Origin of the sequence: Acidovorax facilis, assembly GCF_050626955.1 — a bacterium.
Classification (GTDB): domain Bacteria; phylum Pseudomonadota; class Gammaproteobacteria; order Burkholderiales; family Burkholderiaceae_C; genus Acidovorax; species Acidovorax facilis.
Genome location: NZ_CP192460.1, coordinates 1016684 through 1062500, shown reverse-complemented (window position 1 = coordinate 1062500; position 45817 = coordinate 1016684). Strand labels below are relative to the sequence as shown.

The 45817-nt window shown below is 62.8% G+C and carries 42 protein-coding genes (2 of these 42 cut by a window edge); 11 read left to right on the top strand and 31 right to left on the bottom strand.

Annotation, left to right across the window (positions count from 1 at the left end; all coding sequences use genetic code 11):
• The 22 genes from ACQ4MJ_RS04820 to surE form a co-directional block, all read right to left on the bottom strand.
• Positions 1-730, bottom strand: the 5' portion of a protein-coding gene (locus tag ACQ4MJ_RS04820; RefSeq protein WP_121420592.1) for an adenylosuccinate synthase. The gene continues 647 nt to the left of window position 1, outside the view; 730 of the gene's 1377 nt are visible here — the first part of the coding sequence; its start codon is at positions 728-730; its stop codon lies off the left edge, out of view.
• A 27-nt stretch (positions 731-757) separates the two neighbouring features.
• Entirely contained in the window at positions 758-1906 is a 1149-nt protein-coding gene (locus tag ACQ4MJ_RS04815) for an ATP phosphoribosyltransferase regulatory subunit (protein ID WP_121420593.1), read from the bottom strand.
• Between the two features lie 90 nt (positions 1907-1996).
• Positions 1997-2179, bottom strand: coding sequence for a DUF2065 domain-containing protein (locus ACQ4MJ_RS04810; protein ID WP_121420594.1), 183 nt, complete (start codon positions 2177-2179; stop codon positions 1997-1999).
• Between the two features lie 30 nt (positions 2180-2209).
• On the bottom strand, positions 2210-3118 hold the full coding sequence (gene hflC, locus ACQ4MJ_RS04805) for a protease modulator HflC (RefSeq protein ID WP_121420595.1): 909 nt from the start codon (positions 3116-3118) through the stop codon (positions 2210-2212).
• 9 nt (positions 3119-3127) lie between these two features.
• A complete protein-coding gene (hflK, locus tag ACQ4MJ_RS04800) occupies positions 3128-4504 on the bottom strand; it encodes an FtsH protease activity modulator HflK (protein ID WP_121420596.1) in 1377 nt (458 codons plus the stop codon).
• Positions 4505-4558: 54 nt separating this feature from the next.
• On the bottom strand, positions 4559-5725 hold the full coding sequence (gene hflX, locus ACQ4MJ_RS04795; protein WP_121420597.1) for a GTPase HflX: 1167 nt from the start codon (positions 5723-5725) through the stop codon (positions 4559-4561).
• Positions 5726-5794: 69 nt separating this feature from the next.
• On the bottom strand, positions 5795-6049 hold the full coding sequence (hfq, locus tag ACQ4MJ_RS04790; protein WP_010464175.1) for an RNA chaperone Hfq: 255 nt from the start codon (positions 6047-6049) through the stop codon (positions 5795-5797).
• Between the two features lie 106 nt (positions 6050-6155).
• Positions 6156-7499: a ribosome biogenesis GTPase Der gene (gene der, locus ACQ4MJ_RS04785; protein ID WP_121420598.1), complete on the bottom strand. Its 1344-nt coding sequence runs from the start codon at positions 7497-7499 to the stop codon at positions 6156-6158.
• 13 nt (positions 7500-7512) lie between these two features.
• Complete coding sequence (gene bamB, locus ACQ4MJ_RS04780) at positions 7513-8679, bottom strand: outer membrane protein assembly factor BamB (RefSeq protein WP_431149714.1); 1167 nt, start codon at positions 8677-8679, stop codon at positions 7513-7515.
• A gap of 2 nt (positions 8680-8681) precedes the next feature.
• Complete coding sequence (locus tag ACQ4MJ_RS04775) at positions 8682-9368, bottom strand: YfgM family protein (RefSeq protein ID WP_055398657.1); 687 nt, start codon at positions 9366-9368, stop codon at positions 8682-8684.
• Between the two features lie 14 nt (positions 9369-9382).
• Positions 9383-10648: a histidine--tRNA ligase gene (gene hisS, locus ACQ4MJ_RS04770; protein ID WP_228899738.1), complete on the bottom strand. Its 1266-nt coding sequence runs from the start codon at positions 10646-10648 to the stop codon at positions 9383-9385.
• 155 nt (positions 10649-10803) lie between these two features.
• Positions 10804-12066: a flavodoxin-dependent (E)-4-hydroxy-3-methylbut-2-enyl-diphosphate synthase gene (gene ispG / locus ACQ4MJ_RS04765; protein ID WP_199726978.1), complete on the bottom strand. Its 1263-nt coding sequence runs from the start codon at positions 12064-12066 to the stop codon at positions 10804-10806.
• Positions 12067-12086: 20 nt separating this feature from the next.
• Entirely contained in the window at positions 12087-12926 is an 840-nt protein-coding gene (locus tag ACQ4MJ_RS04760) for a helix-turn-helix domain-containing protein (protein ID WP_431149715.1), read from the bottom strand.
• A 64-nt stretch (positions 12927-12990) separates the two neighbouring features.
• The gene (gene pilW / locus ACQ4MJ_RS04755) at positions 12991-13824 is read right to left on the bottom strand and encodes a type IV pilus biogenesis/stability protein PilW (RefSeq protein WP_431149716.1); all 834 of its coding nucleotides are present in this window, start codon (positions 13822-13824) and stop codon (positions 12991-12993) included.
• 36 nt (positions 13825-13860) lie between these two features.
• A complete protein-coding gene (gene rlmN, locus ACQ4MJ_RS04750) occupies positions 13861-14982 on the bottom strand; it encodes a 23S rRNA (adenine(2503)-C(2))-methyltransferase RlmN (protein ID WP_121505919.1) in 1122 nt (373 codons plus the stop codon).
• A gap of 87 nt (positions 14983-15069) precedes the next feature.
• The gene (gene ndk / locus ACQ4MJ_RS04745) at positions 15070-15495 is read right to left on the bottom strand and encodes a nucleoside-diphosphate kinase (RefSeq protein WP_008905954.1); all 426 of its coding nucleotides are present in this window, start codon (positions 15493-15495) and stop codon (positions 15070-15072) included.
• Positions 15496-15585: 90 nt separating this feature from the next.
• A complete protein-coding gene (locus ACQ4MJ_RS04740; protein ID WP_431149717.1) occupies positions 15586-17175 on the bottom strand; it encodes a pseudouridine synthase in 1590 nt (529 codons plus the stop codon).
• On the bottom strand, positions 17175-17930 hold the full coding sequence (gene scpB / locus ACQ4MJ_RS04735; protein WP_055398663.1) for an SMC-Scp complex subunit ScpB: 756 nt from the start codon (positions 17928-17930) through the stop codon (positions 17175-17177). The genes ACQ4MJ_RS04740 and scpB overlap by 1 nt, the downstream gene beginning before the upstream one ends.
• 146 nt (positions 17931-18076) lie before the next feature.
• A complete protein-coding gene (locus ACQ4MJ_RS04730) occupies positions 18077-19114 on the bottom strand; it encodes an RluA family pseudouridine synthase (protein WP_431149718.1) in 1038 nt (345 codons plus the stop codon).
• Between the two features lie 8 nt (positions 19115-19122).
• Positions 19123-20040, bottom strand: coding sequence for a peptidoglycan DD-metalloendopeptidase family protein (locus ACQ4MJ_RS04725; RefSeq protein WP_431149720.1), 918 nt, complete (start codon positions 20038-20040; stop codon positions 19123-19125).
• A gap of 12 nt (positions 20041-20052) precedes the next feature.
• Positions 20053-20823: a protein-L-isoaspartate(D-aspartate) O-methyltransferase gene (locus tag ACQ4MJ_RS04720; RefSeq protein WP_121505917.1), complete on the bottom strand. Its 771-nt coding sequence runs from the start codon at positions 20821-20823 to the stop codon at positions 20053-20055.
• On the bottom strand, positions 20823-21611 hold the full coding sequence (gene surE / locus ACQ4MJ_RS04715; RefSeq protein ID WP_055398666.1) for a 5'/3'-nucleotidase SurE: 789 nt from the start codon (positions 21609-21611) through the stop codon (positions 20823-20825). Before surE ends, ACQ4MJ_RS04720 begins: the two co-directional genes overlap by 1 nt.
• Positions 21612-21750: 139 nt before the next feature.
• Here surE and ACQ4MJ_RS04710 point away from each other — a divergent pair, with 139 nt between their 5' ends.
• The 4 genes from ACQ4MJ_RS04710 to ACQ4MJ_RS04695 all read left to right on the top strand — a co-directional run bounded on the left by ACQ4MJ_RS04710 (position 21751) and on the right by ACQ4MJ_RS04695 (position 28141).
• Positions 21751-22725: an NADPH:quinone oxidoreductase family protein gene (locus tag ACQ4MJ_RS04710; RefSeq protein WP_431149721.1), complete on the top strand. Its 975-nt coding sequence runs from the start codon at positions 21751-21753 to the stop codon at positions 22723-22725.
• A 106-nt stretch (positions 22726-22831) separates the two neighbouring features.
• On the top strand, positions 22832-24376 hold the full coding sequence (locus ACQ4MJ_RS04705; protein ID WP_121420607.1) for a GGDEF domain-containing protein: 1545 nt from the start codon (positions 22832-22834) through the stop codon (positions 24374-24376).
• Between the two features lie 173 nt (positions 24377-24549).
• Positions 24550-26124 (top strand): alkaline phosphatase D family protein, encoded by a 1575-nt coding sequence (locus ACQ4MJ_RS04700; RefSeq protein WP_426304591.1) that lies wholly within the window; start codon positions 24550-24552, stop codon positions 26122-26124.
• Positions 26125-26305: 181 nt separating this feature from the next.
• The gene (locus ACQ4MJ_RS04695; protein WP_431149722.1) at positions 26306-28141 is read left to right on the top strand and encodes a gamma-glutamyltransferase family protein; all 1836 of its coding nucleotides are present in this window, start codon (positions 26306-26308) and stop codon (positions 28139-28141) included.
• Positions 28142-28272: 131 nt separating this feature from the next.
• Here ACQ4MJ_RS04695 and ACQ4MJ_RS04690 read toward each other — a convergent pair whose 3' ends face one another.
• The 6 genes from ACQ4MJ_RS04690 to ACQ4MJ_RS04665 all read right to left on the bottom strand — a co-directional run bounded on the left by ACQ4MJ_RS04690 (position 28273) and on the right by ACQ4MJ_RS04665 (position 32371).
• Positions 28273-28587 (bottom strand): hypothetical protein, encoded by a 315-nt coding sequence (locus ACQ4MJ_RS04690; protein ID WP_431149723.1) that lies wholly within the window; start codon positions 28585-28587, stop codon positions 28273-28275.
• Positions 28588-28786: 199 nt separating this feature from the next.
• Positions 28787-29074, bottom strand: a complete 288-nt coding sequence (locus tag ACQ4MJ_RS04685) for a GNAT family N-acetyltransferase (protein ID WP_431149724.1) — start codon at positions 29072-29074, stop codon at positions 28787-28789.
• A 159-nt stretch (positions 29075-29233) separates the two neighbouring features.
• Positions 29234-29734: a GNAT family N-acetyltransferase gene (locus tag ACQ4MJ_RS04680; RefSeq protein WP_431173704.1), complete on the bottom strand. Its 501-nt coding sequence runs from the start codon at positions 29732-29734 to the stop codon at positions 29234-29236.
• Positions 29735-29962: 228 nt separating this feature from the next.
• Positions 29963-30718, bottom strand: coding sequence for a sulfite exporter TauE/SafE family protein (locus tag ACQ4MJ_RS04675; RefSeq protein ID WP_431149726.1), 756 nt, complete (start codon positions 30716-30718; stop codon positions 29963-29965).
• A gap of 219 nt (positions 30719-30937) precedes the next feature.
• Positions 30938-31567, bottom strand: a complete 630-nt coding sequence (locus ACQ4MJ_RS04670) for a pyridoxamine 5'-phosphate oxidase family protein (protein ID WP_431149727.1) — start codon at positions 31565-31567, stop codon at positions 30938-30940.
• Between the two features lie 237 nt (positions 31568-31804).
• The gene (locus tag ACQ4MJ_RS04665; RefSeq protein WP_431149728.1) at positions 31805-32371 is read right to left on the bottom strand and encodes a carboxymuconolactone decarboxylase family protein; all 567 of its coding nucleotides are present in this window, start codon (positions 32369-32371) and stop codon (positions 31805-31807) included.
• 171 nt (positions 32372-32542) lie between these two features.
• On the opposite strand from ACQ4MJ_RS04665, the gene ACQ4MJ_RS04660 reads away from it, so the two are divergent.
• The 3 genes from ACQ4MJ_RS04660 (at position 32543) to ACQ4MJ_RS04650 (ending at position 34391) form a co-directional block, all read left to right on the top strand.
• Positions 32543-33442 (top strand): AraC family transcriptional regulator, encoded by a 900-nt coding sequence (locus ACQ4MJ_RS04660; protein ID WP_431149729.1) that lies wholly within the window; start codon positions 32543-32545, stop codon positions 33440-33442.
• A 191-nt stretch (positions 33443-33633) separates the two neighbouring features.
• A complete protein-coding gene (locus ACQ4MJ_RS04655) occupies positions 33634-34131 on the top strand; it encodes a hypothetical protein (protein WP_431173693.1) in 498 nt (165 codons plus the stop codon).
• Complete coding sequence (locus ACQ4MJ_RS04650; RefSeq protein WP_431149731.1) at positions 34128-34391, top strand: hypothetical protein; 264 nt, start codon at positions 34128-34130, stop codon at positions 34389-34391. The genes ACQ4MJ_RS04655 and ACQ4MJ_RS04650 overlap by 4 nt, the downstream gene beginning before the upstream one ends.
• Before the next feature lie 9 nt (positions 34392-34400).
• Here ACQ4MJ_RS04650 and ACQ4MJ_RS04645 read toward each other — a convergent pair whose 3' ends face one another.
• The 3 genes from ACQ4MJ_RS04645 to ACQ4MJ_RS04635 are packed head-to-tail and all read right to left on the bottom strand — an operon-like array spanning position 34401 to position 38875.
• A complete protein-coding gene (locus tag ACQ4MJ_RS04645; protein ID WP_431149732.1) occupies positions 34401-36047 on the bottom strand; it encodes an acyl-CoA synthetase in 1647 nt (548 codons plus the stop codon).
• A 50-nt stretch (positions 36048-36097) separates the two neighbouring features.
• The gene (locus ACQ4MJ_RS04640) at positions 36098-37768 is read right to left on the bottom strand and encodes a diguanylate cyclase domain-containing protein (protein WP_431149734.1); all 1671 of its coding nucleotides are present in this window, start codon (positions 37766-37768) and stop codon (positions 36098-36100) included.
• A 3-nt stretch (positions 37769-37771) separates the two neighbouring features.
• Entirely contained in the window at positions 37772-38875 is a 1104-nt protein-coding gene (locus ACQ4MJ_RS04635) for an ABC transporter substrate-binding protein (protein ID WP_431149736.1), read from the bottom strand.
• Positions 38876-38935: 60 nt separating this feature from the next.
• Here ACQ4MJ_RS04635 and dnaG point away from each other — a divergent pair, with 60 nt between their 5' ends.
• The 4 genes from dnaG to ACQ4MJ_RS04615 all read left to right on the top strand — a co-directional run.
• Positions 38936-40990, top strand: a complete 2055-nt coding sequence (gene dnaG / locus ACQ4MJ_RS04630; protein ID WP_431149737.1) for a DNA primase — start codon at positions 38936-38938, stop codon at positions 40988-40990.
• A 257-nt stretch (positions 40991-41247) separates the two neighbouring features.
• Complete coding sequence (gene rpoD / locus ACQ4MJ_RS04625) at positions 41248-43617, top strand: RNA polymerase sigma factor RpoD (RefSeq protein ID WP_055398678.1); 2370 nt, start codon at positions 41248-41250, stop codon at positions 43615-43617.
• A gap of 312 nt (positions 43618-43929) precedes the next feature.
• Entirely contained in the window at positions 43930-44949 is a 1020-nt protein-coding gene (locus ACQ4MJ_RS04620) for a Bug family tripartite tricarboxylate transporter substrate binding protein (protein WP_431149739.1), read from the top strand.
• A 115-nt stretch (positions 44950-45064) separates the two neighbouring features.
• Positions 45065-45817: the 5' end (the start) of a methyl-accepting chemotaxis protein gene (locus ACQ4MJ_RS04615; RefSeq protein WP_431149740.1), read on the top strand. Its footprint extends 861 nt past the window's final position; the window shows 753 of its 1614 coding nt (coding positions 1-753); the start codon lies at positions 45065-45067; its stop codon lies off the right edge, out of view.

The following is a 45817-nucleotide window of genomic DNA, read 5'->3' as shown; positions in this document are numbered from 1 at the left end:
CAAACAGAAGATTGGCACCATCTCGATGGGCGTCGTTGAGCTCGCGCGATACATCAGCCATCATGGGCTTGAGCAACTCTGCATGCCGCATCGCTTCTGCATACACCACATCGAACTGAACTTTGCCGTCCTCGATATAAGGCTTGAGTGCATCACCAAACGCAAAGGTGCCCGAGCGCAGATAGGTCGTAAGGATATGGTTATGCAGATCCAGCAATTCACGAAGCTTGGCAGCAAACCGCTCGGGGTACTTCAAGTCTTGCACCCGCAGGGCACGACGGGCAATCTTGTCTTCATACGCGGGGCCAATACCGCGACCAGTAGTTCCAATTTTTTCCGTTCCACCCTGTTCACGTGCAGCTTCACGCGCCACATCAATGGCTGCATGGAACGGAAGAATCAGCGGGCAAGCTTCGCTAATTCGCAAGCGTGAACGCACTTCGACGCCCGCTTTTTCAAGGCCTTCGATTTCCTCAAACAGCTTGGCTGCCGACAAGACAACACCATTGCCGATGTAGCACTTGACGCCTGGGCGCATGATGCCACTAGGGATCAGATGCAGCGCCGTCTTGACGCCATTGATGACCAGTGTGTGGCCCGCGTTGTGCCCACCTTGAAAACGGACGACACCTTGTGCACTTTCGGTCAGCCAATCAACCAGCTTGCCTTTGCCTTCGTCACCCCACTGGGTTCCGACCACCACTACGTTGCGACCTTTGGTTGCTTTCATCTCAAACCCAATTCAATTGTCAATTGCTTAAACAGCCTGCACGACCCAGCGGCCCGCAATCTGCACCAGTTCCCGATCACAGTGGAACTCGTCCACTTCGCTCTCATGCCCCGGCAAAACACAAACCACCGTCTCACCAGACGTGCGGAGTTCCGCGATGGCTGCATTCACTTCATCCGACTCTCCCCAGGGAGCACGGATAGCAGCTTTCAATGCCCGTGGAGAGACCACGCCCACTACCTGCTTGATATCCAGACTAAACCCAGCTGCGGGACGATTGCGGCCGAACACAGCCCCCACCTCGTCATAGCGGCCACCTCGAACGAGCGCATCGCTTGCGCCCGGGGCATAGATCGCAAAACGCGCACCGCTGTAGTAGGCATAGCCACGCAGATCGGCCAGATCAAAAGTGACAGCAGCCCCCTCAAGGCGGGATGCCAGCCAATTCAAATTTGATAGCACTTGAGATATACCAGGAAAGCGCTGGAAGGCTTTTTTAGCTTCAATCAACACACCCTGATCACCGTAGAGCTGAAGCAACGCCAACAAACCCTCGCGCGACTCCACAGGGAAATCTCGGGTCAATGCCGCGAGTTCAGCCGCGTCCTTGGCTGCCAGTGCCGCATGGATACCGCTCAACACCTGGGCATTCACGGACACGCCCGCCAGAAGATTGCGCACGATGCGCACATCCGCCAGATCAATCGTGGTGCTGGGCACATTGGCAATGCGCAAGCATTCCCGGGCGAGCTGCAACGCCTCAAGATCAGCCTCCAGCCCCGCATGTCCGAAGATTTCTGCGCCGAACTGGAGCGGCTCGCGGGTGGCATGCGGACGATCAGGCCGGGTATGCAACACTGGCCCGCAATAGCAGAGGCGAGTCACGCCCTTGCGATTGAGCAAATGCGCGTCAATTCGAGCGACCTGGGGGGTAGTGTCCGCTCGAAGCCCCATGGATCGCCCTGAGAGCTGGTCCACGAGCTTGAAGGTCTGGAGATCGAGGGCCTCTCCCGTACCTGTCAGCAGGGATTCAAGATGCTCCAGCAACGGGGGCATGACCAGCTCATAGCCGTAGCAGCGGGCTGTATCAAGCAGCCCGCGACGCAATTCTTCGATGTGCCGTGCTTCGGACGGCAAGACATCGGCAATGTGATCCGGAAGGACCCAAGCAGACATGGAAAAAAGGGGAGGCTGTTAAAACCGTGATTCTACTGGGAGCGGCGAAGAGCCCAGAGAGACTCCACCCGCTACCGGCTCTGGCGCTGTTCAGAACCAGAGCATCAACACGCCAGCAACGATTGCCAGCAAACCGAAAAACCGAATCTGGCCATCCTGCATCAGCGCAATCTGAGCGACTGCACGTCGCCAACTCTGAGGCGAAAGAAATGGCAGCAGTCCCTCAATCACCAGCACCAAGGCGAGCGCTGCCCAGAGGCTTTCCGAATCCACAGCGGCAGGATGTCGAAAATCAGCAGGGGACTACTTCCGGGGTGCTGCAGGCATAGCCGCAGAGTTTCCACCTCGGAATGTCTTGAAAAACTCTGATGACGAGGGGTCCAGAACCATTACATCGCTCTTCTTGTTGAAGCTGGATTTGTAGGCTTCCAGGCTCCGGTAGAACTGCGCAAACTGCGGGTCCCGCCCAAACGCATCGGCATAAATGCGCGCGGCTTCGGCGTCACCTTCGCCTTTGATCTTCTGAGCATCCCTGTAGGCATTGGCAATAGTGATCTCACGCTGGCGGTCTGCATCAGCACGAATTTTTTCACCTTCCGCCGCACCCGTAGAACGGAGTTCATTGGCCACGCGTTTGCGCTCGGCCTCCATGCGCCGATACACCGATTCCGTAATCGCCTCTACGTAGTCGACGCGGGTAATGCGAACATCGACAACATCCACACCCCACGGTTTGGCGCCGCGAACGGTCTCCAGCACTTCACGCTTCACATCCGCCATCAGCGCTTCCCGCTTCAGGGAAAGAAGCTCCTTGACGGTGCGCTTGTTGATTTCCTCCTGGAACGCATTGCGCACCACGCGATTGAGTTGCATCGCTCCGGCACTCTCATCCAGTCCAACGTTGCGGATGTACTCCGTTGGCTCGGAGATTCGCCACCGCACATACCAGTCGATGACCACCCGTTGCTTCTCCGCAGTCAACATGGGCTCCGTGTCACTGCTATCCAGTGTCAAAAGGCGTTTGTCGATGTACGACACGTTTTGAAAAGGCGGGGGCAGCTTGAAATTCAAGCCTGGCTCTGTGATCACTTCCTTGATCTGCCCCAATGCGTAAAGCACACCAAACTGGCGCTGGTCCACCACAAAAAGCATGGAGCTCATCAGGGCCAGCACCACCAAGAGGGTAGATGCAATAAATCCGACTCTGTTCACGAGTTGCTCCTAGCGAGATTCACGATCGCGTGTGCGACTGCTGTCACGCGCGCGGGGGTCATTCGAAAAAGTGGTCGAAGGGGCTGCAGGGACTGCAACGGGGGCCGTCGTATTTGCAGCGGGAGCATCCGATGCCCCCCCTCCGCTGGCGACACTTTGCATGATCTTGTCCAGTGGCAAATACAACAGGTTAGAACCCTGCCGTGATTCAACCAGCACCTTGGTTACGTTGCCATAAATCTGCTGCATCGCCTCCAGATACATGCGGTCGCGGGTCACCTGTGGAGCCTTCTGATACTCTGCCAGAATCGAAGAAAACCGCTGGGCATCACCTTGTGCCTGGGCAACAATCCGAGCTTTGTAGGCTGCAGCTTCTTCGTTCAAGCGCGATGCGGACCCCACTGCACGTGGAATCACATCGTTGGCATAGGCTTGGGCTTCATTCTTGGCCCGCTCACGCTCCTGCCCCGCTTTGAGGACATCGTCAAAGGAGGCCTGCACCTGCTCAGGTGGACGGACACCACCTTGCTGCAGATTGATACCCACCACCTCGACACCTACCTTGTAGCGATCCAAGATGGTTTGCATGAGTGTGCGGACACGGGGAGCGATCTGATCACGCTCTTCGGCCAATGCCGTATCCATGCGCATCTTCCCGACCACCTCCCGAACTGCCGTCTCCGCAGCTTGCACCACCGCATCCGAAGGGTTCTTGCTTTCAAACAGCCACGCGCGGGCGTCACTCAAGCGGTACTGGACCGCGAACTTGATCTCGACGATATTCTCATCTTCCGTGAGCATGGCCGACTCACGCAGACCGGTGCTCTTGATGATGCTGTCTCGCCCCACATCGGCAGACCGAATCTGGGTGACAAATACCAGTTCGTGGCGCTCGATGGGGTAAGGCAAACGCCAATTAAAACCTGCACCCACGGTGCTTTTGTACTTGCCGAACTGGGTAATGACCGCCTGCTGACCTTCCTGAACAATAAAAAATCCTGTTCCCATCCAGATCACAAAGACGATCCCAGCGATCAGCCCCACGCCCACACCAGCGCTCTTCATATCTGGCTGGAAGCCCCCCCCCGAACTACCACCGTTGCCCGGACCACGGCCACCGCCGTTCTTGGAGCCAAAAAAACCTCCGAGCTTCTTGTTGAGGTCGCGCCAAAGTTCATCAAGATCGGGCGGCTGTCCATTGCTAGGCCGCTGATCGCCGCCCCGATTTCCGGCTGGAGGAGGCGCAGCAGGACGCTCCTCCGGACGTGAACCGTCGTCTGCCTTGTTATCGTCGCCGCGCCCCCACCGAGGGTCATTCAGATTGAACATGCCCCGAATACGTTCTGGCAGCGAAGCCCAGCGTAGGGTGCGATTTTGAAAATTCATGCGCAAAGTCTCTGGTTCTCTGGATGGCATTGGTAATGCTGGCATTGTGCCCAATCAGGGCGCGGCCCCTGGCAATTCAATGGCGGCATCAGGGGTCATGCATTTTTGAGCGGCAAGTACCCTTAGCGAGAGCGCATGGCGCAGGGCATCCAACCCCTCACCAGAACGAGCACTCACGAACAAGCGCGGGAAGACATGCCCATCCACGTCGTACTGGTCTTCAAGAAGCGGGGGGCGCTGCTCAGCCTGTAGAGAATCCAACTTGTTGAACACAAGTATCTGGGGGATGTCAGCTGCACCAATCTCGTTCAAGACCTTTTGAACCTGAGCCATTTGTTCAGGAAAGCCCGGATTGGAGGCATCCACTACGTGGAGTAAAAGGTCCGCATCAATGGCCTCTTGCAACGTTGCCTGGAATGCATCCACCAAGCCATGAGGAAGGTCCCGAATAAACCCTACGGTATCCGAGAGGGATACCGATCGCCCAGCATCGCCCAAATAGAGTTGCCGTGTTGTGGTGTCCAGTGTTGCAAACAATTGGTCTGCAGCGTAGGCGCGAGCCTTCACCAGCGCATTAAAGAGCGTGGACTTACCAGCGTTGGTGTACCCCACCAATGAAATATTGAACGTATCGCGTCGCTCACGCTGCCTTCTCTGGGTGGTCCGCTGGCGCTTGACCTTCACGAGGCGCTCACGCGTGCGCTTGACAGCGTCGCCAATCATCCGACGATCCAGTTCAATCTGTTTTTCACCCGGGCCGCCGCGCGCACCAATGCCCCCTGTCTGGCGCTCGAGATGCGACCAGCGGCGCACAAGGCGGGTGCTGAGATACTGCAATCTTGCCAACTCCACCTGGAGTTTGCCCTCGTGGCTGCGGGCACGTTGCGCGAAGATTTCCAAGATCAACAACGTTCGGTCATTGACTGGAAGCTCAAGGTGACGCTCCAGGTTTCGCTGCTGCGCCGGACTGAGAGACTGATCGAACAAGACTTCCGCCGCGCCATGCATTTGTGCCAACGTACGGATTTCATCCGCCTTGCCACTACCAATAAACAAGGCCGCATCCGGTGCCTTGCGTTTGCACGTCAAGCGGGCGACAGGCTTCATACCAGCTGTCTGGGCAAGCAATCCCAACTCTTCGAGATCGGCGTCGAAGTGAGGAAGACCAAAATCAACCCCAACCAGAAGCACCGGGGTGCCATCTCCCGACGAAGCGGTCATCGATTGCAAAGTGGATTGCCCCCTCGCCCGATCAGGGCAAGACGCGAAAACGGCAACACAAACAACAACTTAAGCGTTGTTGCTATCTGCATCAGAGGTGTCGGCAGTAGAGAAGTTGACCGCGCGGCCCGGCACGATGGTGGAAATGGCATGCTTGTAGACCATCTGGGTGACTGTATTGCGCAGCAACACCACGTACTGATCAAACGATTCGATCTGCCCCTGCAGTTTGATTCCGTTCACGAGATAGATGGAAACAGGAACATGCTCCCGACGCAAAGCGTTGAGGAAGGGGTCTTGCAAAAGCTGGCCTTTGTTGCTCACGATATTCTCCGTGTTCAAAAATGTTGTTGTAAACCAGCACCTTACCACAGCACGGAGCACAACCCCGCCTCAGGATGCATGGCCCTTTGGAAACCCAGCCTTTGACTTACGCTTCCTCTTTATCAGCGAAAGGGTTGTGCGATGTCTTCATCTCTATCCGGAGCGGTGTACCCACCAAGTCGAATTCTTTGCGGAAGCGGCCCTCCAGAAAGCGCTTGTAGGCATCTGTGACGTGTTCCAACGAATTACCATGGATGATGATCACCGGGGGATTCATGCCCCCCTGATGGGCATATCGCATCTTTGGTCGGAACATGCCTGCGCGTTTCGGACTCTGAAATTGAACAGCTTCTAGCAACAGGCGCGTCAATACTGGCGTTGACATCTTGCAGGTTGCCGCCTTGTGGGCTTGGGCAATCGATGCCCACACCGGCCCCAAACCCTGCCGTTTTTTTGCAGAAATGAAATGCAAGGACGCAAATTTCAGAAATGCGAGCCGGGTCTCGATAGACCGCTCCAGCAACTGACGCTGGTAGTCATCAACGGCATCCCACTTGTTTACTGCAACAACCACGGCTCTCCCGCTCTCCAAGATGTACCCCGCAATGTGCGCATCCTGATCAGTGACACCCTGGGTAGCGTCGAGCAACAGCAGCACCACATTGGCCGATTCAATGGCTTGGAGCGTCTTGACGACCGAGAATTTCTCTATCGCCTCGAAAACTTTGCCCTTGCGGCGCAATCCCGCCGTATCCACCAATTCAAAGCGCTGCCCATTGCGTTCGAAGGGTACCGTGATCGCATCACGGGTCGTTCCCGGCATATCAAACGCAACCAGACGCTCTTCGCCGAGCCAGGTGTTGATCAGCGTCGATTTGCCAACATTCGGCCGACCTGCCACAGCAAGTTTGATGATGCCTTTCTCAGATTCAACATCAGAGTCGTCGGGGTCAGGAAGCTGAAGCGGCTCCAGCGCAATCTCCACCAGGCTTCGGATACCCTGCCCATGGGCAGCAGACACAGGGTAAACCTCGCCCAGACCCAACTCATAGAACTCGGCGAGTTGCACGCCTTCCAGCATGCCTTCTGCCTTGTTGGCAACAAGTACACAAGGTTTACCAAGGCGGCGCAAATAATTGGCGATGTCATGGTCTTGCGCAGATACACCTGCGCGCGCATCCACCACAAAAATGACCACATCAGCTTCGGCAACGGCCTGCTGCGTCTGCTTGGCCATTTCCTTGTAAATTCCGCTCGATGCATCAGGCTCAAAACCGCCGGTATCGATAACGATGTACTCGTGCTTGCCCTGCTTGCCATTGCCGTAATGCCGGTCACGCGTAAGCCCTGCAAAGTCCGCAACAATGGCGTCGCGGGACTTGGTCAGGCGGTTGAAGAGCGTGGACTTGCCGACATTCGGACGCCCCACGAGGGCGATAACTGGCTTCATTAAATAAAATCCATCAATCTGGACGGAATCCGTAGACACCACCATTGCGAGTAACTACCACCAACGTATCTGCGGCCACAGCGGGTGCTGCGGCGATGCCAGATCCGTCCGTGGCGATGCGGTTGAGCGGAGAACCATCCGTGCGGGATAGCAGGTGAACGAGGCCTGTGTCGTCCCCGACTACGACGGAACGACCCAACAACAAGGGCGCCGTCAGTTTGCGGTGTTTGAGCCTGTCGGTGGCCCACAGACGCGAACCATCGCTGCGACGCCACGCCATGACCGTGCCATTGCCCTCGGCACCGAACAGGGCCTCCCCGTCTCCATGCACGCCATCAGCACCACTGGCGGGTTGCGTCCAAGTCACTGCGCCTCTGGCAGCATTGACACAACCCACAGCCGCCTGGAAGGCACGTGCACAGATGGAATCACCTACTCTGCTGGTACGCCCAACCAACTCCACCAGTCTCTCAACATCGTTGGTCCCCCGCGCACTCGCCAAAGGAGCCTCCCAACGAACGCTGCCATTGTCTGGATTCAGACCTACGACACGGCCGGAAAACCCCGCAACCAAGGTATCTCCAACAGCCAGCAAAACGCCCGCCTGGCGCAAAACCAGAGGCTCACCGGGGCGCTGCTGACTCCAGAGTTTGCGGCCCGACACCGCATCAAATGCCGCCAAAGAACGATCGGCCGAAAGCACAAATACGCGCCCACCCGCAACGAGCGGGGGGGTGAATACTTGCGCAGCCAACGATTGACGCCACCGCTCGCGGCCAGCATCCAGAACGATCAAGGTATTGCTGCGGGAAACAACCGCAGCCGATTTTCCGTCGCTACCCACCCCCGCAGACAAAGGCTCTGAAAGCGCTACACGCCAAACGTCGCCACCGGTTCGGGCGTCGATGGCCGCCACAACCCCATCGGAGGAGGCAACAGTCACCACATTGCCTGCGGAATGGACATCAAGCGGCAATCCAGCAACGCTGCCAATGCGCGCAGTCCAAGCCTGCCGCACACCCAGCACCGCAACATTGGCCCCCAGATCTGCCGGCATCGGCTTGGAGCTCCCGCTGTTCCATAGCGAGCATCCAGCCAATGTGACAACCAGGACCGCTGAAGAAATGCACCGCAGGCCGAACACCCTGCCCTTTGCGCCGTCTTCACAAATGAATGCCATGGCTATTTCACCCCATCAATGGATCCGGCGGCAGCTACTGCAACACCTTGTGGAGAAACACCCAGAGCACCGAGCTTTACCTCCACAAGACGACGGTACTCCACCCCCTCCTCGAAGGACTTATAGGCCTTGGCATACTCCGCAATAGCTTCCGCACGCTTATCCTGCAACAGATAAATGTCTCCCTTGCGATCTGCAAAGACCGCTTCAAACTCCAAAGGAGCGCTGCCAGACAACTGCTTGAGTGCGTCGTCGTAGTTTTTTTGATCCATAAGCACGCTGGCCAAGCGCACCTTGGCCAATGCCTTGAGACCATCATCTCCCGACTGAGCAGCCACCCAGGCAAGAGCCTCCTTGGCGCCATCAGCATTGCCTGCCTCAACCATGGTCTTGGCCAATGCAAGCCCCGCCTGACTGGCCTGGGTAGTGCCCGCATACTTGGCCTTGAGGTCGGCAAACGCCTGAGCCATGCGCGCCTGGTCACCCGCTCGGGCAGCCACGTCTACAGCATCGTAGAGCGCTGCGGCCTGGCTTGCCTGCCGGTTCTGCCAATACTGGTATCCGTTCCAGGCGACCAAGGAGCCTGCCACCAAAATCAGCACGGAGCTGATGAGGGTGCCCCAGGTGTTCCAGAAATGCTTGAGCTGATCAAGCTGCTCTTGTTCTTCGAGATCAAGGTGATTTGCCATGGAATGTGTTCTGTTTAGCGGTTGGATTGTAGGTTGGAGGCCCAATCGGCCAGGGAATCTAGCGGATGGTCAGACTGCGCACCCACACCATCGCGCAATGACTTGACGACAACCATCCCCCGGGACAGCTCATCCTCCCCAAAGACCAGCGCATGCTGCGCGCCACTCCCATCTGCCTTCTTGAATTGGGATTTCATGCTGCCCATACCCTCGCCCCCTGCAGGCGCAGCATGCATCTGCACACTGAGGCCCAACTGTCGCAGGCGCTCGATGGTGGTCACAGCCACGGGCAGCGCCGCCACAGAGGGGATCACGGCATAGACATCAGGTACAAGGGCTGAGACCGTGCTGGTCTGCTCCTTGAGCAGTTCAAGCACACGCTCAACCCCTAGCGCCCAACCCACCGCCGGGGCTGCCTTGCCACCGATCTGCTCTATCAGATAGTCGTAGCGACCACCGCCACAAATGGTGCCCTGCGACCCCAGCTGATCAGTGACAAACTCAAAGACCGTAAGGTTGTAGTAGTCCATGCCCCGAACCAGCCGGGGGTTCACGGTCCAGGCCACATCATTGGCGCTCAGAATGGACTTCACTGCATCAAAGTGCGCGAGCGACTTTGGCCCCAGAAAATCAATCAATCGAGGCGCAGCCTCCACCACGGCCTGCATAGCGGGGTTCTTGGTATCCAGAATGCGCAACGGATTGCTATGCAAACGCCGACGCGCCTCCTCATCCAGCACCTCGACATGCTGTTCCAGGTACGAAATCAGCGCCGCTCGGTGCGCCTTGCGTTCATGCGGTTCACCCAGGCTGTTCAGTTCCAGGCGCACGTTCTGCAACCCCAGTTCGCGCCACAGCGAGTGGGCCAGAAGAATCAACTCCGCATCGACCTCCGCACCAGGAAAGCCGAGCGCTTCAGCGCCAATCTGGTGAAACTGGCGATACCGCCCGCGCTGCGGACGCTCATGGCGGAACATGGGCCCCATGTAGTAGAGGCGCTTGCCTCCGTCATACAGCATGGAATGCTCAGCAACTGCGCGAACCACCCCTGCAGTCGCTTCGGGACGCAAAGTGAGATGCTCGCCATTGAGACGATCCTCGAACGAGTACATCTCTTTTTCGACGATGTCCGTGACCTCACCGAGGCCACGAACAAACAGCGCCGTGGGCTCAACAATCGGCGTACGGATGTTGCGATAGGCATATCGAGCCATAAGGGTGCGGACCTTGGACTCCAGCCACTCCCATCGGGCGGATTCAGGAGGCAGGATATCGTTCATGCCTTTCACGGCCACCAGCTTTTCCGGCTTGGTCGACGAAGCGCTTTTTTCGTTACTCACAACTGTTCTTTTCTCTATCTGGCAACTATTCGAAGGACATCACCCACCATCTCAAGATAGCGGCTCAGTATCAATCAGGGTAAGGCGAGCAACGCTCAGGCCAAAGTCACAGCAGCGGCGCCAAAACGCTTTTCGATGTACTGCTCGACAATTTGGTGGAATTCATGGGCGATGTTGTCACCCCGCAGCGTCATCGCCTTCTCGCCGTCAATGAACACAGGGGCTGCTGGCGCCTCCCCCGTACCAGGCAGGCTGATGCCGATGTCCGCGTGCTTGCTCTCACCAGGCCCATTGACAATGCATCCCATCACCGCAACACGCAAGTTTTCGACGCCAGGATAGCGAACGCGCCATACAGGCATCTGGGCACGCAGAAAATCATCAATCTGCTTGGCGAGGTCCTGGAAGGTGGTGCTGGTAGTGCGACCACAGCCAGGACACGCCGTGACACTGGGAACAAATACACGCAAGCCCAGAGCCTGCAGTATCTCGGAGGCCACCACGACCTCCTGTGTGCGCGCTTCACCGGGCTGGGGCGTCAGAGACACGCGAATGGTGTCACCAATACCCTCCTGCAGCAACACAGACAACGCAGCAGCCGACGCTACTGTGCCTTTGGTTCCCATGCCTGCTTCCGTGAGTCCCAGGTGCAAAGGGTAGTCGCAGCGGCGTGCCAGTTCCCGGTACACAGAAATCAGGTCCTGCACACCGCTGACTTTGCAGGACAAGATGATTTGGTTGCCATCAAGGCCCATTTCTTCGGCCCGGCGCGCAGATTCAATGGCCGAGGTAATCAACGCCTCGTACATCACCTGGCGTGCTTCCCAAGGAGTAGCACGGCGGCTGTTGGCATCCATCAAATCAACCAGCAAGTCCTGGTCAAGACTGCCCCAATTCACACCAATACGCACGGCTTTGTTCCAGCGAATGGCTGCATCGATCATCTGGCCGAACTGCCGATCCCTCTTGTCGCCCTTGCCTACGTTGCCGGGATTGATGCGGTACTTGGAGAGCGCCTGTGCGCACTCAGGAAAATCCGTAAGAAGCCGGTGCCCGTTGTAGTGAAAGTCCCCCACCAAGGGGACGCTTTCTCCCATACGGTCCAATTGTTCACGAATGTAGGGTACTGCCGCTGCGGCCTCAGGGGTGTTCACCGTAATCCGGACGAACTCCGAGCCGGCCTGCGCCAGTTCCTTGACCTGAATGGCCGTGCCAATGGCATCCACGGTGTCTGTGTTGGTCATGGACTGCACTCGCACCGGAGCATCCCCGCCCACGGTCACCACGCGCGATCCCCACACAATCCTGGCTTGGCGGGACCGCCGTGGCAAAGGGGACGCCACCGCAATGGGCTCCATCTCACAAGGTAACCGTTCCATCATTTCACCTCGAAGCGAGCTACGTTCTCACGGGACACAGGCGTCAAGTCAAAAGGCTTTCCGCGCACAAATACCTCTGTCACGTCGGCACGACCAATCACCACGGCCAGCGGCATTTGGCCTGCGACAGACACCGACTCACCCGCCGCAAGATTCCTTTGCAACGCCACGGTGCCTGCGGAATCACGCACCTGCACCCAGGATTCGCTGCGCGCGCGCAGCACCAATGCCCCGGCCGGTGGCGTTGTAGCGCTTGCCGCCTCCAATGGGGCTGACGCAGCGTTGTTAGTAGCGGCAGCCGCAACGGCGGGAGCCGCGTCTGTGCGACCTGCCACTGACGGCAGAGAAACGTCGGGGATGCGCTGGGCAGCAGCGGGGATTGCATCCGACGCACCCGTGACAGCAGGGGCGGCCTGCTGCTCGACCACATTGGCCGGCGGTTGGATCGATGCGGGGGCAACAAGCGGGCTCGTTACACCGTCCTGCTGCCTGGGGAAAAAGACCAGAATCAGTGCCCCCACCAGCAGCGCCAAAACCACCACCGTTACGGACCGTGAGGTAGACCCGGAGGAAAAGGAAGCCGATGAGGAAGACGATTTCCCGATACTGCCTTTCACCGGAGCGTTCAATCCCGCACTGTCTGTAGCCAAGCGAGGGCTTTTACTTTGTGGCAACAGCGACAGAATGGGGGCTGGGTCCAACTTGAGCGTTCTGCACATGCTGGAGGCAAGCGCACGCACAAACACTGTATCGGGCAAGGCCTCATAGTTATCCGCCTCCAGCGCTTCCAGCTTGCTGACTGGCACTTTCAGTGCCACAGCCAAGGCAGCGATGTGCATACCAGACGCTTGTCGCGCCTCCCTCAGCAAACTACCCGCTGTCACCCCACCACTTTCCAAAACCTCACTCATTGAAAGCCCCACGCTCGTATGCACCCAACTCCCGTGAGTCCGGGAAACGCTTGCGCAACTGATCAGCCAGTTGCTTCATGGCCACGGAATCACCCAAAGCGCGCTCAACCTTGATCCCCAGCCACAACGACTCGGAATTGGCGTACTGGCTGTTGTTGAGCCGCCGGATATAGAACTGAGACCGGGTCAATTCATTGCGACGCAAAAAAAGTACCGCGAGGTGATAACCGACGACAGGGTTTGCCGCATCCAGTTCATAAGCTTTCAGCAGCGACTGCTCGGCCTCCGCAAACTGGCCAGCGCCTGATTGGCACAGGCCTTGGGCCATCAAGGTCTTGCTGCGTGCTGTGTATGCAGGATTTGCGAGAGCCCGACCAAAGTGCTGATTCGCCTCGGCGTACTTTTGCTGCTGGCACAACAACCAACCGTAGTTGTGCAGCAGATTGGGATCCCCGCCCCGCAGCGCCAATGCTCGGCGAAAACTGTCGTCCGCCTGGGCAAAATCGCTCAACCTCATGTAGATGAGGCCACGAAGATTGAAGGCATCGGCGTAGGTGGGATCAGCTGCAAGCGCCTGCTTGACTTCATCGAGCGCCACGGCCGTCTGACCATTCTCAAAATAGTTGGAAGCAAGCTCCAGACGGATACGGGCGCGGCGCCGCGTCTCTGGCTCATCAGACGGGGTGATCATTCCCGCGTTGGCGTCGGCGGTCGGCATGCCGCTATTGGTTGCACACCCTTGAAGCGCAGCCACGCAGGCCACCACGCCACATGCCGTGAGAGTCCAGCGGCCCCATTGCTGCCAGCGTCCAACCAATCTCACCATGTAGAGCCTCCTTGAAGTATGCCGATTGCTTGTTGATCAAGTCACCGGTTTGAGCACGATTGTCCGCTGCTTTGCCATGCGCTCGGCAGCCCTTGTGCGGTCCTTGACATCGCCTGCGAGCTGACCGCACGCAGCGTCGATATCATCTCCGCGGGTCTTGCGCACGGTCGTGACGATACCCGCTTCGCTCAAGACTTTGGCGAAAGCCAGCACCTGATTTTGTGGCGAACGCAACAGCCCTGACGCGGGAAACGGATTGAAAGGAATCAGGTTGAATTTGCAGCGCACACCCACACCACGGGCGGGCTTGACAAGTTCGATCAGCTGCCGTGCGTGCTCAACCTGGTCATTGACACCATCGAGCATGCAGTATTCAAACGTAATGAAGTCGCGCGGCGCATGCGCCAGATATCGATTGCAGGCAGCCAGCAATTCTTCAATGGGATATTTGCGGTTCAGCGGCACCAGGTTGTCGCGCAAGGGGTCATTCGGCGCATGCAGAGACACCGCGAGAGCCACAGGACAATCCACGGACAAGCGGTCCATCATCGGAACCACGCCCGACGTTGAAACGGTGACCCGCCTGCGTGACAAACCATACCCATGGTCGTCCAGCATGACGCGCAAGGCCGGAACGAGGGCCGAGTAGTTCTGCAGCGGCTCCCCCATCCCCATCATCACCACGTTCGAAATGACGCGGTCCTCAGATTGGAGGCGCTGGCGCAGGGAATGCTCAGCAAACCAAAGCTGTGCAACGATCTCCCCCGTGGTGAGATTTCTGCTGAAGCCCTGATGCCCCGTGGAACAGAAGCGGCAACCCACAGCGCAGCCAGCCTGTGAGGATATACACAGGGTTCCGCGATCATCTTCGGGAATAAAAACCGCCTCGACCGCATTGCCATCCCCCACGTCAAACAGCCACTTGACCGTGCCGTCTGAGGAGACATGTTCGGAGATGACGGGCAAGGCCTCGACGCGAGCACAGCCCTTGAGCTTGTCGCGCAAGGCCTTTGCCAGATCACTCATGGCGTCAAAGTCACTGGCGCCGCGCTGATGAATCCAGCGAAACAACTGCGTGGCGCGAAACCGCTTTTCACCCAACTGCTGGCAGAAAGCCGCCAGACCGTCGAGATCAAATTCCAAAAGATTGGTGGTCACTGCGCCCTCCCCGGGGTGGGCCGAACGCAGTCGTCCCCATGGCGCAGGTATCCCACGTGTGCGGGAACAGGCATGGGGACACCCATATCAGCGCGAGTAAATGTTCAGGCCAGGGAAGAAGAAAGCCACTTCTGCCTGGGCGGTTTCCGCAGCGTCGGAGCCATGCACTGCATTGGCATCGATGCTGTCAGCGAAGTCGGCGCGGATAGTGCCGGCTTCTGCCTTCTTGGGGTCCGTGGCGCCCATGAGTTCGCGGTTTTTCAGAATCGCGTTTTCACCTTCCAGGGCCTGGATCATCACAGGACCGGAGATCATGAAATCCACCAGATCCTTGAAGAAAGGACGCTCTTTGTGCACAGCGTAGAACTGCTCGGCCTCCAGGCGCGATAGGTGAGCCATACGTGCAGCCACGACCTTGAGACCAGCCGCTTCGAAGCGTGCATAGATCTGACCGATGACGTTCTTTGCCACTGCGTCGGGCTTGATGATGGAGAGAGTGCGTTCGATTGCCATATTGATTTCCTGAATTGATGTTGCTGTGATTCGTTTGTCCACCGGACAAAGCCCTCGATTCTAACCGGGGAGCCCGGGGCAGCACAGCGCCTAGCGCCCGCCCCCGCCCCGACGTGGACCTCCGCCACCAGGGCGGCGTTTGTCCTGGCGATGCCGCGAGAGACTGTCCATGCCGATATAGCCCACCGATGTTTTCATCGGATCGGGCTGCGCCGCGCCGCGCGGGCGGTCTCCACCACCTGCATTGTTGCCACGGTCGAACCCTTGCCCCCCATCACGGCGGGGTTTCTGCCCTCGGGGACCACCGGGCGCACCCTGCGACATGTCGCGACGCGGCCCGTCGCCCACGCGGGGACCATTGCGCCCCCGGTTGCGCTTGTTGCCACCCCGTCCGCCGCCAGCGCCCGACCCGTCATCCGAACGAGCTTCCGCTGCTTCCGGACGCCCGGCGCCCGCCGCCTGCACCAGAGCCCGGATGTCGCCCTCATCCAGTTCCAGCCAGGCACCGCGCTTGAGACCCCGTGGCAGCACCATGGCACCGTAACGGATGCGGATCAACCGACTGACCGCATGGCCCACAGATTCGAGCATGCGGCGCACCTCGCGATTGCGCCCTTCGGAAATGGTGACCCGGTACCAGCAATTGGAACCTTCGCCTCCACCATCTTCGATGGAACCAAACGACGCCATGCCATCGTCCAGGCGCACGCCATCGAGCAGCTTCTGCTTTTCCTCATTGCTGAGGGCGCCGAGCACACGCACAGCGTATTCACGCTCCAGCCCAAAACGAGGATGCATGAGCTTGTTGGCCAGCTCTCCCGAGCTGGTGAACAGCAGCAGGCCTTCGGTATTCAGATCCAGGCGCCCTACCGACTGCCACTTGCCCTGCATGAGCCGGGGCAGCTTGCGAAAGACGGTGGGCCGGTTCTGGGGATCGTCATGGGTCACCACCTCCCCCACAGGCTTGTGGTAAGCAATCACCCGCGCTGGCGGCGGGTCTATGCGGTAGCGGATGGGTTTGCCATTGACCTTGACCTGATCGCCGAACTGGATGCGCTGGCCGATGTGGGCTGGCTCGTTGTTGACGGAGATGCGCCCTTCCAGAATGAGTTGCTCCATCTCCAGGCGCGAGCCAAGTCCCGCCTGCGCCAGCACCTTGTGAAGCTTGGGGGTTTCCACCTGGGGCAGAAGCACCCGCTTAGCGGGAACCATCTCTGCGGAGGCATCATCCTCATCGAAGCGCCCCGACACCACATCTTCAAACTGGTATCCCTGAACCGCAGGAGCACCTGCCTTGCGCTTGTCGCGCCCTGCGCCGTCGAGGCGCGGCTGCCGAGCCCGCCCGTCCCCACGATTCTGGCGCTCGCCATGGCGAGGTTCGGGGGTGGCGTCAGACGCCTCCGCCTCTGCCTCGGGAATTGCAGGCCCATGCGCAACCACAGCAGCGACAGGTACATCCTGCTGGCTCAACCCATGCGGCGACTCCCCGGCCAGGGCAGGTGCCTCAGCAGCATCCAAAACGCGCACGTCCACAGCATCCTGCACTTCCACGGCTTGCGCTGGCTCGACTTTTTTCTTGCGCGGGGCACGTTTGACAGCGGCTTTTTGGGGCGCTGCGGCTGTCGCTGAAGGATCAGCATCCGGCAGATCGGCCGGGATTTCGGGGGTCGAATCGTTCATCAAGTATTTCCCTGGATACCACCCGGGGTATCGGCATCGTCATCACGGAGATCCGTCTCCGCACTCTGAAAAAAATCATCCACACGCAGCAACTGCCCACTGGCGGCAACAGCCTCCAAAGACTCTGATGGCTGACTATCCATCGCCACAGCCAGCAGTTCAGCCTCGGCCTCAGGCGTTGATTCCGGCTCTATCACTCCTTGCGCTGCAGCGGCCATTGCTTCCAGCACATTCGCATTGCCTGAGGGGTCGTCAAGCACCGGCAATTGGTCCAACGACTGCAATCCCATGTCATCCAAGAACTGCCGGGTGGTTGCAAACAGCGCGGGGCGCCCCACCGTTTCCCGGTGACCAATGACCTCGACCCAGCCGCGGTCTTCCAACTGCTTGACGATCAGGCTATTGACCGTTACCCCCCGGATGTCCTCGATGTCGCCGCGCGTAACCGGCTGGCGATACGCAATGATCGCGAGTGTCTCCATGGTGGCCCTCGAATAGCGCGGAGGCTTTTCGGGGTGCAACCTGTCGAGGTATTCACGCATTTCGGGACGGCTCTGAAAACGCCAGCCCGTGGCCACCTGCACCAGCTCTACACCCCGCTGCGTCCATTCAAGCTGCAACTCCTGCAACAGCAACTTGAGCGTGTCCGACCCCAGAGCGTCATTGAAAAGCACCCGCAGCTCGCGCAAGGGCACAGGCTGCTGCGCGCAGATCAGCGCAGTTTCGAGGACCCGTTTGGCATCCACCGTGTTCATGGTTCAGCGATTCCTGGAAAAGTGCCACGCGTTGCAACGGGTGGCACATCAACAGCAGGGGCAATCAATGGCGCGCTGTGCAAGGGCGCTGGCGCGACGCAGAAGCCCGGCGGGATTCCGTCTTCGGGCTGGGGCCAGTCTGGCCGTCAGGGCGCATTGTAGCCCAGCCCCCACAGGGAGAGGGCTTGGCGCATGTCTTCGGGCACAGGAGCATGGAATTCCAGCGCCTGGCCCGTGACGGGATGCACAAAGGCCAGGCGGTAGGCATGAAGGGCCTGCCGCTGCATCGCCCCGAGCGGAGCTCCCCCATAGAGGCTGTCCCCCACCAGTGGGTGCTTCAGAGATGCCATGTGCACCCGGATCTGGTGGGTGCGCCCCGTGTGCAGGGTGCATTGCACCCAGCAACCGTCGTCCGTACCAGCCAGGCAGCGGATATCGGTCCGTGCCAACTTGCCAGCATGGAGTGCCAAGTCCACCACCGCCATGCGCAGGCGGTTGCGTGGATCTCGGCCGATGGGAGCATCCACCGTTCGTGACTTGGGCCCCGACCAGGCGCCGTGGGCCATGGCCAAATACTGGCGCTGTACCTTGCGCTCCGCAATCAGTGCCACCAACGCGTCCATGGTGGCACGATCACGGGCAACCACCATCAAGCCACTCGTATCCTTGTCGAGCCGGTGCACGATGCCAGCGCGTGGCACGGTCAACGCCTTGTCGTCGCGGGCGAGCAAGCCGTTGAGCAGGGTGCCACTCCAGTTCCCCGGCGCGGGATGGACCACCAGACCAGCGGGCTTGTTCACCACCAGCAGATGCGCATCCTCATGGACGACCTCGATGTGCATGGGCTCGGGCCGAAACGCCTGGCTCTGCAGCGTGGGCCGCATTTCCAGCACCACCTGATCGCCCACCTTCACCCGGGTCGCCGACTTCCTGACCGGTTTGCCATTGAGGCTGACCAACCCCTGCACCAGCAATTGCTGCAGATAGCTGCGGGAGAACTCGGGCACCAGATCGGCCAGCGCCTTGTCCAGCCGGGCCGCGTGCTGCCCGGCGCCTATCTGCGTGGAGCGAAGCTCGCTCCCGGATTCGTCCGCCAGTCCTTCAGACTCCTCGCTCAGCAAGTCATCTGCGGCTCCGGCCGGTTCATCCGCACTGCCAGATGCGCCCAGAGGCGGTTGAGCCACAGCCGGGCTCAACGGGGAGGCAGGTAACGCGATGGATCCACCGGCTTGCCCTGGCGGCGGATTTCAAAGTGCAGCTTGACGCGATCGGCGTCGGTGCTGCCCATCTCGGCGATTTTTTGCCCCTTGCGCACGGCCTGATCTTCCTTGACGAGCAAGGTCTGGTTATGGGCATATGCCGTCAAAAACGTGTTGTTATGCTTGAGGATGACAAGGTTGCCGTATCCGCGCAGCCCAGCGCCCGCATACACCACGCGGCCATCGGCGGCGGCCAGGACCGGGTCACCGGCCTTGCCAGCAATGTCGTAGCCCTTGTTGCGTGCCTCGTCAAAACCGGCAATCAACGAGCCAGGCGCAGGCCAGATGAACGCCATGTCATCCTCGGCCGCGGCAGCGGGTGCGGCAGGCGTGGCGGGGGCAACGGCCACCACAGGGCCAGAAGCCGCCGATGTTGCAGGTTTCGCGGCACTGGCCGCAGGGGCTGGCGTGCTCGCAGGTGCTGCAGGCGTGATGGAGGAAGACGTGACAGGACGGGTGACCACGCCGCTGTCCGACGCGACCGCCTGCGAAGCAGCAACCGGTGGCGCTACGCGCAGAACCTGGCCCACTTCGATCAGATTTGCGTTGTCAAGGTTGTTCCAGCGCGCAATGTCTTTCCAGCTCTGGCCGGACTCCAGCCCGATTCGGATCAGGGTATCTCCAGGCTTGACTGTGTAATAGCCAGGCTTGCCCGCATTTTCAGCACCCGGCAGTGGCTTGATGGAGGTGCCAACCACCACACCTGGCTGTGCAGAGGATGAAGGAGCGGAGGAGGAGGATGTGCCTCGGTCTTCCACTGGAGCCTTGTTCAGCCGGGTGCCGCAGCCACTAAGCGCCAAACCCGCCAGTGCCACAGTAAACCCAACCACAAGACCACGCGATACGAACATAAGCAATTCCCTTCAGGCAATCCCCGATTTTAGAGGGACAAAATGCACAGGCTCCAGCACGCTTTGTTTCAATCCGTGTGGGGTTTTGTCGATCACAAGCAACATCTGCTGCCCCCCCGCAAGCGCCATGGGCGCAACCAGCCTGCCGCCCACGGCCAATTGATCGCACCAGGCCTGAGGCACAGCATCACCACCGGCTGCGGCAATGATGGCCGCGTAAGGCGCACCCTTGGCATAGCCCAGCATGCCGTCACCAAACAGCAGGTGCACATTGGCCAGCCGAAATGGGCGCAGGTTGTTGCGCGCCTTGTCGTGCAGGCCACGCAGGCGCTCCAGGGTGTAGACCTCGCGCGCCAGGTGGCTCAGCACGGCGGCCTGGTAGCCGCAGCCCGTACCGATTTCCAGCACACGCCCCAGCCCATCGGTGCGTGCGCCTTCGGCGCCCAGGAGCAATTCGCACATGCGGGCGACGACATTGGGCTTTGAGATGGTCTGCCCCAGACCAATGGGCAGACTGGTGTCCTCATACGCCTGGTTGACCAGGGCGCTGTCCACAAAACGGTGGCGTTCCACGGTGCCCATGGCCTGCAGCACCGCAGCCGATGTGATGCCCCCTGCCGCCAGCTTTTGCACCATGCGCGCGCGCACCGCCGCAGAATCCAGCCCAACGCCCACAGGGGGTGCTGCCACTGGATTGCGCGCAGCGGGAGCCACCGGCGTGGCCCGGACTGCCGCAGGACCCGATCCGGGCAGCCGGGCCGGGAATCCAGGGCGGCGCTGCATCAGAGCTCCGGGGCGCCAGCCGCCCCTGCCGCAAGCCGGGACGCCGTTTGCGCCCAGTAGCCAAGGTTGTCATGGTCGGTCAGGTCCACCTTCAGTGGAGTGATGGACACATGGCCCTGCGCCGTGGCATGGAAATCCGTGCCCTCCGCATCGTCCTTGGCGGCTCCCGCGCCACCAATCCAATACATCGCCTCACCCCGGGGGCTTTCCTGCACGATCACGCGCTCGGCCGCGTGGCGGCGTCCCAGGCGGCACAGCTTGATGGGCTGCAGCGCCGCAAGCGGCATGTTGGGAATGTTCACATTCAGCAGCCAGGGTGTATCGGTCACCAGGTTCTGGGCGCGCATCTGCTCCACAATCTCCCGCGCCTTGGCCGCTGCAGCCTCGATCTCGCCCCAGCCCTTGTCCACCTGCGAGAAGGCAATGGCCGGAATGCCAAACAGATAACCCTCCATCGCGGCGCCCACGGTGCCTGAATAAATGGTGTCGTCGCCCATGTTGGCGCCATTGTTGATGCCCGACACCACCAGATCGGGCCGGTAGCCCAGCAGCCCCGTCAGGGCGATGTGCACACAGTCGGCCGGCGTTCCGTTCACATAACGGAAGCCGTTGTGGGCCTTGTGCACATACAGCGGCGAGTGCAGGGTCAGCGCATTGGACTTGGCACTGTTGTTGTGCTCGGGCGCGACGACTTCAACCTCCACCCCGTCGAGGGTTTTCAGGGCATCGTGCAGCGCCACGATGCCCGGAGCCTGGTAGCCGTCGTCGTTGGAGATCAGAATTTTCATGGGTTGCGGTAGAGCTTGCAACGGATTGTAGGTGGGGCACCCGCCCACACCCAACGGCCCGCCCTCCGTCGCTCGTGGGACATCGTGCGCCCGGGTGCCCCGCCTATCATGCTGACCACATTGACAGGAGACTTTTCCCATGCACGCTTGGCTTTGCACCAACCCCACCGGCGTTGACGCCCTGGCCTGGACCGAACTGCCCACGCCCACGCCCAAGGCGGGCGAGGTGCTGATCGAGATCAAGGCGGCCAGCCTGAACTTCCCCGATCTGCTGATCGTGCAGAACAAGTACCAGATGAAACCGCCCCTGCCTTTCGTCCCCGGCTCGGAGTACGCAGGCGTGGTGGCAGCCGTGGGCGAAGGCGTCACCCACCTCAAGGTCGGCCAGAACGTGGCCTGCCTGTCGGGCACCGGCGGTTTCGGCACCCACACCATCGCCCCGGCAGCCCTGTGCATGCCGCTGCCGGATGGCTTTTCGCACGTGGACGCTGCGGCGTTCATCATGATCTACGCCACCTCGCACCATGCCCTCGTAGACCGCGCACAGCTCAAGGCGGGCGAGACCGTGCTGGTGCTGGGCGCCGCCGGGGGCGTGGGCACGGCCGCCATCCAGATCGCCAAGGCCATGGGCGCGCGCGTGATTGCAGCGGCCTCCAGCGATGAAAAATGTGCGCTGTCCGCCTCCATCGGGGCCGATGCCACCATCAACTACAGCAAGGACAACCTGCGCGACGCCATCAAGGCGCTTACCGACGGCAAGGGCCCCGACGTGATTTATGACCCTGTGGGTGGCGATTTTGCCGAGCCCGCGTTCCGCTCCATTGCCTGGCGCGGCCGCTACCTGGTGGTGGGTTTTGCCTCCGGCCCCATCCCGGCCCTGCCCTTCAACCTGGCGCTGCTCAAGGGCGCCTCCATCGTGGGCGTGTTCTGGGGCGACTTCGCCAAGCGCGAGCCCAAGGCCAACGCCGCCATGATGGGCGAGCTGGCGCAGTGGTACGCCCAGGGCAAGATCAAGCCCGTGATCGACCGCACCATGCCCATGGCCGAGCTGCCCGCCGCCTACGCGCACATGGGTTCACGGGGGGTGATGGGCAAGCTCGTGATGGTGAACTGATGCCTGCGCCTGCCAGGCCACAAGGCTTGGCAGAGCCAGCCCCTCAGAAAGCGGCCGCTGTGTCACACTCGCACCTCCTGCTCTCCTCTGACACTGGTGTCCGCACATGGCCGACCGACCACCTTCCGAAATTGCGCGCGAGACGCTCAAGCAGCTAGCCACCCGCCGCCTGCCCCCAACGCCCGACAACTACCTGGCGCTGTACGACGAGATCGCAGGAACCCGCAGCCCCCAGCCGTTCCCGGACGGCCAACTGCACCACATCCTGCGGGTGCTGCCAGGGCAGACACCGGCCCAGAAGCGGCTCTTGGGGCAATTTGAGCGCGCCGTCAACAACAAAGACTGGACTTCGCTACAAAGTGTGCTGGTCGGCTACGCCAACCTGGGGCTGAGCCCGGCGGCGGCGGCGGCCCCGGTAGAGACGGCTGCAAGCACCACCGCCCCCGGCAACCCCGGCGTCCTGCCGGACGAGTTTGCGCAAATGCTCGCCCGCCTGATCGACAACACGCTGCCCGCGCTGGGCGAAGACGATGCCCGCGTGATCGAGATGGCGCAAAAGCTCATCGCCTTTCTGAAAGAGCCCGCTCCGCCCATCTCCACCGTCCAGCTCATGCTGGGGAACTTCACTTACCGGCTGTCTTTTGCCACCGAAGACCAGGCCGCCATCCGCTCCAGCCTGCTGGAGCTGCTTCACATGGTGTTCGAGAACATCGCCGTGCTCAGCGTGGAAGACCGCTGGCTGCACGGCCAGGCCGAGGCGCTGATGGCAGCATCCACCCCGCCGCTCACTTTGCGCCGCCTGGACGATGTGCAGCGCCGGCTCAAGGACGTGATCTTCAAGCAGACCGAGGCCAAGGCGCGCACCGTGGAAGCGCAGGAGCAGATGAAGGACATGCTGGCCACCTTCATCGAACGCCTGGCCAAGATCACCGCATCCAGCACCACCTACCAGGGCACGATGGCCCGTTGCGCCGACCTGATCGGCAAGGCCAACACCCTCGAAGAAATCGCCCCCGTGCTGCAGGAAGTGATGACCGCAACCCGCTCGATGGCGCTGGACAGCCGCGTGGCGCACGACGAACTGCACGACCTGCGCGAACGCACCGAAGCCAAGCGCGCCGAAGTCGCCAAGCTGCAGGAGGAGCTGGACCGCGCCAGCGCCCAGGCCCGGCACGACCCGCTCACCGGCTCGCTCAACCGCAAGGGCCTGGACGAAGCCATGGAGCGCGAAATCGCCCGCGCGCGCCGCCTGGGCTCGCCGCTGTGCCTGGCGCTGCTGGACGTGGACAATTTCAAGACCATCAACGACCGCCTGGGCCACTCGGGCGGGGACGCGGCCCTGGTGCACCTGGCCCAAGTCACACGCGAAGTCATGCGGCCACAGGACCTGCTGGCGCGTTATGGCGGCGAAGAGTTCGTGCTGGTGCTGCCCGACACTTCGGTAGAAAGCGGCGTGGCCGCGATGACGCGGCTGCAGCGCGAGCTGACCACACGCTTCTTCCTGCAGGGCAGCGAGAAGGTGCTCATCACGTTCAGCGCTGGTGTGGCCCAGCTGCACGACAGCGAAGGCAGCCCCGACGCCATCCGCCGCGCCGACCAGGCGATGTACCTGGCCAAGCGATCGGGCAAGAACCGGGTCATGGCGGCATAGGGTGAAGCACCCCCTGAGTCGCCGTCGGCGCCTTCCCCCTCTCCTTCGGGAGGGGGACGCCACCAGCGCACGCAAGCGAAGCGCCGCATCCGCAGCTTGGCGGCCCTCGCGCGGTGGCCGCTGGCCTGGGCCGCGCCGGTTCTAAGCGCAGCGCACCTATCCAGCGCCCCGCAATGAATCCAGAGCAGAGACGCGCATTTTTGCGGAAGGCCATCCTGGCCGCCGCTGCCACCCAACTGCCCCGCTGGGCATGGAGCAACGCACCAGCACTACAGAGCAACCCCTTCGCGCTGGGCGTGGCCAGTGGAGATCCTGCGCCTGACGGCGTGGTGCTGTGGACACAGCTGGCGCTAGCAGACTCGGCGCTGATGCAAGCGGCCCACACCGTGCGGTGGGAGGTGGCGCACGATGTGCGTTTTGCACAGATCGTGCAAAAAGGCGAAGCCACCGCCCTGCCTGCGCTCGGCCACAGCGTGCATGTGGAGCTGCAGGGCCTGGCACCAGGCCGCTGGTACCACTACCGCTTCATGCTGGGCGATGCCATCAGCGCCACCGGCCGCACGCGCACGGCCCCGGCCCCCGGTGACCTGCCCGCCACGCTGCGCATCGGCTTTGCCTCCTGCCAGCGCTGGGAACACGGGCACTACGCCGCCTGGCACCATCTGGTGGCCGACCAGCCCGACCTGGTGCTGTTTCTGGGCGACTACATCTACGAATACGCGACGCCGAAAAACACCACCGACCTGACGCGCACCCACAACCTGCGCCACGCCACCACGCTGGCGGACTTTCGCGACCGCTACGCCCTGCACAAAAGCGACCCCGCCCTGCAAGCCGCCCACGCTGCCTGCCCCTGGGCCGTGACCTGGGACGACCACGAGGTGCAGAACGACTACGCCAGTGGTACCGGTAAGGGCGACGATGGCAGCTTTCTGACGCTGCGAGGCGCCGCATGGCAAGCCTTTTACGAAAACATGCCGCTGCGCGCCGCCAGCCTGAACGGCCCCGCCTCCGGCACCCGCTGGGACGCCCTGCAGGTCTACCGCCGCCTTCGCTGGGGGCGCCTGGCCCACATCCACCTGCTGGACAGCCGCCAGTACCGCACTTGGCAGGCCTGCCGCACGCCCCAGTCCACCAGCGCGGGCGCTGTGCGCGCCGCAGACTGCGCCGACCTGGCCAGCCCCGCCCGAACGCTGCTGGGCGCAGCGCAAGAGCAGTGGCTGAATACCGGCCTGGCCGCCGACGCACACACCAAAGACGCTACCCACTGGAGCGTGCTGGCACAGCAAACCCTGTTTTCGCCGCGGCACTACCCGTCGGGCGTTACGTCCGCCGACAGCTGGGACGGTTACCCCGCAGCCCGCGCGCGCCTGCTGCAGGCCGTGGCACAGCACGCCCCGCGCAACACCGTGCTGCTGGGCGGCGACATCCACCAGAACTACGTGTGCCGGGTGCACGCCAATCCCGATCGCCCAGAGTCGCCCGTGGTGGCCAGCGAGTTCTGCGGCACGTCCATCAGCTCGCGCTCGGGCACCACACAAGATAAGGTGGACGCCATTGCCCGGCACAACCCGCATGTGCTGCTGGCCCGCTGCGACCAGCGCGGCTATGGGCTGGCAGACATCACCCCCACGCGCTGGACAACCACCCTGCGCGTGCTGGACGACCCGCTGCGCGCGGACAGTGCCGCCACCACGCTCGCCCGCTTTGTGGTGGAAGACGGGCGGCCCGGGCCCATGCCAGCATGACGGGTGCTTGAATGCTATTCTATTTATAGCTATTAGCGATTTATGGATAAGCGCTAGAGGCTAAAAACACCCAAATTTTCGGAGCCTGTAGCGCGATGTAACGCCCCGGCGTCGCTCCGGCCGGTCCGCGTACCATGGCCACTTCTTCGCCCCTTCGCTTCTCGCCACCCAGGAGTTGTCCATGCCCAAAACCACCACGCACCCCCTGCCCTCCCCTCGTGCCATCACCTTCAGCCTGAGCCTGCTGGCCTCGGCCGTGCTGCTGGCAGGCTGCGCCAGCGCCCCGTCACAGTTCGCCTACACCGTGCCCGCCCAGCCCGAAGGCTCGTCCGGCTACACCGAAAAGCCCGGCTGGGCCACCGAGAAATTTGCCGTGGCCGCCGCCAACCCGCTGGCCACGGATGCGGGCTACCAGATCCTCAAGGCCGGGGGTTCCGCCATCGACGCAGCCATTGCCGTGCAGATGGTGCTGACCCTGGTGGAGCCGCAATCGAGCGGCATCGGCGGCGGCGCCTTCCTGCTGCACAGCACTGGCAAAACCGTGGAGGCCTACGACGGCCGCGAGACAGCCCCCGCCGCTGCGGACGAAAAACTCTTTCTCGGCTCCGACGGCAAACCCGTGCAGTTCTACGATGGCGTGGTGGGCGGCCGCTCGGTCGGCGTGCCCGGCACCGTGCGCATGCTGGAGATGGCGCACAAGCAGCACGGCAAGCTGCCCTGGGCCACCCTGTTCCAACCCGCCATCACCCTGGCCGAAGGCGGCTTCAAAATCAGCGCACGGCTCAACACCCTGGTCAAGGCCGACCCGCACCTCAAGAAGGACCCGGTGGCTGCCGCCTATTTCTACAAGGCCGACGGCGACGCGCGCGATGTGGGTGTGAACCTGCGCAACCCCGAGCTGGCCGCCGTGCTGCGCCGTATCGCCGCCGAAGGCAGCAAGGCCCTGCACGAAGGCGAAATCGCCCAGGCCATCGTCGACAAGGTACAAAAACACCCCACCAACCCCGGCAAACTCAGCATGGCCGACCTGGCCGGCTACCAGCCCAAAAAGCGCGAAGCGCTGTGCCACGACTACCAGGTGCAGACCAAAGACTTCCGCATCTGCGGCTTCCCGCCACCCAGCTCGGGCGCCATTGCCATCGGGCAGATCTTGGGTATCCTGAAAAACACCGACGCCGCCGCCAAGCCGCTGCAAGACGGTATTCCCTCAGCCGACTGGCTGCACCTGTACACCGAAGCCGCCCGCCTGGCCTTTGCCGACCGTGCGCTGTACGTGGCCGACCCTGACTTTGTGCAGCCCCCCGGCGGCAGCTGGACCAGCCTGATCGCCCCCGCCTACCTGGCCGAACGCGCCAAGCTCATCGGCACGCAAAGCATGAAGGTCGCCCAGCCCGGCAACCCGGCCGCCGTGAAGACCAGCTACGCTCCCATGCCCGACCAGCCCGAATACGGCACCAGCCACATCAGCATCGTCGATGCCTTTGGCAACGCCGTGGCCATGACCACCACCATCGAAGACCAGTTCGGCGCACGGCAAATGGTCAAAGGCTTCTTGCTCAACAACGAGCTGACCGACTTCAGCTTTGCCCCCACCGACGCCCAGGGCCAGCCCATTGCCAACCGCGTGCAGCCCGGCAAACGCCCCCGCTCCTCCATGGCGCCCACTTTGGTGTTCGACAAGGCCTCCGGCGAGCTGCTGATGAGCGGCGGCAGCCCCGGCGGCGCGGCCATCATCCACTACACCGCCAAGACGCTCTACGGCGTGCTCAACTGGGGCCTGATGCCCCAGCAGGCCATCAACCTGCCCAACTTCGGCTCGATGAACGGACCGACGCTGCTGGAAGAAAAGCGCTTCCCGCCCGCCACGGTGGAGTCCCTGCGCGCACGCGGTGCCGAGGTGCGTGAGATGAACATGACGAGTGGGCTGCAGGCCATCACGCGCGGGCAGGCGCATGGGAAGAAGCTGTGGATGGGTGGGGCCGACCCCAGGCGTGAGGGGGTAGTGATGGGGGATTGAGATGGAGATGTTGATGCCTCCGCATCAACACCTCCATCTGCAGCCGGACTTGAAACCCTTCACGCTGCGAGCCCCACAAGCTTGTCGAAGCGACTCGCAAGGCTTCGACAAGCTGTGCCGGAACAGGCCGTTCAGGACTGAAGGCCTGACTTGATCTTGCGAACCGCGGCAACGTCGCCAAGGAAGACTTGCAGGGCATCCTTATCTTCGCGAGACAGGTCCGCGCTGTCGAGAAGATGGAGTTGGTGGATCACAACTTCCAGTGCCTCTGCGAGCCTGCCGATTTGCTTGCCGTAACTACCAACCTTCTCCAGCGCAGCTTGCTCTACCTTGGCGTTTGAAGTCGCTCCCAAGTTGACCTGAAAGAGATTGAACGACCAGTTGGGAAGGATGGGCTGGGAGAGCGCTGTAGGGGCCAGTTGAAGTGGCATGTAGAAGTGTTGCAATTTGCACTCCCAGTGAAGTTCGTGAGTTCGGACGGCGATGCCTGCGTTCCCCGGCGGTGGGCTTTGTGCAGCCAGACGTTCGAGCCCAGCGGAAGATGGTGGCATGACGACTGGCACACGAGGCCGATGATAGCCAGCACACCTCGCAGGCCAGGCGGCGCGCCGTAGGGGGTCCCACTTAAAGACTACCAACTCGGCGTCACCTCTTTCGCCGGATGACAAATGCGTTCTCAGCACGTTGAAAGCCGATTGCAGGGTAATAGGACATCGCATTCGGCGCTGACAGCAGTATGAGAGCGACCTCTTCGCCAATGACCGCCTGCGTCCGCCTGATCAGTTCCTTGCCCACGCCTCGACCCTGAAGAGCCTTGTCGACAGCAAGGTCAGAGAGGTAGCAGCAGTAGGCGTAGTCGGTGAGTGATCGACTCAGTCCCACCAGGCGTCCATCCTCCCAGGCCGAGATCACGAGGCTCGGCGCCGCGAACATGCGCGCGATTCGGGGAAGGTCAGAGGTTGGACGCGTGATCCCTGACGCGTCGAAGACCCGAACAACTTCGACTGGATCTAGCGGTACGTTGTGACGGTACTCGAGTTGAGGCATAGGATCGCGAATGGGATGTGATGTTGAATCGTGTGACGCTTGACGTTAGCGCTCAGCGGACGGCGAAGCCGACTCTGGCAGCAGAGTGTTACCAGCATCTGCTGGAGACCGAAAACGATACACGGATGCGCCACGATCATGGGAAGGCGCAATGTGAGGACGAAACCCCGCAGTGGCGTTACGCCAAAACAACTCGGCTCCAACATTGCCAGGATAGCTTGCGACAGACCACTCGCCCGGATGCGCTTGGAAGAGCGCCAAGGCGGCCGCCCTCCCTGCGCCGCGGCGCCGATAGCGTGGCTCAACCCAGAACTCAGCTATCTCATGCAGCCCGCGCTCAATGTTTCGGACGAGAGCAAATCCCGCCACGTTGTCGCCCACTCGAAATAGGTACGGCGTTCGCCCCGCCTCCTGCCAGTACAGGTGCAAGTACGGGTAGTCCGTACTGGCGCCCAACTCCGACAAGTATCTGTAGAGCAGCGCTGCCACGAGATCATGGTGCTCCCGAGCAACTCGCTCGACGGTTAGGAGATGATCTGGAGTCATCATGATGGATACAGGTTGTGCGGAGCGGCGCGCACCCCGGGGCTTGAACTTGGCACTTTATGCTTCACGCGTCCACTCCTGTGATGGCGTGGACTCATGGGTTGTTTGGGTGAAGGCGTGGTGATGAGACTGAGCTGAATTCGAGAAAAATTGCCGCCATCGTGCTTCGCACCGACAAGCTGAGCAAAAGGCGGCATGCCGGAACCTGCTTCTTTAGATACCCGCTTGTCACAACCAACGCCCCAGCACCTTCGGCACCCCCGCCATCAACATCGCCACCCCCGACGCCGTCAGCATCCCCAACACAATCTGCCGAAACCTCGCCTCGCTGATGCCGTGGTACAGCTTGGCGCCCAGCAGAGTGGGCACCAGCATGGCAGGTATGACGATGGCCAGCAGCGGCAGAGCTTCGCGGGTGACCAGGCCGGTGGCAAGATAGGTGATGAAGGTCACCATCAGCATGGCCAGGTTGAAGTTCTGGATGATGGCGCGCTGCACATCCTTGTCCATGCCGCGCAACGTGCACCATAGCGTGGGCAGCACGCCGGTAAAACCACCCAGACCACCCATCACCCCACCGGCCAGGCCCACCACCGCGTCGGCCACGCGGCCGCCCCGGGTAATGCGGGGCAGCTGTTTGGCCATCAGCATGGCCGGGCACCACAGCACCAGCAGCGTGCCCAGGATGACCTTGAACGCGTCCATGTCCAGGCGGGGCAACACGGCCACGCCGATGGGGATGCCCGCCAGGCCGCCGAGCACAAAGGGCAGCAGGCGCGCCCGGTCAAAACCCCGGCGCACGGTGGCCGCTGCCACCAATTGGCCCGTGAGCGCGCCGCACACGGCCAGCACGGCGGCCAGGCGGGGTTCCAGCGTCCAGGCCCAGAACGACATGGCCACCATGCCAAAGCCGAAGCCCGACAGGCCCTGCACAAACCCGGCGGCCACGGCGCCCAGGGCTACGATCAACAGCACGGAATCCATTGCACCTCCACTGCTATCGGCTGCGTTCAACAATCCGCTCACGCTGAGCTTGTCGGAGCGCTGCACAAGGCTTCGACGAGCTCCGCCTGAACGGCTTCGGTACGTCGCAGACACGCAATTCGTTTTAAGGGGCTGGTGAGCCAGCCGTGTCCATTGTGCAGGTTGGTTCGCAGGCGCACTCGGGCACAGGAGCACCTTGGCCCGCACACACCTTGTCCATCAATACAACGTGGCTTGCTGGCGCGCGGGCAGTTCGCGGTCGTAGGTGGCGCCGTCAAACCGGCCCTGCGTGATGGACGCGAGGATGGCACCAGGGGTCGGCACCGTGCGCGGGGTGCCAGCCGGTACAGCGCTCCACAGGCGCGAGCGCTGGATGGCGCGGGCGCACTGGAAGTACACGGCTTGCACATCAACGACGATCACGCATTTGGGCGGCTGGCCGTTGACCACGAACTGCTTCATCAGATCGGGCGCCACGCTGATGCGCGCGTGACCGTTGACGCGCAGGGTTTCGCCCACGCCGGGGATGAGAAACAGCAGCGCCACGCGCGGGTCTGCCACGATGTTGCGCAGGCTGTCGGCGCGGTTGTTGCCACGGCGCTCGGGCAGGAGCAGGGTCTTGTCGTCCTGCAGCTGCACAAAGCCCGCCGGGTCACCACGCGGCGAGGCATCCAGCCCGCCAGGACCGGTGGTGGCGAGCACGGCAAAGGGCGACGCCGCGATCATGGCGCGGTAGGCGGGGTGCACATACGGAAGCTCTTTGTGGACGGAGGCATCGCTGAGTGGGCCCAGCAAGGCCTCCAGGCGTGGCAGGGTGTCGATGGCGTGCTCGTCGCGGGCGGGGGTCATGGCGGTAGCTTCCTTGGGGTAGGGTGGCAACAGAACAGCCATGGTGCGGCAGGCCCGCCGCCCCGACAAACGACTTTGCGGCAGGTCACGCGTGCAAAAAGCGCACGTATGGAGTCCGGCACGTGGGAGTGCCGGCCCCACTGCCCTGCCCCAGCGCATGGCACTGGCACGGCACATGCCGCGCCAGGGGGCAGCGCGCAATCCGGCCCGTAGGCAAGACAAGCGCCGCTCCTTCGCTCAGCGTGCGGGACGCAGCTTGACGCCGGGGAAATCCACCGGCACCGCGAGCGCCACGTTCACGTAGTTGGTGAACAGGTTGAGCGCCACATGGGCCACGATCTCGACGATGTGCTCGTCGCTCCAGCCGTGGTCACGCAGCGCCTGCACATCGGTGGCATCCACCTGGCCACGTTCATTGACCAGCTTCAGCGCAAAGCGCAGCACGGCGGCGGTGCGCGGGTCGGCGGATTCGCCCGACTGCGCGGCGGCCAAATCGTCGCCGCTCACGCCTGCCTTGCGGCCCAGTGCGGTGTGGGCGGCCAGGCAGTAGTCGCAGGCATTGCGGTTGGCCACGGCCACGGCGATCTGCTCGCCCAGTGCGGCACCGATCACGCCGCCACCCAGCGCACCAAAGGCGGCCCACATGCTTTGCAGCCCGGCAGGCGAGTTGGCCACCGCGCGGAACATGTTGGGGGTGGCACCGAAAGCGCCGTGGATCTGGTCGAGCACGGTGCGCACGGGGCCGGTGGCGGCGGTGCGGTCAACGAGGGGGACGCGGGCAACGGAGGAGGAGCTAGCGGACATGGTGTGGATTTCCTTGAAGGTCATGAAAGACGGTTTGGTTTAAAGGGCCGGTGCTTGGTTAAGGGGTTAAGCACCGGGTGCCTGTTCTCAGCACCCCTGCAGTGTCCAGCGTCAGCTCGTACCATTGGGCACATAAAATCCACAATTCATACCTAATCATCCAAAATCACCATGAATGCCCGCGACACTTGCACCACGCCTCTGCCAACGCAGGCACCCGCTCCGTTTGACCGGCTGTCGTCGCTGCTGGAGCGCTTTCGGGTGCGCGCCCACCTGTTCCACAGCGGCCCGCTGTGCGGCGTGACCCACTTTGCGGCGGCGCCCGGGCGCGGGTTTCTGCATGTGCTGCGCCGTGGCGAGATGGTGGTGACGCACCAGCCCCAGGCGGGGCCACCGGAGCGGCTGGAGGTAGCTGAGCCCAGCCTGCTCTTTTACGCCCGACCGCTGGAGCATTTTTTTCACAATGCGCCCACCGAGGGCTCGGACTTCACCTGCGCGGCGCTGGACTTTGACGGTGGTGCCAGCCACCCGCTGGCCCGCGCCCTGCCCCCGCTGGTGCTGCTGCCCCTGGGCAAGGTGGATGGGCTGCAGCAGTCCCTGGACCTGCTGTTTGCCGAAACCGACCGCCTGCGCTGCGGCCACCGCGTGCTGGCCGACCGGCTGTTTGAAGTGGTGCTGCTGCAACTGCTGCGCTGGCTGCTGGACCACCCTGAGCAGGCGCACATGCCGCCCGGCCTGCTCACGGGTCTCGCCGACCCTGCCCTGGCCCGCGCCCTCACCGCCTTGCACGATGCGCCGGGCCAGCCATGGAGCCTGGCGCAGATGGCTGCGCAGGCAGGCATGTCGCGCAGTGCGTTTGCGGCCCGCTTCAAGGCGGTGGTGGGCGACACCCCCGCCGACTACCTGGCGCACTGGCGGCTGACGCTGGCACAGGCCCATCTGCGCGGCGGACGGTCGTTGAAGTCGATTGCCAACGAGCTGGGTTACGCCAACCCCTCGGCGCTGTCGCGCGTGTTTGCGCAGAAGGTGGGCATGTCGCCACGGGTCTGGCTGGAGGGCCTTGCGGCATAGCGAGCTAAGCCGCCACCTCCTCTGCCCGGCTGGACGCGCGGCCCACGGGCCGCCACAATTTCCTGCGCCGGCTGCGCAGCGCCAGGATTTTGATAAAAACAGGCCCTAGCGCTTATCCTGATTGCGCAAACAGCTATTTAATTGATAGCACAACTCTGCGAATTGATCAGCCGCGGGAAAGGACTCACACCATGAACGCCGCTCTCACCCAACTGGCAGCCGACTGCGGGCTGGCCAGAGACGCCCACACCCCGCTGCGCCTGGCCTTTGGCCTGGCCTGTGTGCAGCGCGTGCGCCATCTGCTGGAAGATCCGGAGGCCATCGAGGGCCTCGACGTGCTGGCCGCGTTCACGGCGGGCACGGTGGATGCGGCCACTTTGGCCAACGCAGCAGAGCGGCTGAAAGCGGTGGCCTCGCACCACCGGGGCTCGCAGTCGCTGGACGGGTCGGCCCATGCCGCCGTGTCGGCCACCTACGCCGTGGCCAACGCGCTGGCGGGCCGGGCGCTGGAGGCCGCCAGCTACGCGGCCTATGCCACGGTGTATGCCTATGGCGGGTATGCGGTGCAAGACCTCTCGGCGTTTGAGCCGGAGCACCAGTGGCAGGTGCAGGCGCTGCAGCGGCTGCTGGACGATGCGGCGACCCAGCGGTCGGCGAGGCCCCTTGCCGCCAGCCAGTCCTGCGCATGAGCCGCCAACAGGTTCTCGCCGCGCAGGCCGCCCCGCTGCGTGCGATCCTGGAGGCCGAACTGGCGCAGGGCAACGTTATCGACGAGGTGGCGGACTGGCCGCCCCGGTGCGAGTTGCTCGTGATCCTGCGCCGCCCTTTCGCGAAGGCCTACCCGACCGGGCCTGACGTGGAGTTCACCGCCATCGAAGACCGGCACTACTGGAAGTCCGAATACAACCTCGATGGCGGCCGGCAGACGCTGGCGTGCGGTTTTGGCTGAGCCGGGTGATCAGACGTTGATGGCGGCCGCCGAGCCGGCCTGCTTGCGCAGCTCGAACTTCTGGATCTTGCCCGTGCTGGTCTTGGGCAGCTCGCCAAACACCACGGCACGCGGCACCTTGAAGCCCGCCAGGTGCTTCTTGCAGTGCGCCACGATGTCCTCAGGCGTGGTCTGCGCACCGGCCTTCAGCTCCACAAACGCGCAGGGCGTCTCGCCCCACTTGGGGTCGGGCTTGGCCACCACGGCGGCGGCCAGCACGTCGGGGTGGCGGTAGAGCACGTCTTCGACCTCGATGGACGAGATGTTCTCGCCGCCCGAGATGATGATGTCCTTGCTGCGGTCCTTGATCTTGATGTAGCCGTCGGGGTACTGCACGGCAAGGTCGCCGCTGTGGAACCAGCCGCCTGCAAACGCTTCTTCCGTCGCCTTGGGGTTCTTCAGGTAGCCCTTCATGGCGATGTTGCCCTTGAACATGATCTCGCCCATGGTTTCGCCGTCCTGTGGCACGGGCAGCATGGTCTCGGGGTCGAGCACGCGCACATCGCGCTCCAGGTGGTAGCGCACGCCCTGGCGGGCGTTGAGGCGGGCGCGCTCGCCAATGTCCAGGGCATCCCAGGCTTCGTGCTTGGCGCACACGGTGGCGGGGCCATACACCTCGGTCAGGCCGTACACATGGGTCAGGTCGAACCCCATTTTTTCCATGCCCTCGATCATCGAGGCCGGTGGCGCGGCGCCCGCCACCATGACCTTGACGCCTGCGGGGATGCCCACCTTCATCGCATCGGGCGCGTTGACCAGCAGGCCGTGCACGATGGGCGCGCCGCAGTAGTGCGTGACACCGTGCGTGCGAATGGCGTCGAAGATGGCCTGCGCGTCCACCCGGCGCAGGCAAACGTTGACGCCAGCACGCGCCGCAATGGTCCAGGGAAAGCACCAGCCGTTGCAGTGGAACATGGGCAGCGTCCAAAGGTACACGGCGTGTTTGGGCATGTCCCACTCCAGCACGTTGCTGATGGCGTTGGTGGCGGCGCCCCGGTGGTGGTAGACCACGCCCTTGGGGTTGCCCGTGGTGCCGCTGGTGTAGTTCAGCGCAATCGCATCCCACTCGTCGGCGGGCAGGCTCCAGGCAAAGGCCGCATCGCCGCTGGCCACAAAGGCCTCGTAGTCGGTGCTGCCCAGGCTTTGAACTGCGGGTCCATAAAGCGCGTCCTGCACCTCGATCACGCGTATGGGGGTAGTGCCCGTGCGCAGGGCCAGTGCCTTGGCCATGGTGCCGGTGAACTCCGGGTCCACGATGACGGCCTTGGCCTCGCCGTGGTCGAGCATGAAGGCGATGGCCTCCGGGTCGAGCCGGGTGTTGAGGGTGTTGAGCACCGCGCCGGCCATGGGCACGCCAAAGTGCGCCTCCACCATGGGTGGGGTGTTGGGCAGCATCACGGCGACGGTGTCGTTCTTGCCGATGCCTGCCTGCACCAGGGCACTGGCCAGCTGGCGGCAGCGCGCGTAGGTCTGTGCCCAGGTCTGGCGCAGCGTGCCGTGCACGATGGCCAGACGGTCGGGGTAGACCTCAGCCGTGCGTTCGATGAACGACAGGGGGGACAGGGCAGCGAAGTTGGCTTCGGTGCGGGGCAGGTGCTGGTCAAAGATGGAGGTCATGGGTCGGTGCTGAGAGGTAAACAGAACGCAGCCTACCGCCCCAGGCTGACTCAAACCCTTCGGCGGCGACTCTGCTTGATACGGTACATCGCCGCGTCGGCGCTGGCCAGCAGCGTGTGCGCGTCCTGCGCGTCGCGCGGGAACAGACTCACACCGATGCTGGCGCGCACCGGGAAGGGCTGGCCTTCGATGTCAAGCGGAGACTCGAAGGCCTGCTCCAGCTTGGCAGCGATCTGCAGGGCCGCATCTTCGGAATCCACGTTCTCGCACAGCACAGTGAATTCGTCGCCCGCAAGCCGGGCCACGGTGTCGGCCTGGCGCACGGCGCCCACGATGGTGCGGGCCACGGCCTGCAGCACCAGGTCGCCCACGGCGTGCCCCCGCCCGTCATTGATGGCCTTGAAGTCATCCAGGTCCACAAACAGCAGCGCGCAGTCACGCCCGCTGCGGCGCGATAGCTCCAGCGCCTGCGCCAGGCGCTGCTCGAACATGCGGCGGTTGGGCAGGCCGGTGAGTGCGTCGTGGTGTGCCAGGTGGGCCATGGCATCGCGGCTGGCGTTGAGTTCGTTCATCTGGCGCAGGATCTGCTGCTCCATGTCTTGAAAGCTGCGCGCCAGCTCACCCACCTCGTCCTCGCGATCCACCGGCAGCACGCCGTGGGGACGGCCCTGTGGCAGTGCCTGCGTGGCGCGCACCATGGCTTTGAGGGGCTGGGTGACCACGCGTGAAACCAGCGCCGCCAGCACCACCCCCACGGCACTCAGCACCAGCAGAATCTTGAGGATGCTGTTGCCCAGATTCACCACCTCGCCTTGGACCGCCGCCAGTGGCTGCGAGAGCCCCACCACCATAAACCGCTTTTCCTCCTCGCGCCCGAAGGGCATGCGTACGAACGAGAAGACGCGGGCCTCTTCGTCGTCAGTGCCCGGCAAGCTGAGCACCACCTCTTCCTGGTGGCCCCCGACCAGTGCGGCCACGGGCGCAAAGCTGTCCTGGATCAGGATGCGCTGGCCCCGGTCGAACCCGAAGGTCTGGCTGGCGTCCGGGTGCACCAGAAAATCGCCCCAGCGGTTGCTGAGGAAGAAACCATAAGGCGCGGGCAGCGCTGTGTTGAAGCTACGCAGGAAATGCTGCGCCGCCACACGCACCACCACCACGCCACGCACCTGGCCACCCCGCACCACGGGCGAAGCCATGCTGAATACGGGCAGCGGCTCGGCATCGGCTGCGCCTTCGTGGTTGATGCCGAACTCCGACACATAGACCTCGCCCGGCGCCAACGCCAGGGTTTCGAACACAAAGGGGAAGTGGGCCTTCTCCTGCAGTTCGTCCTCGCTGGCGCGGACCCAGGCGTCGCCAGTCCGGTCGATGCGTACGAGCTCCAGGCCAAAGTCCTGCACGCCGATGAAGCGGATCTGCAGGTAGCTCGGGTGGGTGATCAAGCTGGCACGGAACACATCAGCCAGCACGTTCTTGTCCTGCTCTATGGCCGCCACACTGGCCAGAAAAGCCGTGTCGCGCGCCACGGTGCCAAAGCCGGCTTGCATGTGGCGCGCCAGCACCTGCGTGGTGGCCAGCAACGCCTGTTCGGCCCGCCCCTGCAGGCGCGCGCGGCTGGAATCAAAGGTGTAGTAACCCGCAAGAACGGCCGCAAACACACTGAAGGACGCGAGCAGCATCCCCAGCCGCAGCGCAATACCCCATTTCATGCGGGTTTTCATGGCTCAGAACCGGTTCGGTCGGTCGCCCGACAGGATGCGCTGCCACAGCTGCGCGCGGCGGGCCTCGTCCTCCACGGGCTCCAGCCACACGATGGCGCCTGCGGGGGCATCGCCCGACAGCGCGAGCGGCTCTTCGAGCGTGTTGGCCAAGCCCTGGCGCCGGGTCAGTTCGCGGCTGACGGAGGGGTCGAGCATGTAGTTGATCCACTCGGCGGCCAGCGCCACCTGGGTGGACCTGCGGGTGATGGCCCAGCAGTCCAGCCAGGCCAGCGCCCCTTCGCGCGGCACCACATAGCCCACATCCAGCCCCGCATCCCGCAACTGCTTGAGCTGCTGCTGGCCATAGTTGGCGTGCATGACCGCAATGCGGTGTTTGCGAAACAGCTCCAGCGACTCTTCGGGAAGGCTGTAAAACGAGCGCACGTTGCGGCGCAGGGCCACCAGATCCCGCGCCAGCGGGCCAAACTGCGCGGCGGGGATATGGAACGGCGCCATCCCCCGGTACATCGCAGCCAGCGAAAAACCGTGGCTGCTGCCGTCAAATGCCAGCACGCGCCCGCGCCAGCGGGGGTCCCACAGCACGGCAATGGAGGCAGGCGGGGTAGTGATCTGCTGGCGGTCGTAGATCAGCCCCATCTCTGAATAGGTGTAGGGCATCGCATACACGTCCGAACCCTGCGCAATGCCAGCGATGGCATGCAGTCGCCGAAAGCGCGGCAGTTGCCGCTCGGTGTTGGGGATGTTGTGCACGGGCAACGGTGCGAGCAGCCGGCGGGCCACCAGCCGCGCAATTTCGGCCGTATTGGCGGCCACCAGATCAAAACCGGCTCCCTGAGGGTTGGCCAGCTTGGCACGCAGCACATCGTCAGAGGCGACGGTGGTGATCTCCACCTTGGCGCCATGGCGCTTCTCGAAAACCGCCACGATATCGGGATCGGCATACCCGGGCCAGGACAGCACACGCAGCACCGGCGCCGCCTGTGCGGGCGTGGGCCACAGGCCTGTTGCCACCAGCGGCAGCAGCGCAGCCACATCCCGGCGCCGCAGCATGTGCTGCGCCGGGGTGCCTGCCCCACCCACCGCCTGGTGCCGCAACGTGACTGCCATGCCGAAAGCCCCGCTTCTGCAATATCTGGTAACAAATAGTTTACGCGGACAATACGGGGTGTGACGATCCCACAGTCTTTCATTCAGGAGTTGCTTGCCCGCGTCGATGTGGTCGACATCGTGGGCCGCTACGTGCCATTGAAGAAAGGTGGCGCCAATTTCATGGGGCTGTGCCCCTTCCACGGCGAAAAATCCCCCTCGTTCAGCGTCAGCCCCGCCAAGCAGTTCTACCACTGCTTTGGGTGTGGAAAGAACGGCAATGCCATCAGTTTCCTCATGGAACATGCGGGTATGGGGTTTGTCGAGGCGGTACAGGATCTCGCCCAGCAGGTGGGCCTGCAGGTACCGGACGACGACATCTCCCCACAGGAAAAAGAGCGCGCCGCCGCCGCCCGCCAGAAGCAGGCCACGCTGACCGATGTGCTCGAAAAAGCCGCCGACGCCTACCGACGCCACCTGCGCGAATCACAACGCGCTATCGGCTACTTCAAAGGCCGCGGCGTCTCGGGCACCGTGGCCAAGCGCTATGGCCTGGGCTATGCACCGGAGGGCTGGCGCAGCCTGGCCAGCGTGTTCCCGCAATACGACGACCCGCTGCTGGAAGAGAGCGGGTTGGTCATCGTCAACGACGAAGATGGCGGCAAGCGCTATGACCGGTTTCGCGACCGGGTGATGTTCCCCATCCGCAACGTCAAGGGCGAATGCATCGGCTTTGGCGGGCGGGTGTTGGGCGATGACAAGCCCAAGTACCTCAACTCACCCGAAACCCCGGTGTTTCACAAGGGGCGCGAACTGTATGGCCTTTTCGAGGCGCGCACCGCCATCCGCGAGCACGGCTACGCGCTGGTGACCGAAGGCTACATGGACGTGGTAGCGCTGGCGCAGCTGGGCTTTCCGAATGCGGTGGCCACGCTGGGCACGGCCTGCACACCTGAGCATGTGCAAAAGCTTCTGCGCTTTACGGAATCGGTGGTGTTCAGCTTCGATGGCGACGCGGCAGGTCGGCGCGCTGCGCGCAAGGCACTCGACGGCGCCCTGCCCCACGCCACGGACACGCGCAGCATCAAATTTCTCTTCTTGCCTGCAGAGCATGACCCCGACAGCTTCATCCGCGCCAACGGCACGGACGCTTTTGCCCGGCACGTGAGCGAGGCCGTGCCGCTCAGCCGCTTCCTGGTTGAATCAGCAAGTGATGGCTGCGATCTGGCCACCGCCGAGGGCCGCGCCCACATGGCCAGCAACGCCCGCCCGCTGTGGACGGCACTGCCCGATGGCGTGCTCAAGCGCCAGGTGCTCAGCGATCTGGCGGACATGACCCAGCTCAAGGCCCAGGACCTGGCCGACCTGTGGGGCCAGGCCACGTCGCGCGAGGCACCCCGGTCCTCCCACTCTGGCTACTCTGGCTACTCTGGCTACCCTGGCGCAGGCAGTGCGCCAGCCCGGCAGGCCCCGGCGGCCTACGATCACGAACCGCCGTCCTGGGACGCCCCGCCCGATGCCGGAGCGTGGCCGCCCCAAGGGGAAGCGGCCGGAGGATATCCAGGCAGCTATAGCAATGGCAGCGGCTACGGCAACAACAGGCCCGCATTCCGCAAGGGTGGCGACTGGAAGAGCAACTGGAAGAAAAAGGACAAGGACTCCCCCTGGCCACCCCAGCCCCGCCTGCCACGCACCCCCACAGCCAGCCGAGCGGACCATGCTGCGCGCCTGCTGCTGTCGCACATGGCGTTTCTGGAGGAGCTGACCCACGACGACCACACCACCCTGTGCGCGCAGCCCGCCCCCCACGGCCCGCTGTTCAGCTGGCTGGAAGCGCAGTTTCATGAACATGGCCCCTTAGCTTGGGCTGTGCTGCGCGAAAGCCTGCGCGAGCACGAATGCGAAGCGCTGGCCGTCAAGGTGATGACGGGCTCGCACGCCCAGACCGAAGGCGCAATGCAGGAGCTGCGACTGGAACTGCGCGACCTGCTCAACCGCATGCAGATTGAGGACATCGAGGCACAGCAAAAGCTATTGATGCTCCAAGCGGCTGATGACCCGACGGCCCTGGAGCGTTACCGCGGTTTGGAACAAAAGCGCAGGGTTTTACTCGGCGTGGCTGCAAAGGCGGCTTGAAATCAGCGCCAAAGGTATAATGTAGGGTTAGTTATTGGCAAGAGCGACAGCAGCACCTCCGAACCGGACCACCGTGACAAACGCGCACAACCGTCCAACCATCGCAAGGACTGCACACCAAATGATCGCCCAGACATCTTGCCCCTGAGGGCCTCCCCTCAAAGCGCAAAGCCCTCGTAGCTTTGCGTTGCCACCCGCGCCGGGACCTGAGGCGCTTGCGTTTTCTTTGTGTCCGTTTTTGATCCTGAGGTTGTCCCATGCCCGCTCAAAAGTCCGCGAAGCCACTCAAGTCTGCTCCAGGTACCGCCGCAAAGGCTGCCACCAAAACCGCTGCCAAAGCCCCGGCCAAGGCTGCTTCTCAAAAAGCTGCCGCCGCGCCCGCCCCGGTTGCCAAGAAAGTGAAAACTGTGCCTGTGAAAAGTTCTGCCGAGCTGACCAAAGCTGCCGATGAATTGCTGAAGAAAAAGCCTGCCCGCGCCAAGGCTGCAGCATCCGACGACGAAGAAACCCCGAAGAAGCGCCCAGGCCGCCCTGCCAAGGCCGCTGGTGCCGCCGAAGCCAAAGCCCCCGCCAAGCGCGGACGCAAGCCCAAGGCTGCGGCCGCTGGCGACGAAGGCGGTGACGACACCGACCTGTCCGACATCGAGGCCGACCTGGAAGGTGAAGTCGAAGAAACCACCGAAACCGCAGCCACGGTTGAGAAGGTCAAGCCGCTGCGCATGAAGATCAGCAAGGCGAAGGAACGCGCCTTGATGAAGGAATTCGGCCTGGACGAAACCGTCCTGTCCGAAGAGGACATGGCCAAGCGCCGTGCGCGCCTGAAGGCCCTGATCAAGCTGGGCAAGACGCGCGGCTACCTCACCCACGTTGAAATCAACGACCACTTGCCCGACAAGCTGGTCGATGCCGAAACCCTCGAAGCCGTCATCACCACGCTGAACGACCTGGGTGTGGCGGTGTACGAGCAGACGCCCGACGCCGAGGCGCTGATCATCACGGACAACGCCCCCGCAGGCGCCACCGAAGAAGAGGCGGAAGAAGCCGCCGAAGCCGCGCTGTCCACGGTGGACTCGGAGTTCGGCCGCACCACAGACCCGGTCCGCATGTACATGCGCGAAATGGGCACCGTGGAGCTGCTGACCCGCGAAGGCGAAATCGAAATCGCCAAGCGCATCGAAGGCGGCTTGATGGCCATGATGGAGGCGATCAGCGCATCGCCCGCCACCATCGCCGAGATCCTCAACATGGGCGAAGACATCCGCGAAGGCAAGGTCGTGATCTCGACCATCGTGGACGGCTTCTCCAACCCCAACGAGGCCGACGACTATGTGGCCGAAGAAGACTTCGACGAATTCGACGAAGCCGATGACGACGATGGCAAGGGTGGCTCCAAGGCGCTGACCAAGAAGTTGGAAGAGCTCAAGAAGCAGGCGCTGGAGCGCTTCGACAAGCTGCGCGAGCTGTTCGAGAAGGTCCACAAGGTGTACGACAAGGAAGGCTATGGCACCCCTGCGTACGTGAAGGCCCAGCAGGCCCTGTCGGCCGAGCTGATGACCATCCGCTTCACCGCCAAGACCATCGAAAAACTGTGCGACATGGTGCGTGGCCAGGTGGACGATGTGCGCAAGAAGGAACGCGAGCTGCGCCGCATCATCGTGGACAAGTGCGGCATGCCCCAAGAGACGTTCATCAAGGACTTCCCGCCCAACCTGCTGAACCTGCAGTGGGTCGAAAAGCAGGCCACTGCTGGCAAGCCCTGGTCGGCCGTGATTGCGCGCAACATCCCGCCCATCCAGGACCTGCAGCAAAAGCTGATGGACCTGCAGTCGCGCGTGGTGGTGCCACTGGCCGAGCTCAAGGGCATCAACAAGCGCATGAACGAAGGTGAAGCCACCTCGCGCGATGCCAAGAAGGAAATGATCGAGGCCAACCTGCGCCTCGTGATCTCGATTGCCAAGAAGTACACGAACCGTGGCCTGCAGTTCCTCGATCTGATCCAGGAAGGCAACATCGGCCTGATGAAGGCGGTGGACAAGTTCGAATACCGCCGGGGCTACAAGTTCTCGACGTATGCCACCTGGTGGATTCGCCAGGCCATCACCCGCTCGATTGCCGATCAGGCGCGCACCATCCGTATCCCGGTGCACATGATCGAGACGATCAACAAGATGAACCGCATCAGCCGCCAGCACTTGCAAGAGTTTGGTTTTGAGCCCGATGCGTCCATCCTGGCGGCCAAGATGGAAATCCCCGAAGACAAGATCCGCAAGATCATGAAGATCGCCAAAGAGCCGATCTCCATGGAAACGCCGATCGGGGACGACGACGACAGCCACCTGGGCGACTTCATCGAAGACGGCGCCAACACCGCGCCCATCGAAGCCGCCATGCAGGCCGGCCTGCGCGACGTGGTCAAGGACATCCTGGATGGCCTGACCCCGCGCGAAGCCAAGGTGCTGCGCATGCGCTTTGGTATCGAGATGACCAGCGACCACACGCTGGAAGAAGTGGGCAAGCAGTTTGACGTGACGCGCGAACGCATCCGCCAGATAGAAGCCAAGGCGCTGCGCAAGCTCAAGCACCCCAGCCGCTCGGACAAGCTGCGCAGCTTCATCGACTCGCTGTAATCCCTGCCCAGCCAGCGGCACACTGAACCCCAGCATTCGTTCAGTACAACGCCCTGCGCCGCAATTGCGGCGCAGGGCGTTTTTCATGGCCAATCCGTTGCGCAAGGCCCAGCGCGTTTACCCTGATACTCCCGACAGCAGACTGACAGCTTGGATGGTGACCATTGCCACCACGTCCAATCAAAAATTGGGAGACTTCCCTGCAGCGTTGCAAGCCGCCCTCTTGCGGCGAGGCTGCGCAGAGAAGCCGACCCTGCTGTCCGGTTGCGTGAAGGACATGCTTTTCACCCCCGCGTTTTCACGAGGTACCCCATGACCCCCCTCAGCCGCCGCAAGGCACTCGCACATGCTGCACTCGCCGCTACGGCGTGGACCGCTTTGACCCCGGCCGCATGGGCGCAAGCCAGCGCCACGGCAGCCCGCCCCACCGCCCCCAAGGCCCCCAAACTGGCGGGCACACTGCGCATCGTGATCCCGGCCAACCCCGGGGGCGGCTGGGACCAGACGGGCCGCGCGCTGGGAGCGGCCCTGGCTGCGGTGGGCGCGGCGGACCAGATCGAGTACGAGAACATTGGCGGCAAGGGCGGCACCATCGGCCTGGCCAAATACGCCGAAAAATACGGCAACGACCCCAACACCCTGCTGATGGGCGGCATGGTGATGGTGGGTGCCGTGGCGCTGCAAAAGCCCGCCGTGGACATGGGCCACATCCAGCCCATTGCCCGGCTCACCAGCGATTACCTGGTGGCAGCGGTAGCCGCCAAATCCCCCATCAAGAACACCAAGGACCTGGCCGATGCCATGCGCGCCGACCTGCGCGCCCTGCCGGTGGCGGGGGGCTCGGCCGGTGGGGTGGACCACATCTTCGCCGGGGTGCTGGCCCGTGCCTCCAAGGCCAAGCCGGAAGACCTGGTCTACAAACCCTTCCCCGGTGGCTCTGAAGTGGTGGACTCCCTGGTGTCGGGCAACGCGGCGGTGGGACTGTCGGGCTACAGCGAATTCAGCGATGCGATAGCCGCAGGCAAACTGCGCGCCATCGGCGTGTCGTCCCGCCGCAGCGCCTTCGGCCTGCCCGCCTTCCGCGAGCAGGGGCTGGATGCCACCATGGCCAACTGGCGGGGCGTGTTCACCGGCAAAGGGGTGCCCAGCGCCCGCATGGCCGAGATGCTAGCCGCCGTGGAGGCCGCCACCGCCCACGAATCCTGGCTGCGCACGCTCAAAAGCAATCGCTGGGAACCCTCTTGGCTGACAGGCAAGGATTTGGCAGAGTTCATGGAACTGGACCTCACCACGGCACGGGTGATGGTGTACCTGCTCAAGCTGAAGGCATGAAGTGCAACAAGGCCTTTGTGCGGCTGCGGGGCGCCACCCTCGGGCCATACCGGTTTCAGGTTGCAGGCGACGTGCAGCAAGATGGAAAACCGAGATCAACCTTGGGAGCTGACCGATGAAAATGTCCAACCACTCCATCGGCGCACGCATGGCCACCGCACTGGGCCTGGTGCTCGCGCTCCTGCTGGGCGCTGCCCTGTTCGGCATTGCGGCCCTGTACAGCAGCCTGGGCACCTACGAGACCACGGTGCAGGAACGCGTGGCCCAGGAACGTGCGGTGAGCCGCATGGAAAACGAGTTCAAGACCCAGGTGCAGGAGTGGAAGAACACCCTGCTGCGGGGTGAGGATTCGCGCAAGCGCGAACTGCACTGGACAGCGTTCCAGGCCAGTGAAAAGCGGGTGGCCGACGCCGCCAAGGCGCTGGAGCCGCAACTGACCGATGCGCAGGAAAAGGCAGCGCTGCAGAAATTCACCCAAGCCCACGCGCAGATGGCACAGGGCTACCGCAAGGGTTTTGAGGTGTTCCAGTCGCTCGGTTTTGTGCCCTCTGCGGGTGACGCGGACGTGGCCGACATCGACCAGGGCCCGGCCAAGCTGCTCACCGCACTGAGCGAGCAGGTGGCCGCCAGCAGCGCGACCATTGCAGAGCAGGCTGCCCTGAGCGCGCGGCGTGCGCTCATCAGCAGCCTGGTAGCGCTGGCACTGGTCACGGCCCTGGGCGGCTGTGCGGGCTGGCTGCTCACACGCTCGGTAGTGCGCCCGCTGCGGGTGGCGGTCTCGGTGGCCAACAAGGTGGCGGCCGGCGATCTGACCACCACCATCGAGGTCGATGGCAAGGACGAACCTGCTCGGCTGCTGGAAGCCCTG

Excerpts from the sequence above, each read along its gene's own strand:
- ACQ4MJ_RS04815 (WP_121420593.1), bottom strand. The coding sequence starts at position 1,906 with ATGTCTGCTTGGGTCCTTCCGGATCACATTGCCGATGTCTTGCCGTCC.
- hflK (WP_121420596.1), bottom strand. The coding sequence starts at position 4,504 with ATGAATTTTCAAAATCGCACCCTACGCTGGGCTTCGCTGCCAGAACGT.
- hflX (WP_121420597.1), bottom strand. The coding sequence starts at position 5,725 with ATGACCGCTTCGTCGGGAGATGGCACCCCGGTGCTTCTGGTTGGGGTT.
- der (WP_121420598.1), bottom strand. The coding sequence starts at position 7,499 with ATGAAGCCAGTTATCGCCCTCGTGGGGCGTCCGAATGTCGGCAAGTCC.
- bamB (WP_431149714.1), bottom strand. The coding sequence starts at position 8,679 with ATGGCATTCATTTGTGAAGACGGCGCAAAGGGCAGGGTGTTCGGCCTG.
- ACQ4MJ_RS04775 (WP_055398657.1), bottom strand. The coding sequence starts at position 9,368 with ATGGCAAATCACCTTGATCTCGAAGAACAAGAGCAGCTTGATCAGCTC.
- hisS (WP_228899738.1), bottom strand. The coding sequence starts at position 10,648 with ATGAACGATATCCTGCCTCCTGAATCCGCCCGATGGGAGTGGCTGGAG.
- ispG (WP_199726978.1), bottom strand. The coding sequence starts at position 12,066 with ATGGAGCCCATTGCGGTGGCGTCCCCTTTGCCACGGCGGTCCCGCCAA.
- ACQ4MJ_RS04760 (WP_431149715.1), bottom strand. The coding sequence starts at position 12,926 with ATGCACATCGCTGCCTTGGCTGTGGCACTGAAAGTGCCAGTCAGCAAG.
- pilW (WP_431149716.1), bottom strand. The coding sequence starts at position 13,824 with ATGGTGAGATTGGTTGGACGCTGGCAGCAATGGGGCCGCTGGACTCTC.
- ndk (WP_008905954.1), bottom strand. The coding sequence starts at position 15,495 with ATGGCAATCGAACGCACTCTCTCCATCATCAAGCCCGACGCAGTGGCA.
- ACQ4MJ_RS04740 (WP_431149717.1), bottom strand. The coding sequence starts at position 17,175 with ATGAACGATTCGACCCCCGAAATCCCGGCCGATCTGCCGGATGCTGAT.
- scpB (WP_055398663.1), bottom strand. The coding sequence starts at position 17,930 with ATGAACACGGTGGATGCCAAACGGGTCCTCGAAACTGCGCTGATCTGC.
- ACQ4MJ_RS04725 (WP_431149720.1), bottom strand. The coding sequence starts at position 20,040 with ATGTTCGTATCGCGTGGTCTTGTGGTTGGGTTTACTGTGGCACTGGCG.
- ACQ4MJ_RS04720 (WP_121505917.1), bottom strand. The coding sequence starts at position 20,823 with ATGCAGCGCCGCCCTGGATTCCCGGCCCGGCTGCCCGGATCGGGTCCT.
- surE (WP_055398666.1), bottom strand. The coding sequence starts at position 21,611 with ATGAAAATTCTGATCTCCAACGACGACGGCTACCAGGCTCCGGGCATC.
- ACQ4MJ_RS04710 (WP_431149721.1), top strand. The coding sequence starts at position 21,751 with ATGCACGCTTGGCTTTGCACCAACCCCACCGGCGTTGACGCCCTGGCC.
- ACQ4MJ_RS04705 (WP_121420607.1), top strand. The coding sequence starts at position 22,832 with ATGGCCGACCGACCACCTTCCGAAATTGCGCGCGAGACGCTCAAGCAG.
- ACQ4MJ_RS04700 (WP_426304591.1), top strand. The coding sequence starts at position 24,550 with ATGAATCCAGAGCAGAGACGCGCATTTTTGCGGAAGGCCATCCTGGCC.
- ACQ4MJ_RS04695 (WP_431149722.1), top strand. The coding sequence starts at position 26,306 with ATGCCCAAAACCACCACGCACCCCCTGCCCTCCCCTCGTGCCATCACC.
- ACQ4MJ_RS04685 (WP_431149724.1), bottom strand. The coding sequence starts at position 29,074 with ATGTTCGCGGCGCCGAGCCTCGTGATCTCGGCCTGGGAGGATGGACGC.
- ACQ4MJ_RS04680 (WP_431173704.1), bottom strand. The coding sequence starts at position 29,734 with ATGACTCCAGATCATCTCCTAACCGTCGAGCGAGTTGCTCGGGAGCAC.
- ACQ4MJ_RS04675 (WP_431149726.1), bottom strand. The coding sequence starts at position 30,718 with ATGGATTCCGTGCTGTTGATCGTAGCCCTGGGCGCCGTGGCCGCCGGG.
- ACQ4MJ_RS04670 (WP_431149727.1), bottom strand. The coding sequence starts at position 31,567 with ATGACCCCCGCCCGCGACGAGCACGCCATCGACACCCTGCCACGCCTG.
- ACQ4MJ_RS04665 (WP_431149728.1), bottom strand. The coding sequence starts at position 32,371 with ATGTCCGCTAGCTCCTCCTCCGTTGCCCGCGTCCCCCTCGTTGACCGC.
- ACQ4MJ_RS04660 (WP_431149729.1), top strand. The coding sequence starts at position 32,543 with ATGAATGCCCGCGACACTTGCACCACGCCTCTGCCAACGCAGGCACCC.
- ACQ4MJ_RS04655 (WP_431173693.1), top strand. The coding sequence starts at position 33,634 with ATGAACGCCGCTCTCACCCAACTGGCAGCCGACTGCGGGCTGGCCAGA.
- ACQ4MJ_RS04650 (WP_431149731.1), top strand. The coding sequence starts at position 34,128 with ATGAGCCGCCAACAGGTTCTCGCCGCGCAGGCCGCCCCGCTGCGTGCG.
- ACQ4MJ_RS04645 (WP_431149732.1), bottom strand. The coding sequence starts at position 36,047 with ATGACCTCCATCTTTGACCAGCACCTGCCCCGCACCGAAGCCAACTTC.
- ACQ4MJ_RS04640 (WP_431149734.1), bottom strand. The coding sequence starts at position 37,768 with ATGAAAACCCGCATGAAATGGGGTATTGCGCTGCGGCTGGGGATGCTG.
- ACQ4MJ_RS04635 (WP_431149736.1), bottom strand. The coding sequence starts at position 38,875 with ATGGCAGTCACGTTGCGGCACCAGGCGGTGGGTGGGGCAGGCACCCCG.
- rpoD (WP_055398678.1), top strand. The coding sequence starts at position 41,248 with ATGCCCGCTCAAAAGTCCGCGAAGCCACTCAAGTCTGCTCCAGGTACC.
- ACQ4MJ_RS04620 (WP_431149739.1), top strand. The coding sequence starts at position 43,930 with ATGACCCCCCTCAGCCGCCGCAAGGCACTCGCACATGCTGCACTCGCC.